This is a genomic window from Streptomyces sp. NPDC059740, from assembly GCF_042733155.1.
Taxonomy (GTDB): Bacteria; Actinomycetota; Actinomycetes; order Streptomycetales; family Streptomycetaceae; genus Streptomyces.
The window spans coordinates 280963-324132 of the sequence record NZ_JBHWGP010000005.1; the positions used below are offsets into that span (position 1 = coordinate 280963).

The window sequence follows — 43170 nt, forward strand, 5'->3', positions numbered from 1 at the left end:
AGCTGGAGGTCCTCCGCCTCGCACAGCGCGCCGGGGGTGCAGAGGAGATGCTGCCAGGGCGCGGCGGTCACCGGGGTGCCCGCCGTCAGGTCGACGAGGAGGTTCTGGGCGTCGAACGCCCCGGAACCGACCCGGTAGCGCAGGGTCATCGCACTCGTCCGGATGGTGAGCCAACCGTCCGACGTCCGGGCGCTGTAGGCGGTCGGCGTGAACTCCCCGCGCCCGATCGCGTTGAACGTCGGTTCGTCGGTGAATTGCTCGTCACCTGCGTACTCGGTGCGGATGAGGGTGGGTGAGAGGACTTCGAAGCGGGCGTTTCCGGAGGAGACGGTGGGGATGCGGTGCCCGCCGTCCCCCTTGGCCGTCGCGGCACCGGCACCGGTCAGCGTCATGGCGGCGGCCAGGGCCGAAGCGGTGGCGACGCCCACCGTGCGGCGCAGGCGTCTCGGACGCCGGTGGGTCGTTCCGGCTCTCATACGCAACTCCTCATCTCCTGTCAGCGGCTGGTCGCCCCTGCCCGGGTTGGTGCTGACCACGGTGTACCGGCTTGCTGCTGACTGCGGCGCCGGCCGCGCCCCTCCCGGCCCACGTCTGTGGGAGGCAGGCGCGAGCACCGCCCCGCCGTGCCCCCGCCGTCCCGCGGGGCACGGCGGAGCGGTGCTCAGTCGTCCGTCACGATCACGCAGGCACCGAGGTGCCAGGACTCCCCCTCCCGGGCGGACAGCTCCAGGTCGACCTCCCCTCCGCTCGGACCTCCGTCCAGCGGGACCTGCAACCAGGTGAACTCCCGGCCGTCGAGCTGCTCGCTGCGGGCCTTCTCCACGCCGCCCACCCGCACGATCAACGGCCGGTTGAAGGTGTTGGGGTCGCCGGTGAGCAGGTGCGCGGTGCAGCGCCCGGCGGGCAGCTTCAGCCGCAGCACGGCCGGGGCGCTGTCGTGCACGTAGTCCCGGCGGACGACGTCGAAGAGCCCGGTGTCCGTGGCGTCGGGTGTGTTGCCGACCCAGCCGAAGGCGGCCCCCTCGTGCCAGGTGTCGGCAGTGCCGAGCCGGGTGTAGCCCGTCAGCACCGGGGCCGAGTCGGACCCGGCGTCCAGTGCGTGCACGCATCGCGTGGCCGGTGGGAGGACGACGACCTTGGCCAGGCTGCGCAGCGAGGAGTCGAGAGCCGGTACCGAGCCGGACCGGGGGCGGGCGTGCAGGGTGGCGAGCGCCGGGGCCGGCGGCGGCACGACGGCCAGGTCCACCGTCTCGTCCTCCGCCGGGGCCACGTAGCAGGTCGCCTCCTCGGACCGCCAGCCCTCGGGTACGTCCAGTGAGGTCACGGTGCGCAGCCCGGAGGCCGTCGCGTTCACCACCTGGACGGGAAGGGTGTTGCGCTCGCCGCCCAGCAGCGCCGTGTCGGCGGGTGCGACGACGGCCTGTATCCAGCTGCGGTGCTCGTCGCGGACCCGGCTCAGCTCGAACCAGTAGGCGACCAGGGTGTCCCGCCACTGGGCGGCCTTGGCGCTCTGCTCCCTGAGCTGGCTGCTCACCTCGGTGAGCCTCCGGTGGTCGATGCGGCTGCGCAGCCCGTCCCAGTCCTCGCGCATGGCCGCCACCCGTGCCGCGCCGGAGAAGTGCGTGTCGTAGATGTGCTGGATCACGGTGGTGCCGTCGCCCAGCCGGTGGGTGTACGGGACGTGGTGGAGGAAGAGCAGCAGTTCCTCGGGGCAGTCCGCCGTCGACTCGTAGGCCTTCTGCGTCGCCGGCGCGTACAGCTGGGTGTAGCCGTCGCCCGTGGCGGCCGTGCGGTCGTGGCCGATGCCCTCGCGGTCGGAGCGGTGGAACTGGGTGGTCGTCGTCGGGCTGGGGTCGAAGTGGCCTGTCACCGAGCCGTCCGGCGGGTGGGTGAGGTAGCCGGTGCCCAGTGGCGAGGTGTAGTCCTCGTAGGTGCGCCAGGAGCCGAGGAGCAGTGCGGACACCGTCTCCACGACCCGGGGGTCGTTGCCGAAGGTCATCCGGGTCCACTCGGTGGCCAGGTCCTGCGCCGACAGTTCCGGGTTCCACGCCAGCCGCCCGTAGCCGTGCGTGTTGGCGGCGGCCAGGTGCGAACCGGTCCAGTTCCTGTCGTCGCCGAAGTTCATCACGCCGGCGAACCCGCAGTGCGAGTAGGAGTGCACCCGGCCGGTGACGACCCGGGCCACGGTGCTGCCCTCGCCGGCTTTGAGCGTGTCGAAGTCCAGGACCTCCTTCCACTGCGGCACCAGGTAGCACAGGTGGGTGGCGTGGCCGGTGTACTCCTGCGTCACCTGTAGTTCGATCATCGAGTTGGTCCGGGGCAGCGAGCCGAAGAGCGGGTGGGCGGGCTCGCGGACCTGGAAGTCGATGGGGCCGTTCTTGATCTGGACGACGGCGTTGTCCGCGAACTTCCCGTCCAGTGGCGTGAAGTCGAGATAGGCCTGCCGGTCCCACTTCTCGTCGGTGTCGTGGACGAACGACCGCCACATCACGATCCCGCCGTAGGGTCTGACGGCGCCGGCCAGCAGGTTGGCTCCGTCGGCGTGGGTGCGTCCGTAGTCCAGCGGGCCCGGGCGGCCCTCGGAGTTGGCCTTGACCAGGAAGCCGCCGAAGTCCTCGATCCTGCCGTAGATCTCCTTGGCCTTCTCCGCCCACCAGCTGCGGACCCCCGCGTCGAAGGGGTCGGCCGTCTCCAGGCCGGCCAGGTCGATGGGCGCGGCGAAGTTCGCTGTGACGTACAGCCGCACGCCCCATCGGCGCAGTACTCCGGCCAGGGCGGCCAGCTTGGTCAGGAACGGCTCGGCAAGGTAGGCCGCGGTGGTGTTGACGTTGTTGATCACAGCACCGTTGATGCCGAGCGAGGCCAGGGCGCGCGCGTAGTCCGTGTACCGCTCGTCGAGTCGCGGCAGCTTCTCCCAGTCGAAGAAGGACCGACCCGCGTAGCCGCGCTCGATCGAACCGTCCGCGTTGTCCCAGTGGTCGGCCAGCCGCAGCGCGGCCGCCGGACGTTCGGTGAGGTCGAGGTGGTCCAGTGGCTGACCGGTCTGCAGGAGCCGCAGCAGGTGGAAGGCGCCGTAGAGCACCCCGCGGTCGGTGCGGGCCGCCACCACGGTGCGTGTTCCGCCGCGCCTGGTGACCCGGCGGACGACGTACCCCTCCTCCCCCAGTTCCGCCAGGTCCCCGGCGGGCACCAGTTCGCGGACCAGGTCGGAACTGGCGGGGGTGCCCACCACGAGTGCGGCGCCGGACGGGGCGTCCTCGCGCTGCCGGACGGGGACGCCGAGCAGCCCGGTCAGGCCGCGCTCCAGTTCCCGGGCGGCCGACTCCTGCAGCGGGCCCCCTCCCTGCCGGACGAAGGAGCTCAGGGCGGCCCGGTAGCGCGTCAGCCGGTCGGGATCGTCCACCTGCCGGTACCGCAGCCACAGGTCGTACCCGTCCTCCCGGGGCAGCGGCGCCTGCGGCGGTTCGTCGAGGGGAGCCGGTTGCGCCGACGCCGGTACCGGAAGGCCGAGCGCGGTGACCGCGCCCCCCAACGCAGCCGCAGACAGGATGCTGCGGCGCCGTATCCCTGAGCTCACGCTTCTCACTCCCGTTGATGAACGAACAGTGCACGTCTCCAGGCCAGGACCAGGCGCCGCCACCGTCACACGCCTTCCGACAGGTGTCAACACATACAACCAAAAGAGAACATGGCACTCGTGGCGCACAACCACCGGGCCCCGGGCTTGAGTTGCCGGCGCGCCTTCGCCTCCCTCGGGGCGCCACGGGCGATGACAGGCAGTGGCCCCCGTGCCGCGCCGAGGGACGCCGGCACCAGACAGCCCCGTCGGACCCCGCCCCGACCCCGGGATGCCGAACCGGCCAACCCTCACGGTAGGTAGTTGACGCGTACCTGCCGCATGGCTACGTTCCCCGAGAACGCCTGCTCTTCTCCGGCACCTCAGGTCGCTCTGCCGTGTGGGCACTCCCCGCTCTCGTACGTCCCGCCACCACCGGACCGTACGGCGCAGCCCGACAACGTTGCCAGAGGCGCCACCGCACGGGTCCTTTTCACCGCATCGCCCTCCGGCGCCCACCCGGGGAGCCGGCGGACACGAGCACGAGGAGCACCTCGGACATGAGACGTACCTCCCGCCCCTCCGCAGTCCTCGGCGGCGGACTGCTGGCCGCTGCCCTCGCCGTGTCGGGGATCGCCGCCCCCGCGTCGGCGGCCGGGAAACCCGCAGCACTCGTCACCGCCCCCGCAGCACTCGTCAACCCGTTCATCGGCACGTCGAACCAGGCCAACGACTTCCCCGGTGCCGATGTGCCGTTCGGCATGGTGCAGTGGAGCCCCGACACCCCCTCCCGCCCGCCCGGAGGCGGTTACGAGTACAACGACAAGTCGATCTCCGGTTTCAGCCTGACCCACATCGCCGGGCCGGGCTGCGGCGCCGCCGGCGACATCCCCGTGCTCCCCACCGTCGGGGCGGTCAGCACCTCGGCCACCGACGGTTTCTCGCACGCCGACGAGAGCGCCTCGGCCGGCACCTACAAGGTGGCCCTGGCCAACAAGGTGACCACCGAGCTGACCGCCACCCAGCGCAGCGGCATGGCGCGCTTCACCTTTCCCGCCACCCGCCAGGCCAACCTCGTCTTCAAGCTCACCGGCAGCCAGAACGGCGCCACCCACACGCAGTTCGACGTGGTGTCCGGGAACGAGGTCAGTGGACAGGTGACCAGCGGCCGCTTCTGCGGTGCCGGGAACACCTACACCGTCTACTTCGACATGGTCTTCGACCAGCCCTTCACCACCAGCGGCACCCCCGCCGCCAAGCCGACGCTGCGCCGAAGGACCGACCAGGGCGCCTCGAAGAACACCAAGGAGAAGGCCAACAAACCGGTTCTGCACGGCAGTCCGGCCACCGCGCCCACCAACGGAAAGGCCGGGACGAAGGCCGCCCCCGAGGCCGCCGCCAACAACGGGTACGTGACCTTCGACGCCACCGCCCACCCCGTCGTGCAGGCCAAGGTCGGCATCAGCTACGTGTCCGTCGCGGGCGCCACGGCCAACCGTACGGCCGAGAACGCCGGCTGGGACTTCGACGCCACCCGCACCGCCGCGCAGAACGCCTGGAACTCCGAGCTGGGCAGGGTCCGGATCGGCGGCGGCACCGCGGCGCAGCAGCAGAACTTCTACACCGCGCTCTACCACTCCCTGCTGCACCCCAACATCGTCAGCGACACCGACGGCCGGTACCCGGGCTTCGACGGGAAGACGCACACCGTCGACTCCGGCCACAAGGCCGCCTACGGGAACTACTCCGGCTGGGACATCTACCGGTCCCAGGCCCAGCTGGAGGCACTCGTCGATCCACAGGCGGCCTCCGACACCGCGCAGTCCATGCTCGACGACTACCGGCAGACCGGCATCTTCCCCAAGTGGTCCGAGGACAACGGCGAGTCCTACGTGATGGTCGGTGACCCCGCCGCGCCCATCATCGCCGACTACTACGCGTTCGGTGCCCGGCAGTTCGACACCGCCGAGACGCTCAAGGCCCTCGTGGCCCAGGCGTCGAAGACCAACAACGACCGGCCCGGCCTGAACTACCTGGACTCACCCGGCTACCTGCCGCACGACGGGAGCTACGGCTGCTGCAACTTCTACGGGCCCGTCGCCACGACGCTGGAGTACGACACCGCCGACTTCGCCCTGTCCGCACTCGCCGGGGCCCTCGGCGACAGCGCCGACCAGAAGACGTACGCCGCCCGGGCGCAGGACTGGCGCAACGTGCTCAACCCGGCGTCCGGCTTCGTGGAGCCACGGAACGCGAGCGGGTCCTGGACGGGCAACTTCGACCCGACCAGCGGCACCGACATGGTCGAGGCGGACTCCTGGATCTACACCGGCATGGTGCCCTTCAACATCGCCGGCCTCACCCGGGCCAAGGGCGGCAACACCGCCATGAACCACTACCTCGACAACGTCCTGCGCAGTTACACCGGTGCCAACGGCTACGCCTGGGTGGGCAACGAGCCCAGCATCGAACTGCCCTGGGAGTACGACTGGACCGGCGCCCCCTACAAGACGCAGGGCACGGTCCGCGCGATCCAGGACGAGATCTGGTCCAACACTCCGGGCGGGCTCGCCGACGGCAACGACGACCTCGGCGCGATGAGCGCCTGGTACGTGTGGTCGGCGCTGGGCATGTACCCGCAGGCCCCGGGGACCGCGGACCTCGCCCTGGGCTCACCGCTCTTCCCGCAGGCCGTCGTGACCCTGCCCTCGGGCAAGAAGCTGAACGTCAACGGGAACGGCGCCGCGGACGACGCGCCCTACGTGCAGTCCGCGAGCTGGAACGGCGGCGCCTGGAACAACGCCTACGCCCCCACCGCGGCCCTCGCCGCCGGCGGCACCCTGGCCTTCGCGCTGGGCACCAGCCCGAACACCGCCTGGGCCGCGGGTGGCTCCGCCGCCCCGCCCTCCTACGCGGGCGGCACCGCGGCCCCGGCGTCACCGCGCATCGGCGCCGTCACCTCGGGCGTCGCGGGGAGCAACGGGAAACTGTGCCTCGACACCGCCAACTCGGGTACCGCCGACGGCACCCACATCCAGATCTGGGGGTGCGACAGCACCTACGCACAGGACCTGACGATTGCCGGCGACGGCACCCTGCGGGTCCTCGGCAAGTGCGTCGACGTCAGCAACAGCGGTACCGCCGACGGCACGCTCGTCCAGCTCTACCACTGCAACGGCAGCGGCGCGCAGCAGTGGAAGCCCGGGAGCAGCGGCTCCCTGGTCAACCCCGAGTCCGGCAAGTGCCTGGACGACCCCAACTCCACGACCACGGAAGGAACACAGCTGCAGATCCACACCTGCAACGGCACCGCCGCACAGAACTGGACCCTCCCGGCCGCACCGGCCGAGGCCGGCAAGAAGAAGACCGCCCACCCGGCGCAGAAGGCCACCGGCAAGCAGACCGGGAAGCACTGACGTCCGGCCCGTCCCGGCGGCGCTCCCCGGGGGCGGCGCCGCCGGGACGGTCTGCACGGCTCGCAGCACGCGCGACCGGCTGGACGGCTGCACGGAACGACGCCGTACCGGGAGCGACAGGGCACACGACCTGCGGGGCGCCCACCAGGGAAGGGGGACGCCCCGCAGGGCCGGGCAACCGGTCAGGTCAGCTCTTGATGAGCACCTTCAGTGCCGAGCGGTCGTCCATCGCCGCGTAACCGGCGGGGACGTCCTCCAGGGGGACCGTCAGGTCGAAGACCGGCGACGGGTCGACGGTGCCGTCCAGGACGTCGGGCAGCAGCTCGGGGATGTAGGTGCGGACCGGCGCCACTCCCCCGCGCAGGGCGATGTTCCGGTTGAACATCTCGCCGAGGTCCAGACCGGTACCGCTGCCGTGCGGAACGCCGACGTAGCCGATCGCGCCCCCGTCGCGGGTGATCCCGACGGCGGTGCGCATCGACTGCTCGGTGCCGACCGCCTCGATGACGGCGTGTGCGCCGTGGCCGCCGGTGAGTTCGCGCACCGCGGCGACGGCGGCCTGGCCGCGCTCGGCCACCACGTCGGTCGCGCCGAAGGACCGGGCGATGTCGGTACGGGCGGTGTGGCGGCCGAGGGCGATGATCTGCTCGGCACCGAGGCGGCGGGCGGCCAGCACTCCGCAGAGCCCGACGGCGCCGTCCCCCACGACGGCGACCGTGGTGCCCGGGCGGACGCCGGCGCCGACGGCCGCGTGGTGGCCCGTTCCCAACACGTCGGACAGCGCGAGCAGCCCGGTGAGCAGCCGGTCGTCCTGGGCCGCCTCGGCGGGCAGCCTGACCAGGGTGCCGTCCGCGTAGGGCACGCGGACCGCCTCGCCCTGGCCCCCGTCAGAGCCCGGCGCCCCCCAGAAGCCGCCGTGCTCACAGGAGGTGGTCAGCCCCTCACGGCAGTACTCGCAGGTGCCGTCGGACCAGACGAACGGGGCGACGACCAGGTCGCCCCGGGAGACGGAGGAGACCTCGGAGCCGGTCTCCTCGACCACACCGAGGAACTCGTGGCCGATGCGCTGTCCCGGTTCCCGCGCGGACTCGCCGCGGTAGGCCCACAGGTCGCTGCCGCAGATGCAGGCCCGCAGCACCCGCACCACGGCGTCCTGCGGGAGGCGTACGACCGCGTCGGGCACCTCCTCGACGCGTATGTCGTGGGGGGCGTGGATGGTGGTGGCGCGCATGGGGTGGTTCCTCGGCATTCGGCGGGTTCAGGCGGTTACACGAAGGCAACCGCGAAATCCTCCCATTGATTCCCCGGCCGGATGCCCCTCCTGCCTTGCTTCCCAGCCCGGGCTCCACCCGGCCGGGAGCCGCCCGGTCAGGAGCCGTCCGCGGGCAGGGGCCTTCCGGCTTCCCCCGCGCCGGTCACCGGCCGCGAGAGCAGCGACTCCGTGCGGGGCCGGGACTGGCGGGCCTGACGCGCACGGCACCGGCGCCCCCGTCGAGGCCGGTCAGGAGGCCGCGGCGTCCTCCACCGTCTCCCGGACGTGCAGGACGGTGTCGACCCCGGCCACGCTCAGCAGGCGCCGCACCTGCGGGCCCGGGGCGGCCAGGCGCAGGGTGGTGGTCTGGTGCACGAGGATCACCAGGTTCAGGAACGAGGAGTCCGCGAAGGTGACCCCCGAGGTGTCCAGGACCACCTTGGTCTTCTCCACGGCTGCGCTGGTCAGCACATCCGCCAGTGGCGTGACGGAGTGCATGTCGTACTCGCCCTCGGCGACGACGACCCAGGCGTCGCCGAGCTGGTACTGCACCACCGGAGGCTGCGCCGGAGCGCTCCCGCCGCTCGGGTCGGGCGGATGCGCGCTCCCCTGGACGGTCTCGCCCAAGGGCCCTGCTATCACTGCTTCGTCCCACGACATCGCCGGGCCTCCCAGCCTGTTCCTACCGAACCCCGTCGCTCAATGCGCGAAAATTATGTCACGTATCTGGAGTCCGGCAAGTCCGTCACCTAAAATGCCGTGCATGATCGGAGAATCCGGAGCTCACATCGGGTGGACATTCATCACCAACCACGCTCGCGTTCTGGCGGCCATCGCCGACGAACCGAACGTGCGCATCCGTGACATCGCCACGCACTGCCGGCTCACCGAGCGCGCGGTTCAACGGATCATCTCCGACCTCGAGCAGGACGGTTACCTCTCGCACACCCGCGAGGGGCGCACCAACACCTACCGGATCGACCCGGACAAGGTGCTGCGCCACCCGGCGGAAGCCGGCGTGACCGTCGCCTCCCTGCTCTCCCTCCTGGTGCAGGACGAGAGCGACCGCACCAAGGGCACCGTCTCCCCGTAGCCACCGAGCCTCCGGAAGCCGCCCGGGTTGCCGTTCCGGCCGCGCCCCGCGCCCACGCCACCGCGCTCCGGCGGGGAAGAGCCGCTCGCATCGCCGGGCCGCCCGGAACCTGCGGGTCCGCGGCACCGGACTCCTCGACGGCCCCGCCCGGCAGGCCCCGCACCCCTGCGGGCTCCGCCGCCCGCCCGGCTCTGGCGGGCGGACGGCACCGGGAGGCGTGAAGGCGGCCAGGCGGGGCATCCCCCAAGGCGACTGTGGAGGCCTGTCCGGCGAAGGCAGCGATCCTCGCGCGGACCCACCGAGCCGAGGAGTGCGCCATGGCAGTGCAGCAGGACGACGCCGCGAGCGCGGACGGCCGCCGTACCGCGCCGGCACCGGCCCGCCCCGGGAGGGCGCCGCGGCTGCGTCAGGAGCCGGGCGGACCGACGCTGGTGGAGGGCCCGGTGGAAGTGGTGTGCGAGGACGGTTCGGTGGTGCGCTCCGACCGGCCGATGGTCGCCGTGTGCACCTGCCACCGCAGCCGCATCCTCCCCTGGTGTGACACCAGCCACCGGGCGCGCCGGAGGGACCCGGCAGCCGGGCGGCCCGCGGACGCCCCGACGACCGGACGCGCGGCAGGTGACGCGGAGCCGGACGCCCCCGACCGGGCCGCCCCGGGCCGGGCACACCGGGACGGCAGCCGGCCCCGGGCAGGTGGCGGCGCGTCCCCCGCCTGAGGGCCATGCGGCGGACACGGCCCCCCGGCGCCCCCGGTCAGGGCCCCGGCGGCGGTCCCAACGGCCGGTGAGGGCGCCTCCGCGGCGGGCGGCGGCGGCCGGATCTGCCCCGGCGCGCCGGGCGTTCTCAGCGGGCGGTGCTCACGGGGCGGACGTCGTCAGAGCGGGGCGTACAGCGAGGACCGCCCGGCCTCCCAGTTCGCCAGCAGGTGCTCGCTCAGCCGGTCCTCCACGAAGGCGGTGGCGGTGATGCCGAAGGCCACGTCCTCCTCCAGCTCCGGCTCGTCCTGCAGGAGCCCGGCGATGACCTCCTGGCGGACCAGTTGCTCGTGGACGGCGTCGGCCTCGACGTGCTCCGTGTAGAAGTGCTCGGCCGCCGGGCCCGCTTCCAGTCGTTCCATCGCCTGCGCCAGACGGCGGGAACCCGGTGAGGAGGTGATCTCCACCGCGGCGAAGTGGCCGACCAGGGAGCCGCGCAGTCGGCGGTGCAGGCCGAACAGCGACATCATGTTGACGACCGCCAGCGAGGGCGCCGAACCGGCCCCGAGGTAGCGGTTGCAGGCGGTCTCCAGCCCCAGGTCGGCCATGAGGCCGGCGAAGAGGCGGGCGTGGATCCGGTCGGCACGCCCGGCGCCGAACTCGTCGTACTCCACGGCCACCATCGCGGCCTTCGCCCGGCCGCGCAGCCGCGGCACCACCCACAGGTGGGGGTCGGCCTCCTTCAGGTGGTACAGGGAGCGCTGGGCCGCGTACTCGCGCATCTGCCACAGCTCCCCCTTGACCCGCAGGTACTCCGACACACCCTCCGGGTGGACGGGTTCCACGGTGACGTCCCGCAGCGCCGTCGACAGGTCGCCCTGCGGCGCGTCCCGCCGCAGGGCGGCCAGGAAGCGGCGCTCCAGGGCCCCTCCCACCGCCAGCAGCCCCGGGTCCCACTCCCAGCCGTCGTCGACCCCCACGAGGCCCTGGTAGTGCAGCTCGTAGCAGAGGTAGAGCGCCAGCTGCAGGTCGTCTCCGTAGGGGTCCGCGTCCTCGGCTTCCACCGGCTGACGGATCGGGGTGCCGGGGGCGGTGCCCAGAGCGGAGATCACCGAGGCCGACAGTGGGCCGCGGGCGGGAGGCATGACCGTCACTGCTGCTCCTGAGGTCGTCCGGGGGGCGAGGGGGAAACCGGGAGCGCGGCCGGTGGAGAGGCCGCTGCCGCGCCCGGGGCTCGGCGTGCGCCTTCCCCCGACCGGTCCGCTGCATGTGTGGACCGCGAGGAGGTCACGCGTTTATCCCGGGACACACCGGACACCGGTGTGCCGTGCCTCTCATCACACTGCCCGGCGTGTACGCGCCGCAACAGGACAGCGCCCTGCTGGTGGCGGCCCTGCGCCAGGAGGTCTTCACCACCGACACCACGGTGCTGGAGGTCGGGTGCGGGACGGGCGCCGTCTCGCTGGCCGCCGCCCTGCACGGGGCCGGTCGGGTGACCGCGGTCGATCTCTGCCGCCGGGCCGTCGCCTCCGCACGGCTCAACGCCAGGCTGTGGGGCGTCGAGGACCGGGTGTCGGTGCGCCGCGGCGACCTCGCCGACGCCGCGGCGGGGCAGCGTTTCGACGTCCTCCTCGCCAACCCGCCCTACGTCCCGACGCCGCCCGGCAGCCGGACGCGGGGCCGTGCCAGGGCGTGGGACGCCGGCCCGGACGGCCGCGTCCACGTGGACGGGATCTGCTCCCGGGCCCCGGACCTCCTCGCCCCCGGCGGCGTCCTGCTGATGGTGCACTCGGCCCTGACCGGCACGGAACGGACGCTCCAGCAGCTGGACGACATGGGCATGGCCGCAACGGTCACCCGACGCCGGACCATCGCCTTCGGCCCGGTCCTGCGCGGCCGGGCCTGCTGGCTTGCCGCCCAGGGGCTGATCACCGAGGGACAGACCACCGAGGAGATCGTCGTCGTCCGCGCGGTCGCGCCCCGCCGGAGCGGCCAGCGCCGCGCACCCGGGACCGGCCGCCCGGGCACCGCGACCGGCGCAAGCCCCGACCGCCGGCCCGCCTCGGCCGGTCCGCTGGGCCCCGGCGCAGGTCCCGGCCCGGTCGGGCACACCGGTCCCGCCGGCGTGGACGCCCCGCTGCCGACCTGAGCCGGGGCAGCACTTCGGGACGGCAGGTGCGCGGCGCCCCGGTGGGCCACACTCCGAGCCGCAGTGCGCGGCGCCCCGGTGGGCCACACTCCGAGCCGCGGTGCACGGCGCCCCCTGGTCGTCGTCCAGCAGGTCCACCGCAGGGACCTACCGGGCCGCCCCGCGCGCCGGCTCCTGTGACATCCGGCGGGCAGGGGCCACCACGCCGTGGCCGACGCACCCCTGCACGCCCTGCGCGCGGTGTCAACCAACCGATCGGCTGATCCTCTCCACCGGTCTGCCGGCGCGACTCCACCGCAGGGCTCCACCGTCCCCGCCGGCCGGTCGATGCGGGCCCACCGGCCGCGCTGGAAAGCTACAGAGGAAGCACCAGCCGAACGCCGGACGAAGGGACCCTACTCATGGGCGCCAGCAGCATCTCACCCGAACTCCTCGCCGACTCCCGCGTGCAGGCGTCGTTCCGCGGCGTCCGGCGCCTGGTCGGTTACTACTTCCTGCTCAGCCTCCTCACGCTGGGCGTGGTCATCCTGCTCCGCGACCACAGCTCGCTGGTGAACGACGCGGTCTGGACCCGGAGCGTCATCGTCGTCGCCAGCGCCCTGCTGACATGGATCTTCGCCCGGCGCGCGGCCCGCGGTTCGCGCAAGGGCTTCCTGCAGGTGCGTCTGGTGTCCGCCATCATGCTGGTGGCCATCGTGGTGATCATCAGCCTGCCCGGGACGTTCCCGACCTGGATGCGGGCCGAACAGGCCGTGTGCGGGCTGCTGTTGCTGGGCGTGGTCATCAAGATCAACAGCAAGCACGTGCGCCGGCTGTTCGCGGCATCCTGACGCGGCCGTCCCGGCCGGCACCCCGCCCACCCGCGTCTCACTGAGCGTGACGGGCCTGCCACCCCCGTTGTTACCATCGCGGAACACCCACGAACCGCAGCGTTCCTGAGCCCGGGAGTAGCGCGAAATGAGCAGCCGGCCGGCCCGGACGACGCGACGGCAGTACGTGCGGAAACCCTGGTGGCCTCCGCTGGTGACCGTCGTCCCCTACGCCCTGCTCGCCGTCCTGGTGCTCATCCTGGTCGTCGGGGGCGACCCGCCGCGCCGCGACCTGGTGATCGACCTGGTCCTGTGCGCCCTGGCGGCACTCTGGATGCTGGTGATGGTCACCCTGAACCCCACGTGGACGGGGCGGCCCAGGACGATGGCCGTCTTCTTCCTCGGTTTCGTGGTGATCGCCGGCGCCCTGACCTTCCAGGCCGCCTGGTTCGGGATCTTCGCGATCGTCGGCTACGCCTACGCCTTCACCGTCCTGTTGTGGCCCTGGCGTCTGCTGGGTGTCGCCGCCATGGCGGTCATGGCGGGCACCGCCCAGGCCGCGGACGTCCCCAAGACCACGTACCTGGGCCTGACTTCCTACCTGATCATCCTGGCCCTCAACGTCCTGGCGATGTGCGGACTGGCCTGGTTCGACCAGAACAGCTACGAGCAGTCCAACCGCCGCCGGCAGGCCCTGGAGGAGCTGGGTGAGGCGAACCGGAGGCTGGAGGAGACCCTGGCGGTCAACGCCGGTCTGCACGACCAGTTGCTGGCCCGGGCTAGGGAAGCCGGCATGCTCGACGAGCGGCACCGCATGGCACGCGAGATCCACGACACCCTGGCCCAGGGGCTGACGGGCATCATCACCCAGCTGCAGGCCGCCGAGCAGGTCGTCGGCGATCCGGCGCGCTGGCGCCGGCACTTCTCGGCCGCGAGCACCCTGGCGCGGCAGAGCCTGGCCGAGGCCCGCCGTTCGGTCGCCGCGCTGCGTCCCGGGCCCCTGGAGTCCGCGGCGCACCTCAGCGAGGCGCTGGCGGATGTCGCCGACCGGTGGTCGGCCCTGCACGGCGTCCCGGTCGAGTTCACCACCACCGGCACGGTGCGCCCGCTGTCCCCCGACGCCGAGACCGTGCTCCTGCGCACCGCCCAGGAGGCGCTCGCCAACATCGCCAAGCACGCGCACGCCGGCCGCGTCGGGCTCACCCTCTCCTACCTGGACGACGAGGTGGCCCTCGACATCCGGGACGACGGCCGCGGGGTGGACATCACCGACGCGCAGTTCCTGCGGCCCGACCGGCGGGGCGACGGGGCCGGCAGCGGGTTCGGGCTGCTGGCCATGCGACAGCGCGTCGAAGGCCTGTCCGGAGTCCTCCACTTCGAGTCCGAACCAGGGCTCGGCACCGCCGTCTCAGCCTCCCTGCCCGCACCGGCGTCGCACGCCGCCCCGTCCTCCAAGGCCAGCCATGACTGACGTCGCCCCCATCACCCTGCTGATCGCCGACGACCACCCGGTGGTCCGCGACGGCCTGAGCGGGATCTTCGACAACGACCCCGGCTTCAAGGTGCTCGCGCAGGCGGCCGACGGCGCGGAAGCCGTCCGCCTCGCCGAGACGCTGCGCCCCGACGTGATCCTCATGGACCTGCGCATGCCCACCATGGACGGCGTCACGGCCATCACCGAGCTGGCGCGGCGCAGCGTCCCCACCTACGTACTGGTGTTGACCACCTACGACACCGACAGCCACGTGCACCAGGCCATCGATGCCGGGGCCACGGGCTACCTGCTCAAGGACGCCCCGCGCGACGAACTGGTCCGTGCCGTCCGCGAGGCGGCCCAGGGCCGCAGCGTCCTCTCCCCCGCCGTGGCCTCGCGTCTGCTCTCCCGGGTCCGCGAGCCCGCGCCCGAACCGCCCCGGCTGCTCAGCCAGCGGGAGTTGGAGGTGCTGAAGCTGGTGGCGGCGGGCCAGTCGAACCGGCAGGCCGCGGCGACGCTCTTCCTCAGTGAGGCCACCATCAAGTCCCACCTGCTCAACATCTACGCCAAGCTCGGTCTCAACGACCGTGCCGCCGCGGTCGCCGAGGCGTACAACCGCGGATTGCTGACCCCCGAGCGCCCCGCCGAGCAGTGACCGGCGGCGCGGGCCCCGGAAGGCGTCCGCGCCGTGGCACGCACGCCACCCGGGCGACCGCCGCGAGAGGCCGTCCGCCGCCCGGGACGGCAGGTCACCCGGGCCCGTCGGCTGCCGGCCGGAGGGTGGCCGCCGCAGCCCCGAAGGGTCCGGGACGTCCCGTGACCGCCCGCAGTCCGACGAAGGAGAAGGCCATGCTGCCCCCCACCGGCACCGACCTCCCGTGGGTGCACCCCGTCGACGTCACCCCGTCCCTGGCACGGCAGTGGTTGGAGCACCGCAACAGACGCAACCGGAGGTTACGGCCGCGCGTGGTGGCGACCTACGCCAGGGACATGAGCCAGGGCCGGTGGATGGAGAACGGCGAGACCATCAAGTTCGCCTCGGACGGCACCCTGTTGGACGGTCAGCACCGGTTGGAGGCCGTCATCACCTCCGGACGGACGGTGCGCGTCCTGGTGGTCGAGGGGCTGCCGCTCGCCGCACAGCAGACGATGGACGCGGGGGCCCGCCGCACGACGGGGGACGCGCTCTCGCTGCAGGGTGAGCGGGGCACCACGGTTCTCGCCGCGGTGTTACGGCGGTTGTGGATGTGGGAGCGCGGTGACCGCAGACTCGCGGGCGTCGCGCCCAGCACCTCCGAGTGCGCCGAGTTGCTGGAGCAGCGGCCGGAGGTCCGTGCCAGCGTGGAAGTGGCCCAGCACGTCCGCGCCCGCTTCCGCCACCTGCCCCAGTCGACCTGCGCGCTGGCGCACTGCCTGTTCGCACGTATCGACCGCTCGACGGCGGACTGGTTCTTCGCGCGGCTCGCCGACGGGGCGGAGCTGCCGCCCCAGCACCCGGTCCTCACCCTGCGCCACCGCCTGACGGACGAGGCGGTGCGGCCGGGGACCCGCTCCCAGGAACGCACCCTGGCCTACCTGATCCGGGCCTGGAACGCGGTGCGGGAAGGCCGCAGTCTGGCCCGTATCCAGCACGCACCCAACGCCCCCATGCCGGAGCCGCTGTGAACCGGCGAGGTGGACGAGCGCGGTGCACGGCGGACACCGGCGGCCGCGCAGCGGGCGGCGCGCCGGTCGGGCCGGGGGAAGAACGGGGCAGTGGACGGTTACTCGGCCACGTAGGTGGTGTGGGACCACTCGAACACCCGCAGGACGCCCGTCGGATGGTCGACGGTGTCCCGGGTGGGCACGAAGTGCTCGTAGCGGTTGCCGCAGAAGATCTTCAGCGGCAGGTGCAGGTCTCCCACGCACCGGATGCGCTCGTGTTCGGGAAGGGACGTGGGGGTTGCGCCCACCAGCACGGCGTCGGGTTTGGCCTCGATGGTCATGGAAGTCCTCCGGGAGTGGTTCGATGCTTGCCTTTCGTGTGCCGACGCGGTGGTCTCGGAGCAGGACGGCCGGTGGCGCCGGGGTGCGCCCGGGCCTGCCTTCCGTCCCCCCGTCCGCGGTCGTGCGGATGCGCCGTACCAGCTCGTCGGCCGGTACCGGGTGGGCGTGCGTCACCCTGCGGGGCCGGCGAGGTGCGGGGGTCGGGCGTCAGGCGATGCCTGCGCCCTGTCGTCTGCTCTGGACCAGGTCCTCCAGGGCGACGCGTTCTTCGAGTTCCTGGGCGAGTTTCAGCCACGTCTCGGCGTAGTGGCGGGCGAGCCGGCTGACGAGTTCGCCGCAGTGCGAGGGCACCAGTGCGGCGAAGTCGGAGCGCTCGGTGGCGGCGTTCTGCTGCAGGACCCGCAACAGGGACCGTCCCTCCTCGCTCAGCCGGAGCGAGGGGTCACGCAGCAGCTTCTTCAGCATCACCATGGCGTCCGGCCGCCGTTGGGCGGCGCACCCGTGATCGGGCCACTCGATGCCGGAGCCCGGTGCCAGGGAGAGGCCGGCGGCCGGGAAAGCCCGCTCCTCGGCGGGGTCGTCCTCCCGTTCCGGGGAGGCGGAAGGGGGTTCGGACACGGGGGGTTGGCCGCGTTCCAGCCGCCGCCGCACGTCGCTCACGGTGCCCGGTGAGACGCCCGCCAGCCTCGCCACCTCGCGCAGCGACGCGTGGGGGTTGCTGGCGATCACCTCGGCGGCGCGGCGCCGGCCCTCGGCGGCGCACACCGGCCTGATGCGCCCGTCGCGTCCCATCCTGGCCTTCACCTCGGGCAGGGAGGCGCCCAGTCGGCGGCGCAGGGCGGCGACGGCCTTGTCGCCCAGACCGGAGGAGCGCGCGATGGCGCGGTCCGACAGCTGGGGGTGGGACATCATGATGCGGCTGGCGGCGGCGCGGCGGTCCGGGAGGGAGAGGGGCAGTCCGTGCACCACGTTGGCCTCGACGGCCCGCAGGAAGGCTTCCTCGGCCGATCCGTCGAAGAACTCGGCCTCGATGGTCGTCTGACCGCGGATCATCGCGGCGGCCAGGCGGTGCATGCCGTCGACGACGCGCATGTCGAAGCGGCGGATGAGGATGGGGGGCAGTTGCCCCGCGGTCTCGGCGAGCCGGGTGACGTGGTCCTGGTCCAGGCCGGTCCTGCGGGGCGAGTCGGCCGGCGCGAGTGCCGCCACGGCCACGATCGTGCTTCTGGTCTGCTCTGCTCCGGCGGAGGTGAGTACGGGCACGTCGGTACCTGGGTCTCTCACGACGTGGTTCCCCCTATGTGGTCGAGGTCGAGGTGTCTGCTCTGGTCGGCGGAGGCCGGCGGGCGGAGCGCACCCCGCGCCGTCCCGGGGTGCGGGAACGCCTCACCGCGCGTCCTGGACGCCCCGGGACGGGGGCCGGACGCGGTCCCGGGCACACCGCGGTGGCCTGTCAACTCACCGTGGTGCGCCGTGCGGGTGTGGGTCCGTGGAGGTGGCCGGTGGGCCGGGCGGCACGCGCCCTCAGCGGTTCCGGGTGCGGGGGTTCCGCACCTCGTGGTGCCGCGGCCCTACCGGTCACCCGCGGTTCATCCCGCGCGGACGGCCGGTCCGCGCATCCGCCGTCGCACCCGCCGGTGCGTCCGGGCGGTCCGTCGGCTGCGGCCGGCGCCCACGGTGCCCTCGCCTCCGGGGCCGCTGCCCCGCTCGTGCTTCCCACCGGGCGCACGACACCCGCACCGCACCCCGGCGGACCGGGTCCGCGGAGGTTCCCACTCGCCACCTTCGTCAGCCGCCCATAAGCTCCTCGGCCTCCGGGCAGGGGGGACGGGCACACCGCGGTGGCCTGCTCCGCCGCCCTGTGGTGCGCGGCTCCGGAGGCTCCGCCCCGACCCTTCCCCGTACGGGAGGGTGATCTGGGGCGTCCTCCTGCGCTGTCTGGTGCACGACACGACGTCCACGTCGTCTCCCCCGTTCATCCACTGGTCGGCACCTCGCGGTGCCCACCGAGAGCCGCCTGTGCGGCCCGGGCGCGGGGCCCACGTCCGGGACGGACGCGCAGGGCCCCGCTCACGGACCGAGCCGCCCGTCCGGGGCGGCTTGCACACGCCGTGCTACCGGACCGCGGAACGCATCCCCGGTCCGGTCCTCGCGGCGGCCTCCGCCAGATGGCGGTCCAGCACACCGACGACCTGCTGCATCTGGTCGATGAGGTAGAAGTGCCCGCCGGGGAAGACCTCCAGGTCGAACACGTCAGTGGTGTGGTGGCGCCACTCCTGGGCCTGCGCCACCGACGTCTTGGGGTCGTCGTCGCCCGTGAGCGCGGTGACCGGGCAGCCGACCACGTCCCTCGCGGTCGCCCGGTAGGTCTCGATCGCCTGGTAGTCGGCGCGGAGGGAGGGGAGGGCGGCCCGTGTCAGGTCCGGGTCGTCGAGGACGGCGGCGGACGAGCCGTTGAGCCGGCGGATCTCCTCGATGATCTCCTCGTCGCTCCGCAGGTGCACGGCTTCCTTCGTCACCTCGACGGCCGGACCTCGGCGGCCGGAGACGACGAGCCTGGCCGGGCGTGCACCGCGGGCCTCGCACAGTCGCGCCACCTCGAACGCCACCACGGCGCCCATGCTGTGCCCGAAGAGGACGAGCGGCAGGTCGGGCTGCTGGGCCTCCAGCACCTCGTGCACCCGGGCCGCCAGCGTCCGCAGGTCGGTGACGGGTGGTTCGCTGCGGCGGTCCTGACGGCCGGGGTACTGGACGGCGACGACGTCGGCAGGTGTGCTGAGGACGAACGGCACCGGGCGGAAGAAGGGCGCGGCCCCACCGGCGTGCGGCAGGCACACGAGTCGGGCCACCGGGGCCTGTACCTGGCGATAGCGGCGGAACCACAATTCGTCGTGGGGGGTACGATCCTGGGACATGACGCTCCGTCACCTAGTGATGATTTCCGTCGTCGCGCAAGGCCAGCACAGTAACACCGGGAACTCCTGTACAAATAGCGTGCTCTGGTAACGCGTAGGGTCCTGCGAGCCGAATTCACGGCGGAGCGCGCAGGAGACGACCGGGGCCCGCCCCTCGCTCGGCAAGCTGACGTCGTCCGCCTTTTCCCATGTCCGGGACGTCCGTTGCCGACAGTGCCCCGCAGGGCGCGTCACCCGCCCGCCGGTGCGTGCTGACCTCCCTTTTGAGCGTTCATTACCTTTCTTTGCCGGCGTTCCGAAGACAGTTCCTGTCTTCCGGGGAGTGCGCAGCGTCTTTCCCCGGCTCGCGCGGAGAAGCCTGCTCCGCCGGCCCGTCCACCGGGCGGGACGGAATCGCCATTCCGGAGAGGGATCCCATTCGCCCGCATCCGGCGGCCACGGGGAGCCGCCCGGACCTCTCCCTCGACGACGGGTCCGGGCGGGCGGCCCCGTCGCGGCGGGGCAGCCGGGATACGGCGACGGCCGGTTCGTCAACGGTCGCTTCCCAGCCCGAGTTCGGTGTCGATCAGGGCGAAGATGTCCTCGTCCGAGGCGTCGTCGAGCCCCTCCTCGGCCTGTCCGTCCGCCGCCCCGCCGCGGGCCTCCCGCACCAACGCCTCCAGCCTGACCAGCGCGGCGGCCCGTTCGCCGTCCCCGGTGGCCAGCAGGGTCTCCAGGTGGTCGAGGGCGGCGGACAGCGGTGAGGGGCCCGCGGGCCCGGCGAGCGCCTCGCAGAGGTGGTGCGCCAGGGCGTGTGGCGTGGGGTGGTCGAAGACCAGTGTCTGCGGGAGCGGGAGCCCGGTGCCGGACACGAGGCGGTTGCGCAGTTCGACCGCGGCGACCGACTCGAAGCCCTGCTCCTTGAACGTCCTGCCGGGCCGTACGGCCCGCGGATCGGCGTGGCCGAGCGTCGCCGCCGCCTGGGCGACCACGAGCTCCAGTACCTCGCGGTCGCGGTCCGCGGGGGCCAGCGTGGCGAGCCGCTCGCCCCAGGAGGGAGCTTTGCCGCGGCGCTCCGTCCCGTCCGCGGTGCTCCCGGAGGGGCCCTGTGATCCGCCCGGTGGTGCGGTGGGGGTACCGGCGGACAGCCAGTAGCGGTCGTGCTGGAAGGCGTAGGTGGGCAGGTCGACCGGGTCGCCGGCGGGGAGCACGGCCCGCCAGTCGACTTCCACGCCCCGCGTGTACGCCTCGGCGAGGGCGGTCAGCAGCCGTCCGGCCCCACCGTCCGCACGGCGCAGCGTGCCGAGCACCACGGTCGCCTCATCCGAGACGGTGTCGCCGATCGCACCGGTGAGGACCGGGTGCGGGGACACCTCGACGAACACCTGGTGGCCGGTGCCGGCCAGGACACGCACGGCCCGCTCGAACTCCACTGTCTCCCGCAGGGAGGCGTACCAGTAGTGCGGGCCCAGCTCCGGCCCGTCGATCCGCTCCCCGCTCATCGCGGAGACCATGGGCACCCGTCCCGACCGCGGTGTGATGCCGGCCAGGGCTTCCGTGATCTTCTCCCGCAGTCCGGTCACGTGCGCGCTGTGCGAGGCGTAGTCGACCGGCAGCAGCCGGGTGCGCACCGACTCCGGGTACCCGTCCGCCAGTTCGCGCAGCGCGGCCGGGTCGCCCGAGACCACCGTGGCGGCGGGGCCGTTGACCGCCGCGACCGCCAACCGGTCACCGAACGGCCTGATGCGTTCCCGGACGGCCTCGGCCGGCTCGCCGACGGCCAGCATCCCGCCGCGGCCGGCGAGGGCGGTCAGCGTCCGGCTGCGCAACGCCACCACTCGCGCCGCGTCCTCCAGCGACAGGACGCCCGCCACGGTCGCGGCCGCGATCTCACCCTGGGAGTGGCCCACCACCGCGTCGGGGTGCACCCCGGCGGCCTGCCACACCGCTGCCAGCGAGACCATCACCGCCCACAGGGCCGGCTGCACCACGTCGGCGGCCTCGAAACCGTGCCGGCCGGCCAGGACGTCGTCCAGTTCCCAGTCGGCGTAAGGCGCCAGAGCGCGGGCGCACTGCGCCAGTCGAGCCGCGAACACCGGTGACTCCTCGGCCAGTTGACAGCCCATGCGGACCCACTGCCCGCCCTGGCCGGGGAAGACGAACACGGTGCGTCCGGTGCCGCCGGGTGCCACCTCTCCGGTGACGAGGTTCGGGGCCGGCCGGCCGGCGGCCAGGGCGGTGAGTGCCGGAGCCGCCTCCCCGCCTCCGGCGCCCAGTACCACCGCGCGGTGTTCGAACACCGACCGGGTCGTCACCAGCGACCAGGCGACGTCCCGGCCCCTGAGCCCCGGCCGGGCGGCGAGGTGCCGGCCGAGTCTGTCCGCCTGTGCCGCGAGCGCCGCCGTGCTGCGTGCGGAGAGCGGCCACACCAGGGGGCGGCCGGCGAGGTCGTGCCGCAGCAGACCTGCCGTGTCGCCGCCGCCCGCCGCCGCGTCGTCGTCGGCCCGTGCGGACGCCCCGGTCGGTGTGTCGCGGGGGGCCTCCTCAAGGATGACGTGGGCGTTGGTCCCGCCGATGCCGAAACCCGACACCCCGGCGCGCTTTTGCCGCCCGGTCTCCGGCCACGGTTGCGCGTCCGTGAGCAGGCGTACCGCGCCGGCCGTCCAGTCCACGCGCGTGGCGGGGCGCGTGATGTGCAGGGACTTGGGCAGCCTGGCGTGGCGCAGGGCCAACACCGTCTTGATGACTCCGGCCACGCCGGCTGCCGAGAGGGTGTGGCCCAGGTGGGACTTGGCGGAGCCGACCAGGAGCGGCCGGTCCGCCGGCCGGTCCTGTCCGTAGGCGGCCAGGAGCGATGCGGCCTCGATGCGGTCGCCCAGCGGGGTGCCGGTGCCGTGGGCCTCCACCGCGTCGACGTCGGCCGGTCCCAGCCCGGAGCGGGCCAGGGCTGAGCGGATGACGGCCTGCTGCGCGTCGCCGTCCGGTGCGGTGAGGCTGCGGCTGGGGCCGTCGGAGTTGACCGCGGTGCCGCGCAGAACGGCGAGCACCCGGTGCCGGTTGCGGTGTGCGGACGACAGGGGCTCCAGGACGAGCATGCCGGCGCCCTCGGACCAGGCGGTGCCGTCGGCGTCGTCGGAGAACGCCTTGCAACGGCCGTCGGCGGCCAGTCCCCGCAGCGCGGTGAAGGCGACGTAGTAGTACGGCGTGGTCATCACCGACACCCCGCCGACCAGGGCCAGGGTGCACTCACCGCCTCGCAGGGCGGTGGCCGCGAGGTGCAGCGCCACCAGGGAACTGCTGGCGGAGGTGTCGACGGTGAGGGCGGGGCCGCGCAGGCCGAGGGTGTAGGCCAGGCGTCCGGAGATGACGCTGGGGGCGGTCCCGGTGAACAGCCGGCCGGCGAGCTCCGGCGCCTCGTGGAGCCTGGGTCCGTAGGGGCGCGCCTCGGCGCCGAGGAACACGCCGGTGTTGCTGTGGCGCAGTGCGGCCGGGTCGATGCCGGCGTGTTCCAGCGCTTCCCAGGAGACCTCCAGGGCGAGCCGCTGCTGGGGGTCCATGGCCTCGGCCTCACGCGGGGAGAGGCCGAAGAACGCGGCGTCGAACCCGGCCGCGTCGTCGAGGAACCCGCCGCGGTCCACGGCGCTGCCGCCGCTCCGCAGCGCCGCCAGGTCCCAGCCCCGGTCGGTGGGGAAGTCGCCCGCCACCTCCTCTTCTGCGGACAGCAGCGCCCAGAGGTCCTCGGGCGAGGCGACTCCTCCCGGGTACCGGCACCCCATGCCGACGATCGCCAGGGGTTCCTCGGTCATCGCTGGGCTCCTCACGTGGGTTGCGTCCAGGGCGTCGGGCGGTGTGCAACTGCGGTGCGGCGGTGGTTGGACACCGCCCGGGCGATGTGCGGCCGCGCGGGGCCCGCTGGGCGGCGGGCGCGGGGATCGGTCGCGGTGGGAGGTCAGGCGACCGGCGTGCGCGGGTCCGGGAGGCTCCCGAGTGTGGGCGCCGTGACGCGCATCGTGGTGGGGGCGGGCCGCCGGTCGGCGACCAGGTGCCGCTGCTCGACCTCGCCGCGGTCGCTCTCGGCGATCTCCAGGAGGCAGGTGCAGTCGGAGTCGTCGAACCCGGCGAACCGGTAGGCGATGTCCATCATCCGGTTGCGGTCGGTGCGGCGGAAGTCGGCCGCCAGGTGGACGCCGGCTTCCGCGGCCTCACTGACCAGCCAGTTCAGCAGGACGGCACCGGCGCCGAAGGAGACCACCCGGCAGGAGGTGGCGAGCAGTTTCAGGTGCCAGACCGACTCGTGGTAGCCCAGCAGCAGGACGCCGACGGCGCCGTGGGGGCCGAAGCGGTCGGTGAGGGTGACGGTGAGCACCTCGTGCCGGGGGTCGCCGAGCAGCGAGCGCAGGGCGGCGTCGGAGTAGTGCACGCCCGTGGCGTTCATCTGGCTGGTGCGCAGGGTGAGTTCCTCGACCCGGGTCAGGTCCTCCTCGTCGGCGCGCCTGATCTCCATGACGAGGTCGAGGGAGCGCAGGAAGTCCTCGTCGGGGCCGGTGTGGGCGGCGCGTTCGGTGTTGCGGCGGAACCCGGCCTGGTACATGGAGCGGCGTCGCCTGGCGTCGACGGTGACGACGGCGGGCGAGAACTCGGCCATGCCGGTGAGCGCGGTGGCCTGCGCGGCGTCGTAGCAGCGCACCTGAGGGTGGTGGTGGTTCACCTCGGCGCGTTCGGCGGGCTGGTCGTCGATGAAGGCGATGGTCCCCAGGGCGAAGTTGAGCTCGTCGGCTATCTGCTTGACCGACTGGGACTTGGGGTGCCAGCCGATCTGCGGCAGGACGAAGTACTCGGCGATCCCGAGCGCCTCCAGGCGGGCCCAGGCGTGCTCGTGGTCGTTCTTGCTGGCGACGGACTGGAGGATGCCTCGCGAGTCCAGTTCGAGGACGGTGGCGCGTATGTCCTCGGCCAGGGCGACCTCGGCGTCCTCCAGCAGCGTGCCCCGCCACAGGGTGTTGTCCAGGTCCCACACCAGGCATTTGACGTGGTTCGGTTCGTCGGACACAGGCACTCTCCTCCAGGGGTGACATGGGTGGGTGGGACCGTCAGGCGTTGGCCAGGGCGTGTTCGGCGAGGATGAGTTGGGAGATCTCGGTGCTGCCCTCGATGAGTTCCATCGCCTTGGCGTCGCGGTAGGCGCGTGCGACGACGTGCCCGTCGGTGAAGCCGCGTGAGGCGAGTACCTGGACGGCGTCGGCGGCGGCCCGGGCGGCGTGGGTGGCGGCGACCTGCTTGGCGAGGACGGCGGCCACCGCCGCGTCCGGGGCTCCGTGGTCGACCTGCTCACAGGCGTGCCGGCAGACCTGGGTGGCGATGCGCTCGGCGGTGTACATCTCCGCGACATGGCGGGCCACGAGCTGGTGTTGGGAGAGCGGGACCCCGCCCTGCACCCGGTTGTTGGCGTGGTGGGTGGTGGCGCGCAGGCAGGCCCGCAGGATCCCGACGCAGCCCCAGGCCACGGACATCCGGCCGTAGGTGAGCGCGGTGGTGAACAGCAGCGGCAGGGGTTGGCGTCCTCCGCCGAGGACGGCGGTGGCGGGCAGGCGCACGTCCGCCAGGTGGACGCGGCAGTGGGTTGCGGCGCGGCAGCCCAGGGGGGCGGTCACCGGTTCGACGCTGACCCCGGGGGCGTCGGTGGGGACCACCACCGCCGCTCCGTCCACGCCGTCGCCGTCGCCGTTCAGGCCGAGGACGACGATCCAGTCGGCGTAGGCGGCGCCCGTCGTCCACGTCTTGGTCCCGGTGACGACGACGCCGTCGGCACCGTCGGGGCGGATGCGGGTGGTCATGCCGCTGAGGTCGGACCCGGCGTCCGGTTCGCTGAAGGCCACGGCGGCGAGCCGGCCGCTGGTGAGTTCGGCCAGGTGGCGCCTGCGTTGTTCCCGGTCACCGAACCGGCGCACCGTGGCGGCTGCGATGCCCTGCACCGTCATGATGCTCCGCAGCGAACTGCACAGGGCGCCGACGTGGGCGGTCAGTTCGCCGTTGGCCAGGGAACCGGCGCCCGGCCCGCCGAAGCGGGCCGGCACCTCGGCGCACAGCGCCCCGCTCGCACCGAGCTTGCGCAGCAGTGCGACCGGCAGCCGGCCGGCGGCGTCCCACTGCGCGGGACCGTCGCCGACCAGCGCGTCGATCTCCGCCGTGTCGATCACTGGGGGTCGCCGTCCTGGCGCAGGCGCTGCACCAGTGCGCTCATGGCCCGCACGCTGCGGAAGTTGTCCAGGGCCAGTTCGGGACCGACGATCTCCACGTCGTAGGTGTCCTCCAGGTGCACCACCAGTTGCATGGCGAACATGGAGGAGACCAGTCCGGCCGCGAAGAGGTCCTGGTCCAAAGCGGGTTCGGCGCCGACGCGCTCGGTGAGGAAGGCGAGCAGCTCCTTCTCGACGGCGGCCGTGTCGGTCTCGGGCTCGGCAGTGGTCATTGGGCGGCCTTTCGGTAGTCGTGGAAGCCGCGGCCGCTCTTGCGGCCGTGGTGCCCGTCGCGGACCTTCTGCAGCATCAGGTCGCAGGGCCTGCATTCTGGATCGCCGGTGCGCTCGTGCAACACGTTCAGCGAGTCGACGAGGTTGTCGATGCCGATCAGGTCGGCGGTGCGCAGGGGGCCGGTGGAGTGTCCGAGGCAGCCCTCCAGCAGGGCGTCGACGGTCTCGGCGTCGGCCACGCCCTCCTGCACCAGCAGGGCGGCCCGGTTGATCAGCGGGTGCAGCAGCCGGTTGATGACGAAGCCGGGTGCGTCCTCGATGACCAGTGCGCGCCGGCCGAGGGTCGTGAGCAGTGCGGTGACCTTCTCCAGGGTCGCTGCGCCGGTGAAGGGGGAGCGGATCACCTCGACCATGGTGATCAGGTACGAGGGGTTCATGAAGTGCACGCCCACCAGTTCCTCGCCGCGCTCCACCCACCCCGCCATCTCGCTGATGGGGATGCAGGAGGTGTTGGAGATCAGCAGGGTGCCGGGGGAGACGAGTCCGGCGACCTCGGTGAGGACGGCGCGCTTGGCTTCAGTGGTCTCGACCACTGCCTCTATGACGGTGGTGGCGTCGGCGACGTCCTTCAGGGCGGTGGTGGTGGTGAGTGCGCCGCGTGGCCGGTCGGCCGGCAACTTGCCCATCAGCGCGGCGTGCTTGAGCTTCTGCCGGACCGTGGTGCGCGCAGTGGCCAGGGTCTCCTCGTCCAGGTCGACGAGGGTGACGGACACTCCGTGGCCGAGGGCGAGTGCCGTGATGTTGGTGCCCATGACGCCTGCGCCGACGATGGCGAGGCGTTGCTCCTGGTGGTCAGTCATGCGTTCCGTCCCGGTGGTCGTCGTGGTCGGCGAGCCATGCCTCGACGGCTCGCGCTGTGGTCTCGGCGTGCTCCCCGATGAGGGAGAAGTGGTCGCCCGGTACCTGCACCGTGGTGACCCGGCTGGACAGCCGCCAGGGGGCTGCGTCACCCGCCTGGCCGGGGACCAACGGTTCGGCCGGGCGCACCAGCAGCGTCGGCAGGTCCGTGTCCGGCAGCAGGTCCCGCCAGTCGAAGGCGTAGTAGTGGGCCAGGGCCGTCAGCCACTCGTCACCGCCGACACCGTGGCGGCCGTGGTTGTTGGCGAGCACGGCGGCGGGCAGGGCCGCCATCACCTCCTCGGGAACCCCGGCGGTCTCGGGGGTGAAGCTGTCGAGCAGGACGAGCCCGGCGGGTGGGGTGCCCTGTTCGGTCAGCCGGGCGGCCAGCGCGTGGGCGGTCAGTCCGCCGGAGGAGTATCCGGCCAGGACGAACGGCCCGCCGCGCTCGCGGCTCTCGGCGAGCACGGTGGCGGCGTAGAGGTCGAGCAGTGCCCCGGGGCCGGCGGCCAGCGGCTCGTGCGGGGTGAATCCCGGTACGGCCACCGCGCAGACCCGCCGCCTGCCGCCGAACGCCTGGCCGAACCGGGCGAACTCCTGGGCGTCCGCGGTGGCACCGAAGGAGGGGAGGCAGATCAGCGCGGGACGGGCCGGCCCCCGGGAGATGGGTACCGGCGCGGGGGTCCGTTCCAGCTCGGCGGGGTCCGTGAAGGTGGGCCGGAACGCGGCCAGCCCGGCCACCATCCGCATCACCTCGGCTCCCCGGCCCTCGCGGTGGCCGCGCAGGTACAGGGTGGCGAGGGAGGCCGGCGGCGGCCCGGCGGTCTCGGGCGCCGCCTCGTCAGCGGTCAGGGCGAAGCGGCGGGCGTGGGGGGCGGGGGCGCCGGCGGCCGGGGCCGTCGCCAGGAGCTGAGCGAGGTGGGCGGCGAGTTCGCCGGGCGTGGGGTGGTCGAAGGCCAGGGGGCCGGTCAGCCGGAGCCCGGTGACCAGGGCGAGCCGGTTGCGCAGGTCCACGGCGGTCAGGGAGTTCAGGCCCTGCTCCAGGAAGGTGGCGTCCAGCTGGACCGCTGCCGGGTCGGCGTGGCCGAGGACCGCCGCGGCCTGTTCGCACACCGCTTCCAGCAGGACCTCGCGCCGCGCGGGTGCGTCCGTCGCGGTGGACAGCCTGGCGTGGAGCGCGGCCCGGCCGGCCCCGGTGGAGCCGGCCACCGTCGTGCGCGGGGCGGGGGCGAGCCCCCGCAGGGCGGCGGGGAGGCGGACGCCGGCGCGGGCTGCCGCCTGGAGCAGGGGGATGTCCAGCGGTACCGGTACGAGCTGGGTCTCGTCGCGGCGCAGGGCGAGGTCGAGCAGTGCCAGCCCCTGGTCCTCGGCGAGGGTGCCGATGCCGGTGGCGTCGCCCCTGTCGCGGTCCGCTCCGGACATGCCCGCGGTCATCGTGCTGGCCCGGGACCACAGGCCCCAGTTGAGGGAGACGGCGGGCAGCCCGGCCGCCCCGCGCCGGGCGGCGACCGCGTCCAGGACCGCGTTGGCCGCGGCGTAGTTGCCCTGTCCGGGGGCTCCGAACGCGGCGGCGGCGGAGGAGAACAGCACGAACATCTCCAGGTCGCGACCGCGGGTCAGCCGGTCCAGGTGCCGGGCGGCGTCGGCCTTGGGGGCCAGCACGGACGCCACCCGCTCCGCGGTGAGGGAAGCGATGACGCCGTCGTCCAGGACACCGGCCGCGTGCACCACTCCGGTCAGGGCGGGCTCCCGGTTCAGCACGTGGCCCAGAGCGTCGGCGTCGGCCGCGTCGCAGCGGGTGACGCGGGCTCCCGTGCCGCCGTCGGCGAGTGCTGCGGCGAGCGCCGGGACGCCTGCGGCGGCCGGGCCGGACCGGCTGGTCAGCAGCACCTCGGCGGCCCGGTCGGTGGCGCCCAGGTGCCGGGCGACGAGAGCGCCGAGCGTTCCGGTGCCGCCGGTGACGAGCACGGTGCCGGACTTCCGCGGGGCCGGTGGGACGGTGAGTACGCACACCCCCTCCGGGCCGGCCTCGCGGAGGGCGTCGGGGGCTCGGCGGACGTCGAGGACGTGGTGTGCCCGGCCGCCCGCGGCGGCCTCGACGAAGGAGCCGCCGACGGGCACCGGTGAGAGCTCCCCGGCGGCGACGACGGCCAGTTCTCCGATCGCTGCCGGCGCGGTGCCGTGAACCCGGTCGCCGGGGGCGGGTGAGGAGACCCCGGGGCCCGTCTCCATGACGACCCCGGCCAGGCGGTGGGGCGCGTCCGCGTCCGGATGGTCCAGGCAGGCCGCGCGGACGGCGATCCTCACCTGTCCGGTGGCGAGCGGGGCGGCGGCCTCGGGGGCGGGGACGAGCGCGAGCCCGTCCGGTCCGGTGCCGGCCAGCCGCCAGGGAGCGCTGCCCGGGGGCGGCGTGAGGGCGGGGGCGGGCCGGGCCAGGCGGCGGGTGCGTGCGATCCCCTGCCGGACGGCGACCTCCGCCTCGGGGTCGGGGGCGGACAGGACGGTGACCAGTGCGGACAGGTCCGCGGCGGTCGACTGCGGCGGCAGGTCGGCCAGCACGATGCGGTCGGGGTGCTCGGACTGCGCGGAGCGGGCCAGGCCCCAGACGGCGGCGCCCGCGAGGTCGTCGACGTCCTCGCCGGCACGGGTGGCCACCGCGCCGCGCGTGACCAGCACCAGTCGCGCGGGGTCGAGTTGGTCGTCCGCCAGCCACTCCTGCAGCAGCGCCAGGGCCGCGGGGGCCCCTCCGGGCGGGGCCGCGGCGACCACCAGGTCCGGTCGCGGCGCGCCCGCCCGTACGGCTGCGGTGAGGCCGGCCAGCGTGTCGTGCGCGGTCGGTTCGGCGCCGGCCGCGGTGAGATCGGCGGCCAGTGCGAGCAGGTCCCCGCCGAGCAGCGCCCAGCGGCTTCCGGCCTGCCGGGCGGTGGCCGGTGCGGGCTTGACCGGCGGCCAGGCGACGCCGAACAGGGCGCCTGCGACCTGCTGGGTGAGGTCGGCGGCGTCCTGGGTCGCGGCTTTGCGCATCACCACCGCGGCGACGTCGAGCACCGGCGCTCCGGCCGGGTCGGCCGCGGTCATCGCCAGTCCGCCGTCGGGGGCACGGCGCAGGTGGACGCGGAGGGCCTTGGCGCCCGAGGCGTGCAGCGACAGCCCGGTCCACCCGAAGGACAGCCAGGTCTCACCCGCCTCCCAGGCGCCGGTGGCGAACACGCCGGCCTGCTGGGCCGCGTCCAGCAGGGCCGGGTGGACGCCGAACGCGGTGGCGTCCTCGGCCGCCTGGCCCTCCAGCACCACCTCGGCGAAGACGTCCTCGCCGCGCCGCCAGACGGCTTTCAGACCGGTGAAGGTCGGGCCGAAGAGGTAACCGCCCTCGGCGGTCGCCTGGTAGAAGCCGTCCACGGGCACCGTCTCGGCGTCCGGCGGAGGCCAGGCGGTGAGGGCGGGGTCGGGGGCGGGGTGGGGAGCGGCGGGGCTGAGCACCCCTTCGGCGTGCCGGGTCCACGATAGGTCGTCCCCGGCCTCGCCGGGCCGGGAGTAGATGCCGAGCGGGCGGTCGCCGTTCTCGGCGGGGGCGCCGACGACGGCCTGCACCTGCACGGTGCCGTCGGCCGGCAGCGGCAGCGGGGACAGCAGGCTGAGGTCGGCCACGTGCGGGCAGCCGGAGCGGTCGCCTGCGGTGAAGGCCATCTCGGCGAACGCGGCGCCGGGCAGGAGGACGGAGCCGTGGACCGTGTGGTCGGCCAGCCACGGGTGGGTGCGCAGCGAGAGGCTGCCGGTGAGCAGCAGGCCGGGGCCGTCGGCGGGTGCCACGGCCGCGCCGAGCAGCGGGTGGCCGACGGGCGTGAGGCCGAGGCCGCCGGCGCCGGAACCGGCTGCGCCGTTGGGGCGGGGCCAGTAGCGGGTGTGCTGGAAGGCGTAGGTGGGCAGTTCGGTCCGGCTGGCCGGGGGCAGTACGGCGCTCCAGTCCACCGGCAGCCCGGCGGTGTACGCCTCGGACAGGGCGGTCAACAGCCGTGTGGCGTCACCCTGTTCGCGTCGCAGTGTGGCGACCGTTACCGGGTCGGGCAGCTCGGGGTCCGCGTCGAGCACCTCTTCGACGGAGGTGAGCAGGACGGGGTGGGCGGAGACCTCGACGAAGCTGCGGTACCCCGAGCGCGCCAGAGCCTCCACCGCCTCCGCGAACCGCACCGTCTCCCGCACGTTCGCATACCAGTACCGCGCCCCCAACCGCTCACCCCCCACCCAGTCCCCCACCACCGTCGAGAAGAACGGCACCCTCCCCACCCGCGGCCGCACATGCCCCAACTCACCGGGCAACGACACCGCCAACGGCTCACACAACACCGAATGCGCCACAAAATCCGTCGCCGGAACCCGCCACCGCATCACCCGCCGCGCCCGCAACACCCGCTCGAACTCCACCAACGCCCCCGGCTCCCCCGACACCACCGTCGACACCGGACCATTCACCGCCGCCACCGACAACCGCTCCCCCCACGCCCCCAACAACCCCCGCACCTCACCCACCGGCATCACCACCGACAACAAACCACCCTCAACCCCCAACCCCACCAACGCCCGAGACCGCAACGCCACCACCGCAGCCCCGTCCTCCAACGACAAAATCCCCGCCACCGTCGCCGCCGCAATCTCCCCCTGCGAATGACCCACCACCGCATCCGGAGTAACCCCCGCCGCCTCCCACACCGCAGCCAACGACACCATCACCGCCCACAACACCGGCTGCACCACATCCGCCGAACCCCACCCCACACCCACCGACTCCCCCACCAACACCGCCCGCACATCGAACCCCACCCACGGCTCCAACGCCGCCACACACTCCGCAAACCGCCCCGCAAACACCGGCGACTCCCCCAACAACCGCCGCCCCATCCCCACCCACTGACTCCCCTGACCAGGAAAGACGAAGACGGTACGACCGGGACCGCCGGACGGGACCGCGCCGCTCACGACTGCGGCGTCGGGACGTGTCTCGGCGACGGCGGCCAGCCGGTCGGCCAGTGCGGCACGGTCCGCGCCGACCACCACCGCCCGGTGGGTGAACCGGGTCCGGCTGGTGGCCAGGGACCAGGCCACGTCGGCCACCTCGGGCGCGTCCTCGGCGAGGACGTGCTCGCGCAGCCGGCCCGCCTGGCCGGCCAGCGCCTCAGGGCCCCGGGCGGACAGCGGCCACGCCGTCACCGCCACGTCCGCCGACAGCACCGGCGTGCCGGACGTTTCGGGGTCGGGCACCTCGCCGGGCTCCGGCGCCGGGGGCTCCTCCAGGATGACGTGGGCGTTGGTGCCGCTGATGCCGAACCCGGAGATCCCGGCCCGGCGCGGGGCGCCGACGGTCCTGGCCCAGGGCTGCTCCCGGGTCAGCAGCCGCACCTGACCGCTGTCCCAGTCGATGTGCGGGGACGGCTCCTCGGCGTGCAGGGTGCGCGGCAGCGTGCCGTGCCGCATCGCCAGCACCATCTTCATGATCCCGGCGGTGCCGGCGGCGCCCTGGGCGTGACCGATGTTGGACTTGACGGAGCCCAGCCACAGCGGCCGGTCCGCGGGCCGGTCCTGCCCGTAGGTCGCGAGCAGGGCGCCGGCCTCGATGGGGTCACCCAGCACGGTGCCGGTGCCGTGCGCCTCGACCGCGTCCACCTCGGCGGCGCTCAGCCCGGCGGCGGCCAGCGCGGCCCGGATGACCCGCTGCTGGGAGGGTCCGTTGGGAGCGGTCAGCCCGTTGGAGGCACCGTCCTGGTTGACGGCCGTCCCGCGTACCAGGGCCAGCACCGGGTGACCGTTGCGGCGGGCGTCGGAGAGCCGCTCGACGGCGAGCATGGCCGCGCCCTCGCCCATGCCCATGCCGTCGGCTCCGGCACTGAACGCCTTGCACCGGCCGTTCTCGGCCAGTCCGAGGCCGGATCCGAAGGCGAACGCGCCCGGCGAGGCCATCACGGTGACGCCGCCCGCCAGCGCGAGCGTGCATTCGCCGGAGCGGAGCGCCTGGCAGGCCAGGTGCAGGGCGACCAGTGAGGCGGAGCAGGCGGTGTCGATGGTCAGGGAGGGCCCTTCCAGGCCGAGGGTGTAGGAGACGCGCCCGGACAGCACGGCCCCGCCGTCGCTGACCGGGGTGTAGTCCTGCTGGGCGCCGTGGGCCAGCAGCCCCCCGTACAGTTGCAGCCAGCCACCGGCGTAGACCCCGGTGGGGGACCCCTTCAGACTGGTCGGGTCGATACCGGCACGTTCCAGGGCCTCCCACGAAACCTCCAGCAGGAGTCGCTGCTGCGGGTCCATGGCCAGCGCCTCGCGCGGGCCGATGCCGAAGAAGGCCGGGTCGAAGTCGGCGGCCTCGGGCACGTAGCCGCCGTACCGGCCGTAGTCGCCCTTGACGTCCCAGCCGCGGTAGCCGGGGATCGGGGAGATGGCGTCGGTGCCGCCGGCCAGCAGTTCCCAGAGCTGGTCGGGGGTGGTGACGCCGCCGGGGAGACGGCAGCCCATGCCGACGATGGCGATGGGGTCGTCGTCCGCCGGCCGCTCGGTGACGGCGGACCGGGACGCGGTCGCGGCCTGGCCGGCGCCGCCCCACAGTTCGCCGTGCAGGTGGGCGGTCAGCGCGGTGACGGAGGGGTAGTCGAACACCACGGTGGAGGGCAGCCGCAGGCCGGTGACCTCCCGGAGCCTGTTGCGCAACGCCACCGCGGTGACGGAGTCGAAGCCCAGGTCGCGGAAGGCCCGGTCGGATGCGACCTCCTCGACGTCACTGTGGCCGAGGGCGACCGCGGCCTCGGCGCGGACCGCCTCGGCCAGTGCCGCCGCACGCTCGGCCGGGGGCAGCCCGGTCAGGCGGCGCACCCACTCGCCCGCGCCGGCCCCCTCCCCGGCGTCCTGCGTGCCCTCCTCGTCGTCGGACAGTGCCCGGACCGCCTCCGGCAGGGCCGTGAGCAGCGGGCTGGGACGGTGCAGGGTGAAGGTGGGCGCGAACCGGTCCCAGTCGATGTCGGCGACGGCGAGCAGTCCGTCCCGGCGGTCGAGCGCCTGGGCCAGCGCCTCGACTCCGCGGTCGGGGTCCATCAACCGCAGCCCGAACCGGCGCAGTTGGTCGCCGGCCTCACCGGCTCCCATCCCCCCACCGCCCCACAGGCCCCAGGCCAGCGAGGTGGCGGGCAGGCCGCGGGCACGGCGGGACTCGGCGAGCGCGTCGAGCGCCGCATTGGCCGTGGCGTACCCGGCGAGCAGTCCGCTGCCCCAGGTCGCGGCGCCGGACGAGTACAGCACGAAGGCGTCCAGGTCGAGGCCGCTGGTCAGCTCGTCGAGGTGGCGGGCGCCGCCCACCTTGGCCGCGGCCACGTACTCCAGGTCCGCCGCAGTGAGCTCGGCAACGGGAGCGCCGTGGCTGACGCCCGCGGAGTGCACGACGGCGGACAGCGCCGGGCCGGTGGCGGCGAGGTGCCGCAGCAGTCCGGCGACGGCCGCCCGTGCGGCGGTGTCGCAGGCAACCACCTCGACGGCCGAGCCGCGCTCCGCCAGCTGCGCGGCCAGTTCCGCGACGCCGGCGGCGGCCGGCCCTGACCGGCTCGTCAGCACGATCCGTTGGGCACCGCGCTCGGCGAAGAGGCGGCCGGTACGTCCGCCGATCAGGCCGGTGCCACCGGTGACCAGAACGGTCCCTCGGGCGGTGCGGTGGCCGTCGTCCGCTCCGGCCGGGCGGCCCGCCGGATCCCCCGAGGCCCCGGAGTCCTCCGGTGAGAGCGGGGCGCGCTCCAGGCGGCGGGCCCACAGGCCCCCGGCGCGCAGGGCGACCTGGTCCTCCACACCGCCGGCGAGCACACCGACGAGACGGTTCGCGGCCTGGTCGTCGAGGTCCTCGGGCAGGTCCACCAGACCGCCCCAACGCCCCGGCTCCTCCAGACACGCCACCCGCCCCAGGGCCCACACCTGTGCCTGCGCCGGGCTGGGGCTCTCCCCCGGCACGGCAGCCACAGCGCCCCGGGTGAGGGCCCACATCGGTGCGGCCACGTCCGCGTCTCCCAGCGCCTGCACGAGGGCGAGGGTGGCGGCGAGGCCGCGCGGCACCAGCGGGTGGGCAGGCAGCGGCTCCTCGTCCCACGCCAGCAGGGAGACGACTGCGGCGGTCCTGGTCCCGTCGGCGACCGCCTCGGTAAGGGCTGCGGCGACGGCGGCACGGTCGGGGGCATCCGTCCCGGCGCCCGGGGATGCCACGACGATACGGACCTCGGCGCCTCGCTCACGCAGCGCCTCGGCGACACGATCGGCAACCGCATCGCCTGCGGCTGCGGCCCCGTCGGTCACCACCACCCAGGTACCGCTCAACGCGGGCGTGGCCGACTCGGCGACAGGGTGCCAGGTGACGCGGTACCGCCAGTCGGCGACCGACACGGCGGCGCTGCGGCCGGTGACGGGAACGGTGAACTTCGGCCAGTAGCGCCGCCGTTGGAAGGCGTAGGTGGGAAGGTCGGCGGTTCGGCCCGTACCGGACACGGCGGCCCAGTCCACGGACACGCCCTGCGTGTGCGCCTCCGCGAGCGAGGCCAGGACCCGCTCCGACCCACCGTCGTCCCGGCGCAGTGTGCCCACCACCACCGGCGCCGCCTCCTCCAGGGCGTCACCGATCGCACCGGTCAGCACCGGGTGCGGCGACACCTCCACGAACACCCCGTGCCCGGACTCACCCAGACTGCGCACCGCCCGCTCGAACTCGACCGTCTCGCGCAACGAGGCGTACCAGTAGGCCGCGTCCAGCTCCGGACCGCTGATCGACTCGCCACTCATCGCCGAGACCATCGGCACCTGACCCACGCCCGGAGCTATGCCGTCCAAGGCGGCCAGGATCTCCGCACGCAGTTCGTCCACGTGTGCGCTGTGCGAGGCGTAGTCCACCGGCAGGATGCGCGTCCGCGTCCCCTCATGCGCCGCGGCCAACTCCCGCAACGCCTCCGGCTCACCGGAAACCACCGTCGAGCGGGGGCCGTTGACCGCCGCGACCGACAGCCGGTCTCCGAACGAGGCGATCCATTCCCGCACGGTGGCCGCGTCCTGCGCCACCGCCATCATCCCGCCACGCCCCGCCAACGCCCGAAGCGTCCGACTGCGCAGCGCCACCACCTTCGCAGCGTCCTCCAGCGACAGGATGCCGGCCACGGTCGCAGCGGCGATCTCACCCTGCGAGTGACCCACCACCGCATCGGGACGCACCCCCGCGGCCTGCCACACCGCGGCCAACGACACCATCACCGCCCACAACGCCGGCTGCACCACATCCGCAGCCTCAAAACCATGCAGCCCGGCCAGGACGTCGTCCAACTCCCAATCCACGTGCGGCGACAGAGCCCTACCACACTCAGCCAACCGCGCCGCGAACACCGGCGACACCTCGGCCAGCTCCCGGCCCATACCGACCCACTGGCTCCCCTGGCCCGGGAAGACGAACACCGTGCTGCCGACACCGCCCGCCGGGACCACGCCGGTCACCACCGACCTGGCAGGCCGGCCGGTCGCCACCGCGTCCAGGCCGGACACGAGCGCGTCGCGGTCGCTCCCCACCACGACCGCGCGGTGGTCGAAGGCCGTCCGGGTGGCGGCCAGGGACCACGCGATGTCGGCGGTGAGCAGCTCCGGCCGGGCCACCAGGTGTTCCCGCAGTCGGCCCGCCTGCTCCGCCAGCGCAGGTGCACCGCGCCCGGATACCGGCCAGGCCGACACGTCCACGCCGGACGCCAGCACTGTGGGCTGTGGCACCGCGTTCTGGGTTGAAGCAGATCCCGGCGTCGTCGCTTCCTCATCAGCCTCGTCGGGTTCGGTCTCGAAGGCGGCGTCCGCGGGTTGCGTCGCAGGAGCCTCCTGCAGGATGAGGTGGGCGTTGGTGCCGCTGATGCCGAACGCCGACACCCCGGCGCGTCGCGGTCGAGCTGGGTCCTGCGGCCACTCCACCGGTTCCGTGAGCAGTCGTACGTTGCCCGTGGTCCAGTCCACGTGGGGCGACGGTTCGTCGGCGTGCAGTGTCCGCGGCAGCCGGCCCTTCTGGAGGGCCAGCACCATCTTGATGACGCCGGCCACGCCTGCCGCCTGCTGGGCGTGCCCGATGTTGGACTTGACGGAGCCGATCCACAGGGGCCGGTGCTCCGGGTGGCCCCGCCCGTAGGTGGCCAGCAGGGCCTGCGCCTCGATCGGGTCGCCCAGCGTCGTGCCCGTGCCGTGCGCCTCCACCACGTCGACGTCGGCGGCGGTGAGCCCGGCTCCGGTCAGGGCCGCGCGGATCACCCGTTGCTGGGAGGGACCGTTGGGGGCGGAGAGTCCGTTGGAGGCACCGTCCTGGTTGACGGCGCTGCCGGAGAGCACGGCGAGCACACGGTGTCCGTTGCGGCGGGCGTCCGCGAGACGTTCCACCACGATGATGCCGGCTCCCTCGGCGATGCCCATCCCGTCGGCTCCGGCACCGAACGCCTTGCACCGCCCGTCCGCGGCCAGCGCACCTTGCTGCGAGAAGCCGACGAACTCGCCGGGGTTGGCCATCACGGTCACCCCGCCGGCGAGGGCGAGGGTGCATTCGCCGTTCCGCAGCGCCTGGGTGGCGAGGTGGATCGCGACCAGGGACGAGGAACAGGCGGTGTCGACGGTGACGGCGGGGCCCTCCAGGCCGAGGCTGTAGGAGACCCGACCGGACAGCACGCTCATCGCCGTACCGGTGATCAGGTGCGCCTCGGACCCCGACATGTCGCCACCGGACATGGCGTAGCCGGAGGGTGAAGCGCCGGCGAAGACACCGGTGGTGGAGCCTCGTAGGGAATCGGGAGCGATGCCCGCGGCCTCGACAGCCTCCCAGCAGATCTCCAGCAGGAGTCGCTGCTGCGGGTCCATCGCCAGCGCCTCACGCGGCGAGATGCCGAAGAAGCCCGCGTCGAACTCGGTGGCGTCGTCCAGGAACCCGCCACGGGCGACGTAGTCGCTGCCCTCCGAGCCGGGTGCGAGGCCGAACATCGCCTCCACGTCCCAGTCCCGGTCCGCGGGAAAGCCGGAGATGGCGTCCCCGCCCGAGGCCAGCAACCCCCACAGTTCCTCCGGTGTGCGGACCCCACCCGGAAAACGGCAGGACATGCCGACGACGGCGATCGGCTCCCGATCCCGCTCGGTGACCTCACGCAGCCGCGCCCGCGCCTTCCGCAGCTTCGCGGTCACCTGCTTGAGGTAGTCGAGGAGCTTCTCCTCGTTCTGCATGGTGGTCACACCCTTCGACCGGGTCTGGGGAGAGCGGGCTGGCAGTCAGTCCTGCAAGTGGGAGGCACCGGGACGCGGTCAGTCGTCCGGGTCGTTGAGCTCGTCGTCGAGAAGTGCGAACAGCTCGTCGGCGGTGGCGTCCTGGAGCGCACGCTGGGCGGCGGCATCCGGTGCCGCCTCAGTGGTCGAGGGGGAGCGGAACCGCTGGACCAGTGCCTCCAGCCGGGCGACGATCTCGGCGCGCGCGGCCTCGTCAGCGGGCGTGAGGTCGGCTGCCAGACGGTCGAACTCGTCGAGCACGGCGCCCTGGCCGGTGATCCGACCGGACAGCTCCGCCTGTAGGTACTCGGCGAGGGCCGTCGGGTTGGGGTAGTCGAAGACCACCGTCGACGGCAGCCGGACCCCTGTGGCTGCGTTGAGACGGTTGCGCAGTTCCACCGCGGTCAGCGAGTCGAAGCCGATCTCCCGGAACGCCTGCTGGGGAAGCACGTCACCGGTCGCGTGGTGGCCGAGCACCGCGGCTGCGTGCGACCGCACCAGCTCCACCAGTACGCGCCTGCGCTCCGCGGGCGAGGCGGACGCCAACCGCTGGGCCAGCTCGCCTTGTTCTGCGCTGGTCGTGCTCTGCTGGGTGTGGTCGTCCTGCGGCTCCTGGGCTTCAGGGAGGGTGTCCAACAGGGGGCGGGGACGGGCGGCACAGAAGACGGGCGCGAACTTCTCCCACTCCACGTTCGCCACCGCGAGGAACGTCTCGTCGTCCTGCAACACCTGACCCAACGCCGTGAGCGCCCGCTCGGTGTCCAGGAAGTTCATCCCCTGCCGCAACAACCGATGCGGCGTGACCCGACCAGGACTGTGATCCATCTGCGCATCCACCGCGTCCCAGTCCCGCGTGTTCCACACACCCCAGGCAATCGACGTACCCGGCAGACCACGCGCCCGACGATCCTCCGCCAACGCATCCAGATACGAATTCCCCGCGGCATAGGCGGCATGATCGTTACTGCCCCAGGTCGCCGAGATCGACGAGAACATCACGAACTCGTCCAACTCCAACCCAGCCGTCGCCTCATCCAGATAAGAAGCACCCGCAGCCTTCGCACCCAACGCAAGCCCCAGACCCTCCACCCCCGTCTCCTCCACACGCGCCAGATAAGGCGTGTTCGCCGAGTGCAACACCGTCGACAGGGCCGGACCCGTGCGCTGAACACGCTCGACCAGGCCGAAGACCTGCTCACGCGAACTGGTGTCACAGCACAGGACATCGACAGCCGTTCCACCATCAGCGACTGCGGCCGCAAGCTGGGCCACCGCCGGAGCCGAAGGGCCCGAACGGCTGGTCAACACCACACGCGAGGCGTCATGGTCGGCCAGCCACGGCGCGATACACACACCGATCGAACCCGTACCACCAGTCAACAAAACCGTGCCCCTGGGCGACCACGAACCCTCACCGTTACGTCGACGGCCGGCCCGCACCAAACGCCGCACCAGCACACCCGACGACCGCACAGCGACCTGGTCCTCCCGGCCATCAGCCACCACAGCCGCCAACCGGGCCCCCACCCGCTCATCCACCACCGACGGCAGATCGACCAGACCACCCCAACGATCCGCATGCTCCAAACCAACCGCACGCCCCAAACCCCACACCTGCGCCTGCACCGGACTGGTGGTCACCTCACCACCACCGGTCTGCACCGCACCACGGGTCACCACCCACAACGGCGCCGCAACACCCTGCTTCCCCAACTCCTGCACCAACTCCAGCGTGGCCGCCGTCCCCCGAGGCACCCACCCCTCACCCGGCAGCAACGACTCATCCAACGCCAGCAGCGACACCACACCCGCCACATCAGCAGCCGCCACCTGCCCCAGACCGGCCACGTCCACCCGAACGACCTCCGCACCCCTCTCGCCCAAGGCGCGCCCGATCACCTCAGCCTCATCACCACCACCGTCACCGTCGCCGCCACCGACCAGGAGCCACGTCCCCGACAGGACACCCGCACCCTCGCTCCCCGGCTGCCACACCACCCGATAACGCCAGTCCGCCACCAACGCATCAGTCTGCTCACGACGCCGCCACGCCGCCAAGGCCGGCACCACCGCACTCAAACTGCCGCCATCAACCTCAAGCGTCTCCGCCAGACCACCCAGATCACCACTCTCCACCGCAGCCCAGAACTCCGCATCGGCAGCAGGCTCGCCTCCGGCGGCCTTGGCAGTGTCCGGAACTGTTGACTCCGGCCAGAAGCGTCGACGTTGAAAGGCGTACGTCGGTAGGTCGACGGCCGTGCCACTGCCCACCACCGCCGACCAGTCGACGGGCACACCCTGGTTGTACGCCTCGGCGAAGGAGGTGAGCAGCCGGTCGGCCCCGCCGTCGTCACGACGCAACGTCCCCGTGACGACCACCCCCCGCTCTTCCAGACTGTCCCCCACCGCCGTAGTGAGCACGGGGTGCGGCGAGACCTCGACGTAGATGCCGTGCCCCCGGTCGGCGAGGCTCCGGATCGCCCGCTCGAACTCGACCGTCTCGCGCAGTGAGGCGTACCAGTAGGCCGCGTCCAGCTCCGGACCGGTGAGCGTCTCGCCACTCATCGCCGAGACCATCGGCACCTGACCCACGCGAGGGGTGATGCCGTCCAGGGCGGTCAGGATCTCCGCACGCAACTCGTCCACATGCGCACTGTGTGAGGCGTAGTCCACCGGGACCATCCGGGTGCGCACCGACTCCGGGCAGGAGGCGGCCAGTTCACGCAGCGCCTCCGGCTCGCCGGAAACCACTGTCGAACGTGGCCCGTTGACCGCCGCAACCGCCAACCGCTCCCCGAAACCAGCGATCCGCTCCCGCACCTCCTCCACAGACTCGCTCACCGACATCATCCCGCCACGCCCCGCCAGCGCCCGCAACGTCCGGCTGCGCAGCGCCACCACCCGCGCCCCGTCCTCCAGCGACAGAATCCCGGCCACCGTCGCAGCAGCGATCTCACCCTGCGAATGACCCACCACCGCATCGGGACGCACCCCAGCGGCCTGCCACACCGCAGCCAACGACACCATCACCGCCCACAACGCCGGCTGCACCACATCCGCAGCCTCGAAGCCATGCAGCCCGGCCAGGACGTCGTCCAACTCCCAATCCACCTGCGGGGCAAGGGCCCGGGCACACTCGGCCAACCGCGCCGCGAACACCGGCGACACCTCGGCCAGCTCCCGGCCCATACCGACCCACTGACTCCCCTGCCCCGGGAAGACGAACACCGTCCGACCGGCGCCGCCCGCCGCAGCCGTCCCGGTCACCACACCCGGGGCGGGCTGACCCGTCGCCACCGCCGCCAAGCCGGCCGACAGCTCCTCACGGCCGGAGCCCAGCACCACCGCACGATGCTCGAATACCGCACGCGTCGTCGCCAGCGACCAGGCCACATCACCCGGCTCCAGCTCCGGCCGCGCCAGGACGTGCTCACGCAACCGACCCGCCTGCGCCGCCAGCCCTGATGCGCCTCGACCGGTGACCGGCCATGGGACGGCGTGGGTGTCCGTGAGTACCGGCAGACCGTCCACGCCTTCCTCGTCCGGTGCCGACGGCTCGGACGGCGAGGCCGCCGTGGCCTCCTCCAGGATGATGTGTGCATTGGTGCCGCTGACGCCGAAGGCAGAGACCCCGGCCCGCCGCAGGCGCTCGCCGTCCTCGGCGGGCCACGCCACCGGCTCCTTCAACAGGGCCACGTTGCCGACCGACCAGTCCACGTGCGGCGACGGCTCCTGCGCATGCAACGTCCGCGGCAACACACCGTGCTGCAACGCCAACACCATCTTGATCACACCCGCCACACCACCAGCACACTGGGCATGGCCGATGTTGGACTTCACCGACCCCAGCCACAACGGCCGGCCATCCCCAGGCCGGTCCTGCCCGTAGGTGGCCAGCAACGCCTGCGCCTCGATCGGGTCACCCAGCGTCGTCCCCGTACCGTGCGCCTCCACCGCGTCCACGTCGGCAGCCGCCAACCGAGCGTCCGCCAGAGCCGCCCGGATCACGCGTCGTTGCGAGGGACCGTTGGGGGCGGTCAGCCCGTTGGACGCACCGTCCTGGTTGACGGCACTGCCCCGCACCACGGCCAGCACACGGTGACCGTTGCGCCGGGCGTCCGACAGCCGCTCCAGCACCAGCACACCCGCACCCTCACCCCAGCCGATACCGTCGGCCTCCGCCGAGAACGCCTTGCACCGCCCGCTGGAGCCCATCCCACCCTGCTGCGAGAACTCCATGAAGGCACCGGGGGTGACGAGTACCGCCACGCCACCTGCCAGTGCCATCGAGCACTCGCCGGAGCGCAGGGCCTGCACCGCCTGGTGCAGCGCCACCAGCGAAGAGGAGCAGGCGGTGTCGACCGTCACCGCCGGCCCTTCCAACCCCAGCGTGTAGGAGACACGGCCGGAGACCACTGCTGTGAGGCCGCCCGTCAGCAGGTACCCCCCGGCGCCCGCTTCGGACCCCGCCAGCTCACCGGTGTAGTTGGAGTTACTTGCGCCGATGAAGACGCCCGTGTCGGAGCCCTTCAGCGACAACGGGTCCAGTCCGGCCCGCTCGACGGCCTCCCAGGCCACCTCCAGCAGCAGACGCTGCTGCGGGTCCATCGCCAGGGCCTCACGCGGCGAGATTCCGAAGAACCCCGCATCGAACTCGGGGACGTCGTAGACGAACGCACCCTGCCGGGCGTATGCCTCTCCGGCGATGACGTCCTCTCCGCCGTAGGTCTGCTCGAACTCGTCCCAGCCGCGGTCGGTGGGGAAGCCGGAGACCGCATCGGTGCCGGCAGTGAGCAGCTCCCAGAACTGCTCGGGGCCCGTCACGCCACCGGGGTAGCGGCAACCCAGACCGACGATCGCGATCGGCTCCCGCTTCCCGGCCTCCAGCTGCTTGACCCTCTTACGGGTCTGGTAGAGGTCGGCGGCCAGCTTCTTCAGGGTGCCGAGCAGCTGCTTGTCACCGGCCTGCGCGCTGTCTTCGGCCTGCGCCCCAGTGGTCATCAGGAAAGCCCCAATTCGTTGTTGATGAAGTCCAGGACCTCGCTGGCGGAGGCGTCCTCCAGACGCCCCGATACGGCCTGCTCTTCGCCGGCCTCTTCCTCGCCCTCGTCCTCCAGCCATCGGGAGAGCAGGGTCTGCAGTCGTGTGGTGACTTCACGGTGGAGTTCGCCGCTTCCCGTGGTGTTGTCCAGGGTGGCTTCGAGGCGGT

At 73.2% G+C, this 43170-nt stretch carries 24 protein-coding genes (1 of these 24 only partly in view); 8 read left to right on the plus strand and 16 right to left on the minus strand.

What is annotated here, in order from left to right; genetic code table 11:
- Both ACFV3R_RS09545 and ACFV3R_RS09550 read right to left on the minus strand, forming a co-directional pair.
- A protein-coding gene (locus ACFV3R_RS09545; RefSeq protein ID WP_385578293.1) for a TIM-barrel domain-containing protein crosses the window boundary here: on the minus strand, positions 1–392 show its beginning. 2806 nt of this gene lie to the left of the window's left edge; the window shows 392 of its 3198 coding nt (coding positions 1–392); the start codon lies at positions 390–392; the stop codon falls past the left edge of the window.
- Between the two features lie 269 nt (positions 393–661).
- Positions 662–3577, minus strand: coding sequence for an alpha-glucuronidase family glycosyl hydrolase (locus tag ACFV3R_RS09550; protein WP_385578204.1), 2916 nt, complete (start codon positions 3575–3577; stop codon positions 662–664).
- A gap of 539 nt (positions 3578–4116) precedes the next feature.
- Between ACFV3R_RS09550 and ACFV3R_RS09555 the strand changes: the two genes are divergently transcribed.
- Entirely contained in the window at positions 4117–6972 is a 2856-nt protein-coding gene (locus ACFV3R_RS09555; protein ID WP_385578207.1) for a lectin, read from the plus strand.
- Between the two features lie 187 nt (positions 6973–7159).
- Here the strand turns inward: ACFV3R_RS09555 and ACFV3R_RS09560 are convergent, their stop codons facing one another.
- Positions 7160–8203: a zinc-dependent alcohol dehydrogenase family protein gene (locus ACFV3R_RS09560; RefSeq protein ID WP_385578210.1), complete on the minus strand. Its 1044-nt coding sequence runs from the start codon at positions 8201–8203 to the stop codon at positions 7160–7162.
- 270 nt (positions 8204–8473) lie between these two features.
- Positions 8474–8776: an STAS domain-containing protein gene (locus ACFV3R_RS09565; protein ID WP_385578213.1), complete on the minus strand. Its 303-nt coding sequence runs from the start codon at positions 8774–8776 to the stop codon at positions 8474–8476.
- 202 nt (positions 8777–8978) lie between these two features.
- Between ACFV3R_RS09565 and ACFV3R_RS09570 the strand changes: the two genes are divergently transcribed.
- Both ACFV3R_RS09570 and ACFV3R_RS09575 read left to right on the plus strand, forming a co-directional pair.
- A complete protein-coding gene (locus tag ACFV3R_RS09570) occupies positions 8979–9317 on the plus strand; it encodes a helix-turn-helix transcriptional regulator (RefSeq protein ID WP_385578216.1) in 339 nt (112 codons plus the stop codon).
- Positions 9318–9634: 317 nt separating this feature from the next.
- A complete protein-coding gene (locus ACFV3R_RS09575; protein ID WP_385578219.1) occupies positions 9635–10033 on the plus strand; it encodes a CDGSH iron-sulfur domain-containing protein in 399 nt (132 codons plus the stop codon).
- 158 nt (positions 10034–10191) lie between these two features.
- Here ACFV3R_RS09575 and ACFV3R_RS09580 read toward each other — a convergent pair whose 3' ends face one another.
- Positions 10192–11157: an iron-containing redox enzyme family protein gene (locus ACFV3R_RS09580; protein ID WP_385578296.1), complete on the minus strand. Its 966-nt coding sequence runs from the start codon at positions 11155–11157 to the stop codon at positions 10192–10194.
- A gap of 182 nt (positions 11158–11339) precedes the next feature.
- Here ACFV3R_RS09580 and ACFV3R_RS09585 point away from each other — a divergent pair, with 182 nt between their 5' ends.
- The 5 genes from ACFV3R_RS09585 (at position 11340) to ACFV3R_RS09605 (ending at position 16109) form a co-directional block, all read left to right on the plus strand.
- A complete protein-coding gene (locus ACFV3R_RS09585; protein WP_385578222.1) occupies positions 11340–12161 on the plus strand; it encodes a HemK2/MTQ2 family protein methyltransferase in 822 nt (273 codons plus the stop codon).
- Between the two features lie 401 nt (positions 12162–12562).
- On the plus strand, positions 12563–12991 hold the full coding sequence (locus tag ACFV3R_RS09590; protein ID WP_385578224.1) for a hypothetical protein: 429 nt from the start codon (positions 12563–12565) through the stop codon (positions 12989–12991).
- 127 nt (positions 12992–13118) lie between these two features.
- The gene (locus tag ACFV3R_RS09595) at positions 13119–14441 is read left to right on the plus strand and encodes a sensor histidine kinase (RefSeq protein ID WP_385578227.1); all 1323 of its coding nucleotides are present in this window, start codon (positions 13119–13121) and stop codon (positions 14439–14441) included.
- A complete protein-coding gene (locus ACFV3R_RS09600; protein WP_385578230.1) occupies positions 14434–15099 on the plus strand; it encodes a response regulator in 666 nt (221 codons plus the stop codon). Before ACFV3R_RS09595 ends, ACFV3R_RS09600 begins: the two co-directional genes overlap by 8 nt.
- A gap of 194 nt (positions 15100–15293) precedes the next feature.
- Entirely contained in the window at positions 15294–16109 is an 816-nt protein-coding gene (locus ACFV3R_RS09605) for a hypothetical protein (RefSeq protein ID WP_385578233.1), read from the plus strand.
- 98 nt (positions 16110–16207) lie between these two features.
- On the opposite strand, the gene ACFV3R_RS09610 is transcribed toward ACFV3R_RS09605, so the two are convergent.
- From ACFV3R_RS09610 to ACFV3R_RS09660, 11 genes are all read right to left on the minus strand, one after another.
- Complete coding sequence (locus ACFV3R_RS09610; protein WP_385578235.1) at positions 16208–16429, minus strand: DUF5988 family protein; 222 nt, start codon at positions 16427–16429, stop codon at positions 16208–16210.
- Between the two features lie 208 nt (positions 16430–16637).
- Complete coding sequence (locus tag ACFV3R_RS09615) at positions 16638–17714, minus strand: ParB N-terminal domain-containing protein (RefSeq protein ID WP_385578238.1); 1077 nt, start codon at positions 17712–17714, stop codon at positions 16638–16640.
- 830 nt (positions 17715–18544) lie between these two features.
- The gene (locus ACFV3R_RS09620; protein WP_385578241.1) at positions 18545–19345 is read right to left on the minus strand and encodes a thioesterase II family protein; all 801 of its coding nucleotides are present in this window, start codon (positions 19343–19345) and stop codon (positions 18545–18547) included.
- A 530-nt stretch (positions 19346–19875) separates the two neighbouring features.
- Positions 19876–23130: a type I polyketide synthase gene (locus ACFV3R_RS09625; RefSeq protein WP_385578244.1), complete on the minus strand. Its 3255-nt coding sequence runs from the start codon at positions 23128–23130 to the stop codon at positions 19876–19878.
- Positions 23131–23273: 143 nt separating this feature from the next.
- Positions 23274–24374: an HAD-IIIC family phosphatase gene (locus ACFV3R_RS09630; RefSeq protein ID WP_385578246.1), complete on the minus strand. Its 1101-nt coding sequence runs from the start codon at positions 24372–24374 to the stop codon at positions 23274–23276.
- A 40-nt stretch (positions 24375–24414) separates the two neighbouring features.
- Positions 24415–25521, minus strand: a complete 1107-nt coding sequence (locus ACFV3R_RS09635; RefSeq protein WP_385578249.1) for an acyl-CoA dehydrogenase family protein — start codon at positions 25519–25521, stop codon at positions 24415–24417.
- Positions 25518–25793, minus strand: coding sequence for an acyl carrier protein (locus tag ACFV3R_RS09640; RefSeq protein ID WP_385578252.1), 276 nt, complete (start codon positions 25791–25793; stop codon positions 25518–25520). The genes ACFV3R_RS09635 and ACFV3R_RS09640 overlap by 4 nt, the downstream gene beginning before the upstream one ends.
- Complete coding sequence (locus tag ACFV3R_RS09645) at positions 25790–26653, minus strand: 3-hydroxyacyl-CoA dehydrogenase family protein (protein ID WP_385578255.1); 864 nt, start codon at positions 26651–26653, stop codon at positions 25790–25792. Before ACFV3R_RS09645 ends, ACFV3R_RS09640 begins: the two co-directional genes overlap by 4 nt.
- Positions 26646–37931 (minus strand): SDR family NAD(P)-dependent oxidoreductase, encoded by an 11286-nt coding sequence (locus tag ACFV3R_RS09650; RefSeq protein WP_385578258.1) that lies wholly within the window; start codon positions 37929–37931, stop codon positions 26646–26648. Before ACFV3R_RS09650 ends, ACFV3R_RS09645 begins: the two co-directional genes overlap by 8 nt.
- Positions 37932–38000: 69 nt before the next feature.
- Positions 38001–42977 carry a type I polyketide synthase gene (locus ACFV3R_RS09655; RefSeq protein WP_385578299.1) on the minus strand — a complete coding sequence of 1659 codons (4977 nt, stop codon included), beginning with the start codon at positions 42975–42977 and terminating at the stop codon, positions 38001–38003.
- The coding region (locus tag ACFV3R_RS09660) for a hypothetical protein (RefSeq protein WP_385578261.1) at positions 42962–43170 on the minus strand (209 nt) is incomplete at its 5' end. The genes ACFV3R_RS09660 and ACFV3R_RS09655, both read right to left, overlap by 16 nt.

Coding starts and splice junctions, on each gene's coding strand:
- ACFV3R_RS09575 (WP_385578219.1), top strand. CDS start 9,635: ATGGCAGTGCAGCAGGACGACGCCGCGAGCGCGGACGGCCGCCGTACC.
- ACFV3R_RS09620 (WP_385578241.1), bottom strand. CDS start 19,345: ATGTCCCAGGATCGTACCCCCCACGACGAATTGTGGTTCCGCCGCTAT.
- ACFV3R_RS09610 (WP_385578235.1), bottom strand. CDS start 16,429: ATGACCATCGAGGCCAAACCCGACGCCGTGCTGGTGGGCGCAACCCCC.
- ACFV3R_RS09645 (WP_385578255.1), bottom strand. CDS start 26,653: ATGACTGACCACCAGGAGCAACGCCTCGCCATCGTCGGCGCAGGCGTC.
- ACFV3R_RS09555 (WP_385578207.1), top strand. CDS start 4,117: ATGAGACGTACCTCCCGCCCCTCCGCAGTCCTCGGCGGCGGACTGCTG.
- ACFV3R_RS09640 (WP_385578252.1), bottom strand. CDS start 25,793: ATGACCACTGCCGAGCCCGAGACCGACACGGCCGCCGTCGAGAAGGAG.
- ACFV3R_RS09625 (WP_385578244.1), bottom strand. CDS start 23,130: ATGACCGAGGAACCCCTGGCGATCGTCGGCATGGGGTGCCGGTACCCG.
- ACFV3R_RS09580 (WP_385578296.1), bottom strand. CDS start 11,157: ATGCCTCCCGCCCGCGGCCCACTGTCGGCCTCGGTGATCTCCGCTCTG.
- ACFV3R_RS09595 (WP_385578227.1), top strand. CDS start 13,119: ATGAGCAGCCGGCCGGCCCGGACGACGCGACGGCAGTACGTGCGGAAA.
- ACFV3R_RS09560 (WP_385578210.1), bottom strand. CDS start 8,203: ATGCGCGCCACCACCATCCACGCCCCCCACGACATACGCGTCGAGGAG.
- ACFV3R_RS09570 (WP_385578216.1), top strand. CDS start 8,979: ATGCCGTGCATGATCGGAGAATCCGGAGCTCACATCGGGTGGACATTC.
- ACFV3R_RS09590 (WP_385578224.1), top strand. CDS start 12,563: ATGGGCGCCAGCAGCATCTCACCCGAACTCCTCGCCGACTCCCGCGTG.
- ACFV3R_RS09605 (WP_385578233.1), top strand. CDS start 15,294: ATGCTGCCCCCCACCGGCACCGACCTCCCGTGGGTGCACCCCGTCGAC.
- ACFV3R_RS09600 (WP_385578230.1), top strand. CDS start 14,434: ATGACTGACGTCGCCCCCATCACCCTGCTGATCGCCGACGACCACCCG.